This is a genomic window from Geodermatophilus sp. SYSU D00691, assembly GCF_054050275.1.
Genome location: NZ_JBJGYZ010000001.1, coordinates 114,902 through 169,219, shown reverse-complemented (window position 1 = coordinate 169,219; position 54,318 = coordinate 114,902). Strand labels below are relative to the sequence as shown.

Here is a 54,318-nt window from a genome sequence, read left to right as displayed (position 1 = left end):
CGCCGCGCCAGTCCGTGAAGAAGAGGTGGTCACCCCTGCCGAGCGCCTCGACCTCCTCGACCAGCCGGTCGAAGTAGGTCGCCCCGTGGACCAGCGGCTCGGCGAGGTTGCCCGCCGTCCAGGCCGGCAGCGCCGTCGCGGGGTTGCCCCGCTCCCCGGCGCTGAGCAGCCACTGCTCCGGATCGTCCACCCGGCGACGGTAGCCTGTTGACCCGTGGCACTCGTCGTCCAGAAGTACGGCGGCTCGTCCGTCGCCTCCGCAGCGCACATCAAGCGTGTCGCCGAGCGGATCGTGAGCGCCAAGAAGGACGGCCACGACGTCGTCGTCGTGGTCTCCGCCATGGGCGACACCACCGACGAGCTGCTCGACCAGGCCAGCCAGATCACCGACGACCCGCCCGGTCGCGAGCTGGACATGCTGCTCACCGCCGGCGAGCGCATCTCCATGGCGCTGCTGGCGATCGCCATCTCCACGCACGGCTACGAGGCCCGGTCGTTCACCGGCTCGCAGGCCGGCGTGATCACGACGTCCAGCCACGGCAAGGCCCGGATCATCGACGTGACCCCCGGCCGGCTGCGCTCCGCCCTCGACGAGGGCTCGATCGTCATCGTCGCCGGCTTCCAGGGCGTCAGCCAGGACACCAAGGACATCACCACGCTAGGACGCGGCGGCTCGGACACCACCGCCGTCGCCGTGGCGGCCGCGCTGCAGGCCGACGTCTGCGAGATCTACACCGACGTCGACGGCGTCTTCACCGCCGACCCGCGGATCGTCCCCAACGCCAGGCGGCTGCAGACCATCACCTACGAGGAGATGCTCGAGCTCGCCGCCTCCGGGGCCAAGGTGCTCATGCTGCGCTGCGTCGAGTACGCCCGCCGCTACGGCATCCCCGTGCACGTCCGCAGCTCCTACTCACAGCTCCCCGGCACGACCGTGACCGGCTCGATGGAGGACCTCTCGGTGGAACAGGCGATCATCACCGGCGTCGCGCACGACCGCAGCGAGGGCAAGATCACCGTCTACGGCGTGCCCGACCGGCCGGGCGAGGCGGCGCAGATCTTCCGCGTCCTCGCCGACGCCGAGATCAACATCGACATGATCGTGCAGAACGTGTCGGCCGAGGCCAGCAAGCTGGCCGACATCTCCTTCACGCTGCCCAAGAGCGACGGCCCGGCCGCGCTGGCCGCGCTGGAGAAGGTCAAGAACACCGTCGGCTTCACCGACGTCAGCTTCGACCAGCACATCGGCAAGGTGTCGCTGGTCGGCGCGGGCATGCGCTCGCACCCCGGCGTGTCGGCGCGGTTCTTCGGCGCCCTGGCCGACGCGGGCGTCAACCTGGAGCTGATCAGCACCTCGGAGATCCGCATCTCCGTGGTCTGCCGCGACACCGACGTGGACGTCGCGGTGCGCGCGGTGCACGACGCCTTCGAGCTGGGCACCGAGGACGTCGAGGCCGTGGTGTACGGAGGAACCGGGCGATGAGCATCTTCAAGCAGGACGGGCTGCGCGTCGGCGTCGTCGGTGCCACCGGTCAGGTCGGCGCCGTCATGCGCCGGATCCTGGCGGAGCGGGACTTCCCGATCAGCGAGCTGCGCTTCTTCGCCTCCGCCCGGTCGGCCGGCAGCACCCTGCCCTGGAACGGCGGGGAGATCACCGTCGAGGACGCCGCGGTCGCCGACCCCAGCGGCCTCGACGTCGCCCTGTTCTCCGCCGGTGCCAGCACCTCGCGGGTGCAGGCCCCGCGGTTCGCCGAGGCCGGTGTCACCGTGATCGACAACAGCTCCGCCTTCCGGCGCGACCCCGACGTCCCGCTGATCGTGGCCGAGGTGAACCCGCACGCCCTCGCCGAGATGCGCAAGGGCATCATCGCCAACCCGAACTGCACCACCATGGCCGCGATGCCGGTGCTCAAGCCGCTGCACGACGAGGCGCAGCTGGTCCGCATCGTCGCGAGCACCTACCAGGCGGTGTCGGGCAGCGGCCTGGCCGGCGTCGAGGAGCTCGACACCCAGGTGAAGTCGGTCGTCGACAAGGCCGCCGAGCTCACCCACGACGGCTCGGCGGTGACCTTCCCCGAGCCGGTCAAGTACGTGCGGCCGATCGCGTTCAACGTGCTGCCGATGGCCGGCTCCCTGGTGGACGACGGCACGTTCGAGACCGACGAGGAGCAGAAGCTCCGCAACGAGAGCCGGAAGATCCTCGGCATCCCCGAGCTGCTGGTCTCGGGCACCTGCGTGCGGGTGCCGGTCTTCACCGGCCACTCGCTGTCGCTCAACGTCGAGTTCGCCCGGCCGCTGTCGGTCGAGCGCGCCACCGAGCTGCTCACGGGCGCCCCCGGTGTCGAGCTCTCCACGGTGCCCAACCCGCTGCAGGCGGCCGGCCAGGACCCGAGCTACGTGGGCCGCATCCGGCAGGACCCGGGCGTCCCGGACGGCCGCGGCCTCGCGCTGTTCGTCAGCAACGACAACCTGCGCAAGGGCGCCGCGCTCAACACCGTCCAGATCGCGGAGCTGGTGGCACGGTCCCGCTAGGGCTGCACGTGGCGTAGCGCGAAGCCCAGGGCCACCTCGACCTGGCGGATCGTCTCCTCGATCACCAGCGACCCGTGCCCGGCGTCGAACCGGTACACCTCGTGCCGCTTGCCCAGCCGCTCCAGCTCGCCCAGGTAGTTGTCGATCTGCCGGATCGGGCAGCGCGGGTCGTTGGCGCCGGCCACGACGAGCACCGGCGCGGCGACGGCGTCGACGTAGGTGATCGGCGACGAGCGCACGTAGACGTCGCGCACCTCCTCCGGTGACCCGCCGAACAGCGCCCGGTCGTAGGCCCGCAGGCCCTCCATCTCGTCCTCGTACGCGGCCAGGTAGTCCGCGACGGGCACCTCGGCGATGCCCGCGGCCCACCGCTCGGGCTGCGTGCCCAGCCCCAGAAGGGTGAGGAAGCCGCCCCAGGAGCCGCCGGAGAGGATCGCGCGGGCCGGGTCGACGACGCCCTCGGCCACCAGCGCGTCGTAGACCGCGCCGACGTCCTCGAGCTCGGTCAGCCCCGGCCGCCCGGTGAGCGCGTCGCGCCAGACGCTGCCGTAGCCCGTGGAGCCGCGGTAGTTCACGTGCACGACCGCGTAGCCGGCGTCGACGTACGCCGCGCGCCGGGCCCGGTACGAGTCGTCGTCGAGCGACTCGGGACCGCCGTGCACCAGGAAGGCGGTCGCGTACGGCGCCGGCCGGTCCTGCGGGCGGACCACCAGCGCGTGCACCTTCCCGCCAGGGCCGTCGACCCACCGGTCCTCGACGGGGTACGCGGCGGGCGGCGCGACCTCCGCCACCGACAGGACCACGGGGCCGTCGGCCCGGCGGACCACCGGAGGCTCCACCGACGAGGACCAGGCCAGCTCCACCGTGCCGTCGGGGCGGGCCGTGGCCCCCCGCACGACCCCCGTCGGGGTGTCCAGCCGCTCCAGGGACCCCGTGGACAGGTCGTAGCGGTACAGCTCGCTGCGGGCCGCGGAGTCGTGGCCCACCAGCAGGGCAGAGCCGTCGGGGTAGAAGCCGGCGCTCACGTCGCCGGGCAGGTCGAGCATGATCTCGGTCTCCTCGCCGGTCGCGAGGTCCCAGACGAGCAGCTCCTCGCGGCCGCGCCGCTCGTGGCCGACCAGCAGCCGGCGGTCACCGGGCAGCGGGCCGAACTCCAGCGCGTGCAGACCGCGCCCGTCGCCGTCCCACTTGTCCGCCACCACCGCGTCGTCCGCCGTCCGCAGCACCCGCAGCGCCGGGTAGCGCGGGTCGCCGTGCTCGGAGTGGGAGATCACCAGCAGCTCGTCGTCGCGGCTGAGCGCGTCGACCGACGCCGGGTCCTCGTGCCGGTAGACCACCCGCGGCGTGCCGCCGTGCGGCGCCACCCACAGCTCGCTGCCGTCGTCGGTCGACCGCCCGACGGCGACCAGCGTGCGCCCCACCTCCAGGCCCGCCGGGTAGGCCGGCCCGACCTCGGGCAGCGGCTCGGTGTCCGGGCCGCCGGCGAACGGCTGGGTGCGCCAGGTGCCGAACTCGTCGCCGTCGGTGTCGGCGAACCACCAGACCGTGCCGCCGTCGGGGGAGAGGGTGGCGATCAGCGTGCCGTTGGGCCGGTCGGTGACCTGGCGGTGGCGGTCGCTCGCGCGGTCCCAGGCGTACTGCTCCACGACGCCGCTGACGTCGGAGGCGTACAGGCAGCGGTCCGGCGCGTCCTCGGCCCACTCGGGCAGGCTCACCCGCGGTGCGCGGAACCGGGCCTGCCAGCGGGCGGTGACCTCCGGGGAGAGGGCCGGGGCCTCGGGCGCTGCAGAACTCAACGCGACCTCCTCGTAGAACGACTCAGGGGCCGCCTGGTCGGCGGCCCCTGAGCAGGTGGTCGGGGTGACAGGATTTGAACCTGCGACCTCGTCGTCCCGAACGACGCGCGCTACCAAGCTGCGCCACACCCCGAGGTGCGGGATCGAGTCTACCTGCCCTCCCGGACTGCCCCGGCGGCGGGCCTCAGGCCGCCCGCGGGGTGAGGCTGAGCAGCGTGGCCTCGGGCGGGCAGGCGAAGCGCACGGGCGCGTAGGGGCTGGTGCCGAGCCCCGCCGAGACGTGCAGCCACGTCCCGTTCGGGTTCGCCGGCGTCGCCTCGGCCCACCGGTGCAGCCAGCGGACCCGGTCGCGGTCGATGCCGCAGTTGGTCACCAGCGCGCCGTAGAAGGGCACCCGCAGCTGCCCGCCGTGGGTGTGGCCGCACAGCAGCAGGTCGTAGCCGTCGGCGGCGAACCGGTCGAGCACCCGGGGCTCGGGGGAGTGCACCAGCCCGATCCGCAGGTCGGCCGTGGGATCGGCGCGGCCGGCCACCTCGTCGTAGCGGTCCCGCTTCAGGTGCGGGTCGTCCAGGCCGGCGAGGACGATCCGGCGGCCGTCGACCTTGAGCTCGCCGCGGGCGTTGGTGAGGTCCAGCCAGCCCCGCCCGGTCAGCCCGTCGCGCAGGTCCCGCCACGGCAGCGGCTCGCCGTGCACCCGCTTGTGGTCGCGCTTGAAGTACTTCAGCGGGTTCTTCGGCTTCGGCGCGTAGTAGTCGTTGGACGACGTCACGAACGCGCCGGGCCGGTCGAGCAGCGGGTCGAGGGCGCGCAGCGTGGGCGGCACGGCGTCGAAGCCGGCGAGGTTGTCACCGGTGTCGATCACCAGGTCGGGCTCGAGCGCGGCCAGCCCGGCGACCCACTCTTGCTTGCTCCGCTGGCCCGCGGTCATGTGCAGGTCGGACAGCTGCAGGATCGACAGCGGCCGCGAGCCGGGCGCCAGGACCGGGACGTCGAAGCGGCGCAACGTCCAGCGCGTGCGCTCGTAGAGGCTCGCGTAGGCGACGGTGGCCGCGCCGGTGGTGACGGCGGCGGTGGGCAGGGCGGTGTACCAGCGCACGGTGGTCCAGCCTACGTGCCAGGCTGGGGGCGTGTCCGAGCTCAAGGAACTGCTGCGCGCCGACCTGACCACCGCGATGAAGTCCCGCGACGAGCTGCGCACCGCGACGCTGCGCATGGCGCTCACCGCGGTCACCGCCGAGGAGGTCGCCGGCAAGGAGGCCCGCGAGCTCAGCGACGACGACGTGCAGGCGGTGCTGCGCCGCGAGGCGAAGAAGCGCCGGGAGGCCGCCGACGCCTTCGCCGAGGCCGGGCGCCCCGAGCAGGCCGAGCGCGAGCGCGCCGAGGGCGAGGTGCTGGCCGCCTACCTGCCGGCGCAGATGGAGGACGCCGACCTGGCCGCCCTGGTGGCCGACGTCATCACGCGGACCGGTGCGTCCGGCATGAAGGACATGGGCCGGGTCATGGGCGCGGCGAACCAGGTCGTCGCCGGGCGCGCCGAGGGTGCGCGGGTGGCCGCGGAGGTCCGCCGCCAGCTGGGCTAGTCGTCGTCGTCCCCGCCGCCACCGGGGCCGGAGTTGCCCCCGCCACCACCGGGTCCGTTGCCCTGCTCGCCGTCCTGGCCGTTGTCGCCCTCGGCGGGCGGGTCCGGGTTGGCCGGCGGCGCGACGTAGCCGAAGCCGTCGCTCACCTGGATGGTGATCGTCTGGTCCTGGGTGGCGCGGGAACCCGACGGCGGGTTCAGGCCCAGGAACGTGCCCTCCGGCTGGTCGCTCTCGACGACGGCGGTGTCGGACGGGAACCCGGCCGAGGCCAGCGCGTCCTCGCAGTTGTCGACCGACGTGCAGTTCGGCACCACGCGGGTGTTGCCGTCCACGACCGTCTGGTCGGCGGGCGGGAACTCCGCCGTCGGCTGGTTGCTGAGGATCGGCAGCATCGCGTCGTGCCAGATGGTGGCCGGTTTGTTGCCGCCGAAGCCGCCGACGTTCTGGTTCTGCTTCGGGTTGAGCACCATCACGCTGGCCGTGTACTCGGGCGTGTAGCCGACGAAGGCCGCGGAGAAGTTGCTCTGCGACGTACCGGTCTTGCCGGCGATCTGGTGGCCCGGGACGTAGGCCCGCGCGCCGGTCTGCCCCGGGTACCCCGGCTCGACGTCCTTGCGCAGGATCTGGTTCAGCGTGGTGGCGACCCCGCTCGGGATGGCCTCGGCGTGGCAGTTGTCAGCGGTGACGACGGGGGTGCCGTCCTCCTTGAGCAGCGGCTGGCCGTCGCGGCCGAGGACCTGCACCACCGGCGTCGGGTCGCACTGCGTGCCGCTGGCCGCCAGCGTGGAGTACGCGCTGGCCAGGTCCAGCGGGCTGGTGGGCTCCGGGCCGAGCGTGAACGAGCCCCGCTCCTCGGCGATGATCTGGTCGGCGATCGGGTCGAGCGAGTGCAGCCCCATCCGCTGGGCCATGCGCACCGGGCCCTCCACGCTGCCGAGGGCGTCCTCCAGCGCCACGAAGTAGGTGTTGGAGGACATGACGAGCGCCTGCTCCATGTTCAGCGTCCCGGGGTAGCTGCCGGCGTTCGCGACGCTGTAGGGGTTGCGGCCGTTCTTGTAGACCCGCGAGGTGTACCGGTCGCCGGTGGTCAGCGTGTAGTGCTGCGAGTAGCCCTCCTCGAGGGCCGCCGCGGCGGTGAACACCTTGTACGTCGAGCCGGCGCCCTGGCTGGCCGCGGTGTTGAGCACGACGGACTCGCACTCGGGCGCGTCGCAGCCGTACCGCCGGTTGACGCTCATCGCCAGCACGTGCCCCGTGCCGGGCTCCACGGCGGTGAACATGCCGGCCAGCGAGGCGCCCATGGGCAGCGTGTTGAGCACCGCCTGGTCGCCGGCCACCTGCATGTCGGGCCGCAGGGTGGTCTGGATGGTCAGGCCGCCGTCGTTGATCTGCTGGTCGGTCAGCCCGAGCGTGCCGGTGAGGTAGCTGCGCAGGTAGGCGCAGAAGAAGCCACCGACGGCCGCGTCGACGCAGCCGTTGGCCGGCGGCTGGCCAGGGGCGACCGTGACCGGCGTGGCGAGCGCCTCGGCCAGCTGCTGGTCGTCGATGTGCCCGAGCCTGTGCATCCGGTTGAGCACCTGGTCGCGGCGGGTCTTGGCGTTCTCGGGGTTGGTGGTCGGGTCGTCGTTGGTCGGGCTCTGCACCAGCCCGGCCAGCATGGCGGCCTGCACCAGGTTCAAGTCGGCGGCGTTGACCGAGAAGTACCGCTGGGCGGCGGCCTGGATGCCGTAGGCGCCCTGGCCGAAGTACACCGTGTTCAGGTAGCGGGTGAGGATCTCGTCCTTCGAGAACTCCTCCTCCATCGCCAGGGCCAGGCGGGCCTCGCGCAGCTTGCGGCCCGGGGTCTGCTCGGTCGCCGCCTGCCGCTCCTCGGGGGTGTCCGCCGTCTGCAGCAGGGTCTGCTTGACCAGCTGCTGGGTCAGCGTCGAGCCGCCCTCCTGGACCGAGCCGGCGGCGACGTTGGTGACCAGCGCGCGCAGCGTGCCCTGCACGTCGAGGCCGTTGTGCTCGTAGAAGCGCGAGTCCTCGATGTCGACCAGGGCCTGCTTCACCAGGTCGCTGATCTGCTCGCTGGCGACCGGGATCCGGTTGTTCGTGTAGAAGTACGTGATCACCGAGCCGTCGGCGGCGAGGACGACGCTGTTGCCGGCGGGCGACTCGTCGGTCAGCTCACCGGGCAGCGCGTCGAGGAGCGACGCGGAGTTGCGGGCGACCAGGCCCGACCCGCCGATCCACGGGAACAGCACACCGGCGAGCAGGGCCCCGGCGAGGACGATGGTCCCGGCCAGCTTGGCGAGGGTGGCGGACCGGACGCGCGCATTCTCCGACATCGCAGGCCAAGGTACCTGCCGGAGCAGTCCCGGGCCGTCGGGCTCAGGGACGGCGCGCGGGGAGGATCCGCGTGCGCGGCGTGCCGGTCGGGGTGCCGTCGTCCGGACCGATCAGTTCCGCTCCCATGCCGCGCAACCCGTCCAGGTCGTGGACGTCGCCGGCGGCGGCCGGGACGGTGCGGACGGCGACCTGCGGGTGGGCGCTGGTGAACCGGTCGGCCAGCCGCTGCTCGCGCGTGGCCAGGGTCATCCGCTCGGCGTGCACCCGCAGCGCGCCGGCCGCGACCTGCGAGCCCTTGCCGCCGGCCTCGAGCACCTCCTCGGCCGCGCCCTCGGCGCGGGTCGCCGACAGCGCGGTGGTCGCCGGCGGGTGGGTGCGGTTGAGCACCAGGCCGGCCAGCGGCATGCCCTCGGCGGAGAGCCGGTCGACGAAGTAGGACGCCTCCCGCAGCGCGTCGGGCTCGGGGGTGGCGACGACGACGAACGACGTCCCCGGCATCCGCAGCATCTCGTAGGTGGCGGTGGCCCGTTCCCGGAAGCCGCCGAACATGGTGTCCAGCGCCGAGACGAACGCGGAGATGTCGCGCAGCAGCTGGCCGCCGAGGATCTTGGAGATGATCCGGCTGAACACGCTGAAGCCGGCACCGACCACCCGCATGCCCACCCGCCCGCCGGCCCGGGCCGGGGCGGTGAGCAGCCGGATCATCGTGCCGTCGAGGAAGCGGCTCATCCGGTTGGGGGCGTCGAGGAAGTCCAGCGCCGATCGCGACGGCGGGGTGTCGACGACGATGAGGTCCCACTGGTCGGTGGCGCGCAGCTGGCCCAGCTTCTCCATGGCCATGTACTCCTGCGTCCCGGCGAAGGACGAGGACAGCGCCTGGTAGAAGGGGTTCTCGAAGATCTGCTGGGCCCGGTCGGGGCTGGTGTGCGCGGACACGACGTCGTCGAACGTCCGCTTCATGTCCAGCATCATGGCGTGCAGCTCGCCGTCGGCCCCGACGTCCACCTTGCGCGGCTCGTTGTCGAGCTCCACCAGCCCGAGCGACTGCGCCAGCCGCCGGGCGGGGTCGATGGTGAGGACGACGACCCGGCGGCCGGCCTCGGCCGCGGCGAGCGCCAGCGCCGCCGACGTCGTCGTCTTGCCCACGCCGCCGGCGCCGCAGCAGACGACGATGCGGGTCTCCGGCGACCGGATGAGGGCGGCGAGGTCCATCGGCGGGGCGACCCGGACGACCGAGCCCGTCACGCGGCGACCTCGGGGCTCAGGTGCTCCTCCAGCCGGCCGGCCAGCTCGAACAGGCAACCCAGGTCGACGGGCCCGACGAGCAGCGGGAGCTCGACGGTGGGCCGGCCGAGCGCGAGGACGTCGCCGCGCAGGGCGTCCTGGGCGGCCCACCGCTGGGCGTGCTCGACCGCCTCGGCGGCCAGCGGCGCGGCCAGCGAGGCCGGCAGGTGCGCCGACTCGAGGGCGGGCACCAGCTCGGCGCCGGTCAGCCGCCCCTCCGCCGCCCGGGCCAGGCTGGACGGCGGCAGCGCCGGCTCGGTGGCCATGTTGACGACCACCGAGCCCACCGGCAGGCCGACGGCGGTCAGCTCCGCGATGGCGTCGGCGGTCTCCTGCACCGGCATGTCCTCGAGCAGGGTGACCAGGTGCACCGCCGTCTGCGGGGACTTCAGCACCGCCATGACGCCGTCGCTCTGGGTCTTGATCGGGCCGGAGCGGGCCAGCTGGCCCATCTCGCCGGTGACGTTGAGGAAGCGGGTGATGCGGCCGGTCGGCGGCGCGTCGACGACGACGGCGTCGTAGACCCGCTTGCCGTCGTGCCGGCGGGTCACCGCCTCCTTGACCTTGCCGGTGATGAGCACGTCGCGCAGGCCCGGCGCGATGGCGGTGGCGAAGTCGATGGCGCCCATCTTGCGCAGCGCGCGGCCGGCCCGGCGCAGGTTGTAGAAGAGGTCGAGGTACTCGAGCAGCGCCTCCTCGACGTCGATGGCGAGGGCCTTGACCTCCCCGCCGCCGCGCGTGACGGCCACCCGCCGCTCCTCGTAGGGCAGCGGCGGGGTGTCGAACAGCTGGGCGATGCCCTGCCGGCCCTCGGTCTCGACGAGCAGGACGGTGCGGCCGTCGGCGGCCAGCGCCAGGGCCAGGGCGGCGGCGACGGTGGTCTTCCCGGTCCCGCCCTTGCCGGTCACCACGTGGCAGCGCACGGGCAGGGGCTCGGGGCTCACGGTGCTCAGCGTAGGAGGACCGTCTGTGCGGGGCCCGTCCCGGGAGGCGCTAGCGTCCCCTGCATGAGCGAACCGGTTCGCCGCAAGTGGGAGTACGCCACCATCCCGCTGCTGATCCACAACACCAAGGCGATCCTCGACTCCTGGGGCGTCGACGGCTGGGAGCTGGTCACCGTGCTCCCCGGTCCCGGCGGGGCGGAGCAGCTCGTCGCCTACCTCAAGCGCCCCTCCGACTGAGGACTCCCATGACCGCCCCCACGTCCGCGGACGCCGCGCCGAGCTGGCACGCCCGGCTCGCCGAGCTCGGCATCCGCCTGCCCCCGGTGGCCGCCCCGGTCGCCTCCTACGTGCCGGCCGTGCGCAGCGGCTCGCTGGTGTTCACCAGCGGTCAGCTGCCCTTCATCGACGGCGGGCTGCGCCGCTCCGGCAAGGTCGGCGGCTCGGTCGAGGTCGAGGAGGCCGCGGCCGACGCCAAGCTCTGCGCGCTCAACGCGCTGGCCGCGATCGACGAGCTGGTCGGGCTGGACTCGATCGCCCGCGTCGTCCGGGTGGTCGGCTACGTGGCCAGCGCCGAGGGCTTCAGCGGGCAGCCGCGGGTCGTCAACGGCGCCAGCGAGCTGCTCGGCAAGATCTTCGGCCCGGCGGGGCAGCACGCCCGCAGCGCCGTCGGCGTCGCCGAGCTGCCGATGAACGCGCCGGTCGAGGTCGAGCTGACCGTCGAGCTGAGGGGATGACCCCGGCCGAGCCGAGGCAGGCGGCCACCGTCCTGCTGCTGCGCGACGGTGCCGACGGGCTCGAGGTGTACCTGCTCCGCCGCACGCGGGGCATGCCGTTCGCCGGCGGGATGACCGCCTACCCCGGTGGCGGGGTCGACCCCCGGGACGGCGACGTGGACGTCGCCTGGGTCGGGCCCGCCCCGGCCGACTGGGCCGCCGCGTTCGGCTGCGACGAGCGGACGGCGCGCGAGCTGGTCTGCGCCGCGGTCCGGGAGACCTTCGAGGAGGCCGGCGTGCTGCTCGCCGGCCCCGCCGACGGCGGCGACGTCGTCCTGGACGTCTCCGGCGACGACTGGGAGGACCAGCGGCAGGCCCTGCTGTCCCGCGAGCTGTCGCTGGCCGAGCTGCTGGCCGGCCGCGGGCTCGCGCTGCGCTCGGACCTGCTGCGGCCCTTCGCCCACTGGATCACCCCGCCGGTGGAGCCGCGGCGCTACGACACGAAGTTCTTCGCCGCCGCCCTGCCGGTGGGGCAGGAGGCCCGGCACGTCTCCGGGGAGGCGGACGAGGCGAGCTGGCTGACCCCGGCGGCGGCCCTGGCCGAGGCGGAGACCGGCGGGCGGCCGATGCTCCCGCCGACCCAGCACACGCTCGGCCAGCTGCAGCCGTTCGCCGACGTGGCCGCCGCGCTGGCCGGCTCGCCACCGGAGCCGCTGCAGCCGATCAGCCCCACCTTCGAGGAGACGCCCGACGGCCGCTGGGCCGTGCTCCCCGACGGCACCCGGGTGCGCCTGGTGGTCCCGCTCCCGTCGTAGTAGAAGGACCCCGCTGCCCCCCACCACTCGCAAGCTCGCGGCGGGGCCCTGCAGCGGGGCCGCTGTCAGCGGGCGCGGCGGCGGAGGCGCTCCTCGTCGAGGACGACGACCGACTTGCCCTGCAGCTGGATCCAGCCGCGGTGCACGAAGTCGGCCAGCGCCTTGTTGACCGTCTCGCGGGAGGCGCCGACCAGCTGGGCCAGCTCCTCCTGGGTGAGGTCGTGGCGCACCCGGAGGCCGTCGGAGTCGCGGCTGCCGAAGCGGTCGGCCATCTGCAGCAGCGCCTTGGCGACGCGGCCGGGGACGTCGGTGAAGATCAGGTCGGCCACCGAGTCGTTGGTGCGGCGCAGCCGGCGGGCCAGCACGTGCAGCAGCCGCTCGCCGACCTCGGGGTGCGCCTCGATCCACGGGCGCAGCATCGACTGCGGCATCTTGGCCAGCTTCACGTCGGTCACCGCGGTCGCCGTCGCGGTGCGCGGACCCGGGTCGAACACCGACAGCTCGCCGAACTGGTCGGAGGGACCCATCACGGCCAGCACGTTCTCGCGGCCGTCGGGCGAGCGCCGCGACAGCTTGATCTTGCCGGAGAGGACGATGTACAGGCTGTCCCCCGGCTCGCCCTCGTTGAAGACCACCCGGCCGCGGGGGAGGGTCATCGTCTCGAGGCGGCTGACCACCGGCTCCACGGCTTCTTCCGCAAGCCCCTGGAAGAGCCCGGACTGGGCCAGTACGTCGTCCACTGCACGTCCTCTCACTGCACGTCTCGCGCCGGACGCCCGGTAGGCATCCGTGTCCGACCGGTGAGTCTAGGCGGCTGTGCTGATCGTCACCCGTTCGAGACGGCGGTCATGCCCCGGACGGGCGAGTGGGCGTGCTCACACCGTGCGCACGGCGACGGAGGTCAGACCAGCGGTTCCTGGGCGCGCCTGGTCCGCCCGCGGTTGCGGTTGCGCCAGCGGCTGAGCGCCCGGCGGACGCCCGACGTGGTGAGCGTGTCCACCTCACCCGGGGTGGCGCTGGACAGGAACTCGGCCACCTCGCGGCCGGACGCCGGACGGCGCAGCGGCTCCTCGACCCGCTCCATGACCAGCAGGAAGGCGATCAGCAGCGGCGGGAACAGGATGACGATGAGGGCGACCATGCGAACCTCCTCGGCCCTTCTGCACGGGGTCGGGGTACCCACGCGCGGACGGGTGAGTCCTGGGACGGTGCCGGTCCCCGGTCACGTGGCGCCGTCGATGATGGCACGCCCGGTCGATGTCGGCCGCTCCGCATACCCTCGACCGCGTGTCCCCGCCCGCGACCGCTCGGCCCGCCTACGCCCGCCCGCTGACCGGGCGCTCCGCCGCCGGCCGCCGTCCGGCACGCGGGGCGCTGCCGGGCGGGTCGCCGTTCGACGAGCAGGAGACCGCGCTGGCCCGCACCCGGCGGGCCCGCCGGATGGCCCGCGAGCTCGCGGTGATCCACCCCGACGCGCACTGCGAGTTGGACTTCACCAACGCCTTCGAGCTGCTGGTCGCCACGGTGCTCTCGGCGCAGACCACCGACAAGATGGTCAACAAGGTCACCCCGACGCTGTTCGCGAAGTACCCCGACGCGTACGCGCTGGCCGGCGCCGACCGCACGGAGCTCGAGACCATCCTCAAGCCCACCGGCTTCTTCCGCGCCAAGGCCGGCTCGGTGCTGGGCCTGGCCCAGGCGCTGGTCGAGCGGTTCGACGGCGAGGTGCCCGGGCGCATGGCCGACCTGGTCACGCTGCCCGGCGTCGGCCGCAAGACCGCCAACGTGGTGCTCGGCAACGCCTTCGACGTCCCCGGCCTGACCGTCGACACCCACTTCGGGCGGCTGGTCCGCCGCTTCGGCTGGACGGCGGAGGAGGACCCGGTCAAGGTCGAGGCCGAGATCGCCCAGCTGATCCCCAAGCGGGAGTGGACGATGTTCTCCCACCGGGTGATCTTCCACGGCCGCCGGGTCTGCCACGCCAAGAAGGCCGCCTGCGGCGCCTGCGGGCTCGCGCAGTGGTGCCCCTCGTTCGGCATCGGCCCCACCGACCCGGAGGTGGCGCTGAAGCTGGTCAAGACCCCGGCCGCATCGGACACCGAGTGAGAGCTCCGCGCGCCGCGCTCGCGGCACTCGTCCTCACTGGCCTCCTGGCCGGGTGCACCGACAGCGAGCCGGAGTCGCCGCTGGCCACCCGCGGCACCAACCCCTCGGACGTCGCCTACTCGCCGCTGCTGCCGTGCCCGACCCAGCCGGACACCCCCGCCTCGGGCGCCGCGGTGCTGCCCGCGCTGGCGTTCGGCTGCCTCGGCGGCGGCACCTACGACCTGGGGCGGGCGCCGGGCGTGCCCACCGTGGTGAACCTCTGGGCCAGCTGGTGCGGTCCCTGCCGCGAGGAGCTCCCGCTGATGCAGGAGCTCGCCGACGCCGGCGGGACGCAGCTCGCGGTCGTCGGGGTGATCAGCAAGGACGGCACCGAGCAGGCGCAGTCGTTCGCCACCGACGTCGGCGCGAGCTTCCCGGGCGCGTTCGACGGCGAGGGCGAGCTGATGACCGAGCTCGGCCTCAACGCGCTGCCCTACACCTACTTCCTCGACGCCTCCGGCGCGATCGCGCACACGCAGGTCGGCCCGGTCCGCAGCGTCGACGAGCTGCGCGCGCTGGTCGCCGAGCACCTGGGCGTCCAGCTGTGACCCCCGGGGAGCGCGATGCCGGCACCGACGGCGTCCCCGAGTACCTGCAGCGCCTCGTCGACGCCTCGATCGACCTGCCGCTGCGGCACGCCACGCCGCGGGCGAGCGCGACCGCCCGCCGCTCGGCGGTGCTCATCCTCTTCGGCGAGGGGCCGGCCGGGCCCGACGTCCTGCTGATCGAGAAGTCGGCCGCGCTGCGCCGGCACGCCGGGCAGCCGGCGTTCCCCGGCGGCGGGGCCGACCCCGGCGACGACTACCCGGTCGAGACCGCGCTGCGGGAGGCGCAGGAGGAGGCCGGCGTCGACCCGGCCGGTGTCCGCGTGCTCGCCACGCTGCAGGAGCTCTACCTCATGCCGTCGGACAACCTCGTCGTCCCGGTGGTGGGCTGGTGGGAGGAGCCCGGCGACGTGTCGGTCGGCGACCCGCTCGAGGTGGCCCGCGTCGCCCGCGTCCCGCTGGCCGACCTGGTCGACCCGGCCAACCGGTTCCGGGTGTCGCACCCCTCGGGGTTCGTCGGCCCGGCGTTCGGCGTGGCCGACATGGTGGTGTGGGGCTTCACCGCGGCGCTGCTCGACGCGATCCTCGACGCCGCCGGTCTGGCCCGGCCGTGGGACCGGTCCGACGTCCGCCCGCTGCCCGAGCCCGGGGCGAGGCGCGCGGCCGCGCTGCCCGGCTCGCTCGACGACGACGACGCCGCGCCGACGGTGGCCGATCCCCCACCCGACGGCCCTCCGACGCGTACGGTCGGCCCGCGATGAACGCGCGATGTGCCAGGACGGCCCCCCTGCAGGGCCCCGCCGCGAGCGTGCGAGTGGCAGGGGGCAGGGGGGTCCTTCTCGCGGTGCTGGCGGCCGGTGTGCTGGCCGGGTGCGGCGGCGGGGACGGCGGCGGCACGCCTGCCGCGCCGTCGTCCGCGGCCGAGGGGCTCGGGGAGGTGACCACCGACGCCGAGGGCGTGCAGGAGGTCACCATCCAGACGCAGGACGACTACGTGTTCACCCCCGACACCTTCACGGTGCAGCCCGGGCCGGTGCGGCTGACCGTCGTCAACGTCGCCGAGCAGCTGACCCACAACTTCCGCTTCACCCCCGGCGAGACGCCGGAGCCGGTGGACGAGGAGATCCCGCTGCTCGCGCCGGGGCAGAGCGAGACGATCGAGTTCGAGGTCACCGCGCCCGGCGACTACGGCTTCGACTGCAGCTTCCACATCCAGCTCGGCCAGGTCGGCACCATGACGGTCGCGGCGGGGTGAGGCGGTGTCGCTCGTGGACCTGATCCTCATCGCGCTGGCGCTGCTGTTCGCCTTCTCCGGGTTCCGGCAGGGCCTGATCGTGTCGGCGGCGTCGTTCCTGGGCTTCTTCGGCGGCGCGGTGCTGGGGGCGCAGCTCTCCGGGCCGATCGCCGACCGGATGAGCGACTCCAGCGTGACCCGGGTGTTCGTCGCGCTCGTCGTGGTGCTGGCCGGGGCGTTGCTGGGCCAGGTCGTGGCCGGCGCGGTCGGCCGGGCGGTGCGCCGGCGGGTCACCTGGGAGCCGGCCAAGATGGTCGACTCGGTGGCCGGTGCGGTGCTGTCGGCCGCCGCGGTCCTGCTGGTCGCCTGGATGGTCGCGACGCCCCTGGCGAGCTCGCCGTTCCCGCAGGTGGCCAGCCAGGTGCGCCAGTCGGCGCTGGTGCAGGCGGTCGACGAGGCGGTGCCCGACAGCGTCCGCTCCGTCTACGGCAACCTGCGCGAGGCGATCGAGCGCCGGGGGCTGCCCGACGTCCTCGACCCGCTCACGCCCACCGAGGCCCGCGAGGTCCCCGCGCCCGACCCGAACCTGCAGAACAGCCCCGTCGTGGCCGCGGTGCAGGGCTCGGTGGTCAAGATCAGCGGCATCGCGCCCTCGTGCTCCCGGCAGATCGACGGCTCCGGCTTCGTCTACGCCGCGGGCCGGGTGATGACCAACGCCCACGTGCTCGCCGGCGTGACCGACCCGGTGGTCGAGGCCGAGGGCGAGGAGTACGACGCCGTCCCGGTGTACGTCGACGAGGCCACCGACATCGCCGTCCTGGCCGTCCCCGAGCTGCCGCAGGTGCCGCTGAGCTTCGCCCCCGAGGCGCTCGACACCGGTGCCGACGCGATCATCATGGGCTACCCCGGCGGCGGCGACCTGTTCGTCGGCCCCGCGCGCGTGCGCGACCGCGGGGAGATCAGCGGGCCCGACTTCCGCAACACGACCACGGTCGTCCGCGACGTGTACGCGCTCCATGGGCAGGTGCGGGCCGGCAACTCCGGCGGGCCGCTGTTCGACACCGAGGGCCGCGTGCTGGGCGTCGTGTTCGCCTCGGCGATCACCGACCCGGACACCGGGTACGCGCTGACGATCGACCAGATCTCCGAGGCGGCCACCGAGGGCGCCACCTCCCAGGTCCGCGCCGACACCGGCCCCTGCGAATAGCGCTAGCTCGCCCATCGGGCGACGGCCGCGGTGATCTCGTCCGGGGCCTCCTCGGGGAGGAAGTGGCCGAGGCCGGGCAGCACCCGCCACTCGTAGGCGCCGGCCACGTAGCGCCCGGACCCCTCGGCGGTGGTCGGGAGGATGTACGGGTCCAGCGCCCCGTGCAGCTGCAGCGTCGGCGCCGAGATCGGCGCGGCCATCCGGCGGGCGTAGCGCAGGCCGTCGGGCCGCAGCTGCGAGCGCCCGGCCCAGCGGTAGTACTCCATCGCGCCGTACGCGGCCTGGGGGATGCGCGCCGCCGACCGGTACCGCTCGACGGCCTCGGCGAAGTCGGTGGTCGACGTCCAGCCCGGCCCCGCCCAGCGGCGCAGGAGCTCGGCCACCGGGTCGTCGTCGGCACGGGTCAGCCGCCGCTCGGGCAGCCGGGGGAGCTGGAAGCGCAGCGCGTGCCGCAGCGCCCGCCGCTGCGGCCCGTCGGTCACCCCCGCCCGCAGCCGGCGCGGGTGCGCCATCGACAGCACGACCAGCCGGCGCACGCTGCGGGGGTGCAGCGCCGCCGTCGTCCAGCCGAGCAGGCCGCCCCAGTCGTGGCCGACGACGACGGCGTCCTGCTCGCCGAGCGCGCGGACCAGCGCGGCGACGTCGGCGGCGAGGGTCGGCAGGTCGTAGCCGCGCGGCGGCTTGTCGCTGGCGCCGTAGCCGCGCAGGTCGGGCGCGACGACGCGGAACCCCGCCCCGGCCAGGCCGGTCAGCTGGGCCCGCCACGTCCACCAGAACTGCGGGAACCCGTGCAGCAGCAGGACCAGCGGGCCCTCGCCGGCCTCGGCGGCGTGCAGCCGCACGCCGTTGGCCGAGATGTCGCGGTGGGTCCAGGGGCCGGGGAGCAGGACGCTGACGGCGTCCGGCCGGGCCGCCTCGTCGGCGGGTCTGTCCGGGGCGGTCACCGAGCGGCGGTCAGACCAGGTACGAGTCCGGGTCGCGGCGGGTGACCTGCCCGTGCGCGACGACCGGGAGGTCGCGGCGCCGGCGGCCCGGCTCCTCGCGGTGCATGACCTCCGGGAGCTCGCGCAGGGACTCGATGGTCCGCTCCGGCTTCTCGATCTTCTTGATCGTCTGCCGGCCGAACAGGGCGGCGAGTGCGCCGATGAGGACGAGCAGGAACCAGACGATCAGGTAGGAGATCCAGCGGGTCAGGCCCAGCCAGGTGAGGAACTCGGCGAACGCGATCCCGAAGAAGAACGTCGAGAAGGCCACCACCACGCCGGCCGCGCCGAAGGCGCCGGCGCCGATGCCGGCCTTCTTCGCCGACCGGCTCATCTCGGCCTTGGCCAGCTCGATCTCGCTGCGCACGAGCGTGGACATGTCGGTCATCGCGCTCTGCACGAGCTCGCCGACGGAGGGCTCGTGGGACCCGGTGGCCCGGCTGGTCTGTGCGCTGTGGGCCACGGGGCCACCTCCTGAGGTCGTGCGTGCGGTCGTCATGATCGTGCCGGATACCCGGCGGCGGCGCTCGCGAGGCCTCCGGCCGGGTGACCGGAGTGGATCCGTGCGGGTGACCCGCACGGATCCACTCCGGTCATTCCGTCGATGTGGGCAGCTTCTCCTTGATCAGCTCCATGACCGAGGAGTCGGTGAGCGTGGTGACGTCACCGAGCTGCCGGTTCTCCGCCACGTCGCGCAGCAGGCGGCGCATGATCTTGCCCGAGCGGGTCTTCGGCAGCTCCTGCACGACCATGATCTGCCGCGGCTTGGCGATCGGGCCGATGTCGCGGGCGACGTGGCTGCGCAGCGTCTGCACCAGGTCCTCGCCCGAGTCCTCGGCCTTGCCGCGCAGGATCACGAACGCGACGATGCCCTGCCCGGTGGTCGGGTCGCTCGCGCCCACGACCGCGGCCTCGGCCACCGCCGGGTGCGCCACGAGCGACGACTCGACCTCCGTGGTGGAGATGCGGTGCCCCGACACGTTCATGACGTCGTCGACCCTGCCGAGCAGCCAGATGTCGCCGTCGGCGTCCTTCTTGGCCCCGTCGCCGGCGAAGTACATCCCCGGGAACCGCGACCAGTACGTGTCCTTGTACCGCTCGTCGTCGCCCCAGATCGTGCGCAGCATCGACGGCCAGGGCTCGGTGAGCACGAGCAGGCCGGTGGTGTCGTCGGGCAGCTCGTTGCCCTCGTCGTCGACGACCTTGGCCGAGATGCCGGGGAACGGCGTCTGCGCCGAGCCGGGCTTGAGGTTGGTCACCCCGGGCAGCGGCGTGATCATGTGCGCGCCGGTCTCGGTCTGCCACCAGGTGTCGACGATCGGGCAGCGGCCGTGCCCGATGTGCTCGTGGTACCAGAGCCACGCCTCGGGGTTGATCGGCTCGCCGACCGAGCCGAGGACGCGCAGCGTCGACAGGTCGAAGCCGCCGGGCACGTCCTCGCCCCACTTCATGAACGTGCGGATGACCGTCGGGGCGGTGTAGAGGATCGAGACCTTGTACTTGTCGACGATCTCCCACCAGCGGCCGCGGTGCGGGGTCTCCGGCGTCCCCTCGTACATGACCGACGTCGTCCGGTTGGCCAGCGGCCCGTAGACGATGTAGCTGTGGCCGGTGACCCAGCCGACGTCGGCCGCGGTCCAGTAGACGTCGGTGTCGGGCTTGAGGTCGAACGTCGCCCAGTGCGTGTAGGCGACCTGGGTCAGGTAGCCGCCGGAGGTGTGCAGGATGCCCTTCGGCTTCGCCGTCGTCCCCGACGTGTACATGATGTAGAGCGGGTGCTCGGCGTCGAACGCCTCGGGCGTGTGCTCGCTCGACTGCCGGCCCACGACGTCGTCCCACCAGAGGTCGCGGCCCTCGTCCCACGCCACGTCCTGCCCGGTGCGCTTGACCACCAGGACGTTGCGCACGCCCTCGGTCCGGCCCACCGCGTCGTCGACGGCGGGCTTGAGCGCGCTGGGCGCACCGCGCCGGTAGCCGCCGTCGGCGGTGATGACCAGGACGGCGCCGGCGTCGGTGATCCGGCTGGCCAGGGCGTCGGCGGAGAACCCGCCGAAGACGACCATGTGGACGGCGCCGATGCGGGCGCAGGCGAGCATCGCGATGACCGTCTCGGGGATCATCGGCATGTAGATGGCGACCCGGTCGCCGGCCTGCACGCCCAGCTCGGTGAGCGCGTTCGCGGCCTTGCACACCTCGGCGGTGAGCTCGGCGTAGGTGAGGGTGCGGGTGTCGCCCGGCTCGCCCTCCCAGTGGTAGGCGACCTGGTCGCCGTGGCCGGCCTCGACGTGCCGGTCGAGGCAGTTGTAGGCGACGTTGAGCTTCCCGCCGACGAACCACTTCGCGAACGGCGGGTCGCTCCAGTCGAGGACCTGGTCCCACTCCTGGGCCCAGGTGAGCCGGCGGGCCTGCTGCTCCCAGAACGCCGGCCGGTCGCGGGACGCCTCGTCGTAGACCTCCGGGCCCACGTTGGCCTGCGCGGCCAGCTCGTCCGACGGCGGGAACCGCCGGGTCGCCACCTCGCTCGTCTCGCTCATGCTTCCTCCCTCGACATGACCTGGAACACACCGTATTGCCCCGAGCCCGGGTCCGTCCTCCCGGTGCCCGGGGCAGCGGTGAGACTGGACGCCGTGACCCCTCCGCAGGCCGACGTCGCGGCCCGGCTGCCCGGTGCGGCCGCGCTCGGCCTGGTCGCACCGCCCGGGGCGGCGGCGGTGCCGGCCACGCGGCTGGCCGACGACGCGTGGACGGCGGAGGTGCTGGCCCGGCGCGCCCGCACCCAGGGGACGGCGGACCCGCGGGTGCTGGCCACCGTGTGGTGGTACTCGGCCTCGGCGGTGCTGCTGACACCGTCGCTGGCCGGGCTGCTCACCGGCCGGCCGCTGTCGGGGCGGCTCGAGGAGACGACGCTGCACCTGCTCGCCGGCGGGCTCCCGGTGGCCGCGGTGTCGGCGGCGCCGGCGACCGACGTCGCGGAGGAGCTGCGGGCGGCGCTGGCCCAGGCGGTCGCGGCGGTGGCGAGCGCGGGCGGTCTCCGGGAGCGGCCGCTGTGGGCCATCGCGACCGACTCGATCGCCAACCGGCTGCTGGCCCTGGGCCGCGCCGTCGGCGACGTGGGCGCCGCGACGTCGCTGGCCGTCCACCTGGGCCGCGCGATCGGCCCCCCGCTGCCGGTGCCCCGGTACGTCGACGTCGGCGGCGCCCGGTTCGTCCGCCGGGTGTCGTGCTGCCTGCTCTACCGCGTGCCGCACGAGCCGATGTGCGCTTCGTGCCCGCACCGGCCGCCGGCCGAGCGGCAGGTCCTGCTCGAGGACGCCGCCGAGCGGATGTGACCGGTCAGCGCGCGTCGGCCTCCGCGGCGGCGATCCGCCGGCTGGGCGCCGGTTCGCCGGACAGGATCCGCTTGAGGAACGGCGGGTCCGGCTCGTCGCCGAACGCGGCCCGCGCCACCTCCGCCGGCGGGTGCCCGGCCGCGGCCAGGACCCGGCGCCCGGCGTCGTCCATGGCCTGCCGCTCCCAGCGCAGCGCCCACGCGCCGATCGGGTAGGCCAGGACCACGGTGATCCAGATCCACGGCACGCTGGCGGCCAGGAGCACCAGCAGGACGACGTAGAGCACCAGCGACGCGCCCACGACGACCCCGCCGATCCGCTGCCGCTGCTTCGGCACCGGGGATGTCCAGCGCCCGAGGCAGGCGGCCAGGTGCCACAGCTGGCGGGCCGGCTCGGCGGTGACCAGGGACGGCGGCACGACGACCCGCCGCTCGCCGTCCTTCTCGCGGACCACCGGCGGCCGCTCCTGCTGCCGCGGCACGTCGACCACCAGCCGCGGCACCGGCAGGTCGACGGCCTCGGCGAGCTGCCGCAGCCGCTCCTGGACCATGCCCTCGTTCGCGCTCATCCCCGTCAGCATGGCGGATGCCGGGGTCAGGGCAGGAACAGCATCGAGTCGCCGAACTCGTGCCACAGGTAGTGCCCGGCCACGGCGGCCCGGTAGGCGGCCACGACCAGCTGCGGCCCGGCGACCGCCTCGAGCAGCTGCAGGTGGCTGGCCTCGGGGGCGTGCAGCCCGGTGACCAGGCCGGTCACCGCGCGGGCCGGCCGCTCGGGGCCGAGCACCAGGTCGGTCCAGCCGGCGGCCGGCCGGGTGACGCCGTCGTCGTCGGTGGCGGTCTCCAGCGCGCGGGTCACCGTCGTGCCGACGGCGACCACCCGGTGCCCGGCGCGGCGGGTGCTCGTCACCAGTCGCGCGGTGACCTCGGGGACGGCGAACCGCTCGGCCACCGGCGGCTCGTGCAGCTCGGGGCTGGAGACGCCGGCGTGCAGGAGGAGCGGGACGACCGGGACGCCGCGCGCCATCAGCCGCACCAGCACCGCCTCGCTGAACGGGCGCCCGGCGCTGGCCATCTCGGCGCTGCCGGGCTCGGTGGCGTAGACGGTCTGGTAGGCCTCGAGCGGGTAGGTGCCGGCGAGGTAGCCGTAGCGGATCGGGACGCCGTACCGCTCGAGCAGCGGCCGCGCCGCGACGGCCGGCTCCGGACGCGCCCGCCACAGCCGCGAGGGTCGCGCGGGGTCGGGGTGGCCGGCCAGCAGGTGCAGGCGGACGTCGCCGGGCAGCCCCAGCACGGTGCCCGGCTCGACGCGCAGGTCCGGCCCGCCGTTGTCCGGACGCCGCACCTCGACCACCCAGTCGCCGTCGTCGAGCGTGCCGGCGACGTGCAGCGGGACGACGACGCCGTCCGCCCGCGCGGCGGCCAGGCGGGCGGGGAGCGTGGCCGAGGTGTTCACCACGACCAGGTCGCCCGGCTCCAGCAGGTCGGGCAGGTCGCGGAAGACCCCGGAGGTGATCCCGCCGGGGCGGACGGCCATGAGGCGCACCCCGTCGCGCGGGGTGCCGGACCACTCCGGCGGGGCGGTCGCCTCGGCGTCGCGGGGCAGCGTGAACGTCGCGGTCACCGGGCCACCGCCGGCAGCAGCTCGGCGGCGCGGTAGCGGCCGCTGGGCAGGTCGTCCTCGGCCAGCCGCAGCAGCGCCGGGACGACCGACGCCGGGTCCGGCCGGTCGCCGATGTCCTCGCCGGGGAAGGCGGCCTGGTGCATGTCGGTGCGCATGTCGCCCGGGTCGACGGCGAAGACGCGCAGCGCGGGGTGCTCGACGGCCAGGACGGCGGAGAGCTGGTCGAGGGCGGCCTTGCTGGCGCCGTAGCCGCCCCAGCCCGGATAGGCCTCGACGGCGGCGTCGGAGCTGACGTTCAGCACCCGGCCGCCGGCGCGCTCGAGGGCGGGCAGCGCCAGCTGGACCAGCGCGAGCGGGGCGAGGGTGTTGACGGCGAGGACCGCCTGCAGGTCCTCGGTGCGCAGGCGGGCCAGCGGCGGCAGCGGGCTCGGGCCGAGGTCGCTGGCGTTGTTGACGAGCAGGTCGATGCGGTCGCCGGCGGCGCGCACCAGCGCGGCCCGGTGGGCCGGGTCGGCGACGTCGCCGGGGACGGCGGTGACGCGGTCGGGCCGGGCGAGGTCGGCGACGGCGGCGGCGAGCCGGTCGGCGTCGCGGCCGTCGACGACCACCCGCCAGCCGCGGTCGGTGAGCGCGGTCATCAGGGCGCGGCCGAGACCGCGCGAGGCTCCGGTGAGCACTGCTGTGGAGGTCATGGGAGTACCGTCTGATCTCAAGTCCACTTGAGGTCAAGGGGGCGCCGTGGAGCAGCTCACGATCGGCCAGGTGTCGGCGCGGTCGGGGGTGGCGGCCTCGGCGCTGCGCTACTACGAGGACCAGGGGCTGATCACCTCGACCCGCACCGCCGGCGGCGCGCGCCGCTACGCCCGCACGGTGCTGCGGCGCCTGGCGTTCGTGCGGGCGGCGCAGAACGTCGGGCTGTCGCTGTCGGAGATCCGCGACGCGCTGGCCACGCTGCCGGGGGACCGGCCGCCGACGGCGAAGGACTGGGCCCGGCTGTCCCGCGGCTGGCGGGACCGGCTGGACGAGCAGATCGCGGCGCTGGTGCAGCTGCGCGACGGGCTGGACACCTGCATCGGCTGCGGCTGCCTGTCGCTGGGCCGCTGCGCCCTGTCGAACCCGGGCGACGTCGCGGCGTCGGCGGGTCCGGGCGCCCGGTGGCTGTCGCCGCTGCTGCGCCGGGTGCCGCCCGTGAGCAATGCGGGGTGAATCGGACCGTTCCGTTCCACGGTCTCGCATTCCGGCCGCCGGGGGGTGATGATCCGTCGGGACGGGAGCAGACGGGGAACCTGGGGGAGGGGCGACGATGACCGTCATGCCTGCCGCGTTCTTCGGCCACGGCAACCCGATGAACGCGCTGGAGAAGAACCGCTACACCGAGGCCTGGCGGGCCTTCGGGGAGAGCGTGCCGCGCCCACGGGCGATCCTGGTGATCTCGGCGCACTGGTACGTGCACGCCACCGCGGTGACGGCGATGCCGCGGCCGCGGACCATCCACGACTTCTTCGGCTTCCCGAAGGAGCTCTTCGACGTCCGCTACGAGCCGCCCGGCCTGCCCTCGCTCCACGAGGAGGTCGCCGACATCGTCCACCCGACCTGGGTGGGCGCCGACCTGGACAGCTGGGGGATCGACCACGGCACCTGGTCGGTGCTGGTGCACGCGTTCCCCGACGCCGACATCCCCGTCGTCCAGCTGTCGATCAACGCGCTGAAGTCGACGGACTACCACCTCCAGCTCGGGGCGGCGCTGGCGCCGCTGCGCGAGGACGGCGTCCTCGTGGTCGGCAGCGGCAACGTGGTGCACAACCTCGGCGGGGTGAGCCGCGCGATGCCCGACGCGGGCTTCGACTGGGCGCAGCGGTTCGACCGCTCGGCCAAGGAGTTCATGCTCAGCGACCCGACGGAGGTGGGCCGGCTCGACGGGCACCGCGACTACGACCTGGCGGTGCCCACGCCTGACCACTTCATCCCCCTGCTCTACATCGCGGGGGTGGCCGGGGCGACGCACACGCCGGCCGAGGTGCTGGTCGACGGCTACTCGTACGGGTCGCTGTCGATGACCGCGTACACGGTCGGCATGGAGGCGCCGGCGCCGGACGGCAGCGGGTTCGCCGCGCCGCTCCCGGACGGCCCGCCGCCCGACGGCGCCAACATCTGAGAGCCGGACCGGTCCGTAACCCCTCGGCGGCGCCCTCGTTGGAGCCGGGAGAACGAGCAGCTGCTCGCCGCGCCACCAGGGGGTTCCCGTTGTCCGTGCGCTCGTCCCGCAAGCCGCTCCGGGTGCTCGTGCCCGCCGTCCTCGCCGCCGCCGTCGTCCTGGTCCCCGGTGCGGCCGCCGCGGACGAGGGGAACGGCGACCCGCTCGGCGGCATCACCGGCCCGCTCCGGGACGCCCTCGGCGGCGGGGGGACCGGCGGCACCGGCTCCGCGCCGGGCGGTCAGCTCCCCGGCCCCGAGGACGTGCCGCAGCTGCCGCTGCCCGGCACCGGGTCGGAGGACGAGGCGCCGGCGCTGCCGGAGCCGCCGGCGGAGCTCGGGCCGGAGCAGCTGGCCGAGCTGCTGGCACCGCTGGGCATCTCCGAGGAGTGCGTGACCGGCGTGTACGAGGACTTCGAGGCCATCGGCGAGGCGCTCGCCGGCGGCGGGGAGGACCTGCTGAACCTGCTGACCCAGCTCGTCGGTGCCCTCCAGAACGGCGGCGCGGGGCTCGGCCCGGAGGCGCTCACCGAGAACGACCTGGCCACCGCGCTGCAGGACCTCGTGACGACGCTGCAGGAGCAGTGCGCGCCGGCGCACGGCGGCGGGACCCCGCCGCCTGCGGACGGCGGCCACTCGGCGCCGCCGGCCGCGAAGCCGCACGAGCAGGCGCCGGCCGCCCCGGTCGCGGCACCGGTCGCCGCGGCGCCGGTCAGCTACCTCGGCTACGCGCCGACCGGCGGGACCGGGGACGAGGCGGAGCGCGGCGGGCCGCTGGCCGCGCTGGCCGGGATCGTGCTGCTGAGCGGGCTCGGCGCGGCCGGCTACCGGGTGGGGACCCGTGGCTCGGGCGCGCGCGGCTGACCTGGTCCGGCCGCTCGCGGCCTTCCTCGTCGTCCTGGGTGTCGGGACTGCGCTCGTCCTGATCGTCTCGTCGCGGCCCCCGGCCGATGCGGCGCCGGCCGCGGCGGGAGCGGCGCCCGAGCTGGCGCCGCTGCCGGCGGACGCGCCGCTCGCCGCCGGGCCGATCGTGCCGGCGCGGCTGCAGATCCCGGCCATCGGCGTGGACACCACCGTGGAGTCCCGGGGCACCGTCGAGTACGAGAACCCGTTCACGGGGCAGACGGTGGAGGGCTACGACGTCCCCGACTCGATGTGGACGACGTCGTGGTGGTCGGACGGTCCGGCGCCGGGGTCGGGGCAGATGGCGGTGGTCCTCGGACACGCGCAGGCCGGCGGGGGCGCCGTCTTCGACCGGCTCGCCGACCTGCGGCCGGGGGACGAGGTCGTGCTCGTCGACGGGGACGGCGCCGTGCTGCGGCTGGCCGTGCTCGGGGAGCCGCTGACCGGGCTGGACAAGTCGACGTCCGCGCTGGCCGACGCGCTGAACGGGCACCCCGCCGACGCCGACGTCGCCCTGGTCACCTGCGGTGGGGAGTTCGACGAGGACGCCGGGGCGAGCGAGGAGAACGAGGTCGTCTTCGCGACCGTGATCTGACGGTCAGGCCGTCTCGCTGCCCGCCGCGTCGGTGATCCGCGGGAACGGCGTCGTCGAGAAGACGACCTCGACCGGCAGGCCGAAGAACTCGGCGATGCGCAGCGCCAGGTGCAGGCTCGGGTTGTACTCGCCGCGCTCGAGGTAGCCGACGGTCTGGTAGTGGACGCCGAGGGCGTCCGCCAGCTCCCGCCGGGTCACCCCGCGCTCGGCGCGCAGCAGCGCGATGCGGTTGTAGACGGCGTCGCCGCTGCGGTCGCCGCTGTTCACCGGACCCACTGCAGCGCGGCGTCGCGGGCCGCCTCGACCGACGAGCCGGACTGCCGGCGCGCCATGCGCCGGAGCACCGCCGGGGTGACGAGCAGGCCCACGACGGCCCACGCGACGAGGACGAGCACCGCGGTGCCCGTGCGCCACTCCCCACCGAGCTCGGCGGCGGCCGCCTCGGGCGGGAGGAACGCCGAGCGCATGAGCAGGCCGATCCAGTAGACGGGGAAGAACTGCGCCACCGCCTGGACCCAGCCCCACATGATCTGGATGGGGACGAAGATCCCGGAGATCGCGGTGATCACGATGACCGGGAGCATCCCCCACGTGCCGACCTTCTGCACGCTCGGCACGACCGAGCCGAGGATCATCCCGAGCGGCAGCGTGGCCAGGAGTCCGAGCACGATGACGAGCACGACGGTGAGCCAGCCGGTGGCGCCGTTCTGCATGACGTCGTCGAAGAGGAAGACGCTCGGCACGAGGATGACGAGCATCTGCGGCACGACGCCCAGTGAGTGGTAGACGAGCTGCCCGGAGACGTAGCCCTGCATGCCGTGGGGGATGGCCTTGTGCCGCAGCAGCGTGCCGTCCTCGCGCTCCATGGCGAGCGCGTAGGCCGGGCCGATGATGACCCCGAACGCGATGAGCGCACCGAGGATGCTCGGCAACGCGACCGTGGGGGTGAGCAGGTCGGTGCCGGCGACCTCGTCGTCGCGGTTGATCCAGAGGTAGAGCAGCGTGGCCAGCGCGGTGAACAGGTAGAAGCCCTGGTCCTGCGGGCTGCGGATGCTGAGGACGAACTCCGTCCAGCCGCGGCGGATGCCGCGGCCGATCGCGTGCCGGGTGGCGTTCATCGCACGACCTCCGCCAGCTCGACCGCGCTGCGGTCGCCGGACTCGTGGCGCTGCACCAGCGCCAGGTAGGTGTCCTCCAGGCTGGCGCGGCGGACCTCCAGGTCGGCCACCGCGTCGCCGTGCTGCTCGAACAGCCTGCGGACGAACGGCGTGGGGTCCTCGGTGGCGTGCACGAACCGCTCGCCGTCGCAAGCCCAGCGGACCTCGGCGCGGCCGGCCACCTGGCGGGTGAGCGCGTCGGCGCTGCCGTCGGCGACGATGCGCCCGCCGGCCAGGATGAGGATCCGGTCGGCCAGCCGCTCGGCCTCGGCCAGGTCGTGCGTGGTCAGCAGGATGCTCGTGCCCTCCAGGTCGGAGAGCCGGTGCACGAGGTCGTGGAAGTCGCGCCGCGCCTGCGGGTCGAAGCCCGCCGTCGGCTCGTCGAGGAAGAGCAGGTCGGGCCGGCCGATGATGCCGACCGCGACGTCGAGCCGTCGCCGCTGACCGCCGGAGAGGGTGACGATCTTGCGGTCGGCGTGCGTCGTGAGCCCGACCGTCTCGAGCAGCCAGTCCACGTCGTACGGCCCCGGGTGGTCGGGGCGGGCGTAGGGCTCGAAGTAGCCGGCGAGGTAGGTGAGCAGGCGCCGCGGTGACCAGCGGGCGTGGTCGCGCCACGACTGGAGCACGATCCCCACCCGCGACCGCCAGGCGTCGCCACCACGCGCCGGGTCCTGCCCCAGCACGCTGACCTCGCCGGCCGACCGCAGCCGGAAGCCCTCGAGGATCTCGATGGTGGTCGTCTTGCCCGCGCCGTTGGGCCCGAGGAGGCAGACCACCTCACCCGGACGGACGTCGAAGTCCACCCCGGCCAGCACGTCGTGGTCGCCGTAGCGCATGCGCAGGCCGCGCACCGAGACGGCGGCCTCGGGGTCGGGCTCGACGGGCGCGGCTGGGCCGGGGGACTCGGTGCGCACGGGCTCCATCGGGCACTCCTCTGGGCGCCGGGATGCGAGAGATAGTAGGAGTGCTACATCCGTAGTACAAGTACTGCTGGGTTCTTCACCCGGCGCGGGCGAGGTGGGGGTCGTCGGCGGGTGGCCGGATCACCAGGATCTCGGTGCCGTCGGGCCGGTAGGTGTGCCACCGGCCGGCGGTGTCCCGCTCGATGCGGAAGCCGTGGTGGACCTGGGTGTGGTGCCGTTCGCAGAGCAGCCCGGAGTTATCCAGGCTGGTCTCGCCGCCCAGTGCCCAGTGGACGACGTGGTGCACCTCCGACCACCAGTGCGGGGCGTCGCAGCCGGCGAAGACGCAGGTCGTGTCGCGGGCGATCACCGCCTGGCGCAGCGCCGGGGTGACCAGGCGCCGGGTGCGGCCCAGGTCGAGTGGTTCCCCGTGGGGTCCGAGCACGATCCGGGTGAGGTCGGCGTCGCAGGCCGCCCACCGGGCCCGCGCCGCGGAGAGGACCGCGCCGAACCCGGTGCGGGCGGCGCCCCGGCCGGTCGCCGGGTCGAGCAGGTCGGCGAGGTGGACGGTGACCGCGACCTGCGGCTTGACCGTGCGCAGCAGCGGCAGCGTGCCGCAGCCCAGGTGGAGGTCGGCCAGCTGCACCGCGGCGTCGGCCTGCCGCCGCGCCAGGCTCCGCTCATCGCCGGCCGGCCGGTGGGCCTGCTCGAGCGCGATGATCGCGGCCTGGAACCTCTCCCCGCCGACCGCGTCCAGCTCGCCGCGGAAGAACAGCCGCCCGTCCGCCCGCCGGGTGAAGGTCAGCGACCGCTGCTCGGTCGGATCGGGTTCGGGCCCGTCGGCGTCGAGCCGCTCGAGGAAGGCGTGCACCAGGTCGTCGAGCTCGGCGTGCGCGTGGCCGAGCGCGAAGGTCACCAGCTGCTGGGCGATGCCGGCCAGGTCGCCGTCGGCCTCGGCGATCAGCCGCAGGTGACGGGGCTGGGTGAGCTGCCCGAGCACCGCCACCTGGTCGCCGGTCAGCGCCCCGGCCGCGTGCGCCGCCGCCACCGCGGGCAGCAGCTCCAAGGCGCGGCCGTTGCGCACCACCTGCGAGGCGGCGGCCCTGGCCAGCCGGCCGTGCCCGCGCAGCCAGGCCTGGGCGGTGGCCATGCCGTCGCCGGCGAAGGCCTGTTTGCCGTCGGCGATCCGCACGGTGCGGGCCAGTTCGGCGTCGATCCGGTTGCGCAGCGTGACCAGGTCGGCGGTGCGCTCCAGCAGGTCCTCGGCGGGCAGCGCGTGCAGATCCTCGCCGGCGAGCGCGTCCAGCGCCGAGGCCACCTCGTCCACCGGAACACCTCCCCACCCGCTCGATCAGGTGTTCGAAGTCTACCGCCGGACCGGCCGGGTCGCCTCCTGAATCCCCAGCTCAGCCGCCTGTCCACAGATGCGGGCAGATTGTTGACACGGCTCGGGGTCCGGCGCGACGCGCTGCAGGCCGTCGAGCTGACCAGTCCGCCCTCCTCGACGGCTCACCAGGCGAACCGCAGCGTGAAGCGGGTGAGGTCAGTCCTCGTCCTCGGCGTCGTCCGCCGGGGCGAGCGAGCGCCCGGGAAGCGCGACGACGTCGCCGACCACCCACACGGCCGGTGGCCGGACGCCCTCCTCGGCCATGGTCTTCGCCAGCCCGTCGAGGGTGGTGCGGACGACGCGCTGGGTGGGCGTCGAGCCGTCGGTGACGACGGCGACGGGCGTCTCCGGCGCCCGGCCGTGCGCCACCAGGGCCGCGGCGATCACCGGTGCGGTGTCGACGCCCATGAGCACCACGAGCGTGCCGCGCAGCCGGCCGAGCGCGGCCCAGTCGACCAGCGACTGCGGGTGACCCGGCGGTACGTGCCCCGAGACGACGACGAACTCGTGGGTCAGCCCGCGGTGGGTGACCGGGATGCCGGCCAGCCCGGGCACGCCGATCGCGCTGGTCACGCCCGGGACGACCTCGACCGGGATGCCTGCGGCCACGCAGGCCTCCAGCTCCTCCATGCCGCGCCCGAAGACGAACGGGTCGCCGCCCTTGAGGCGGACGACGCGCTTGCCGGCCCGCGCGTGGGCGACGAGCAGCTCGTTGATCTGCTCCTGCGCCATCGAGCGCCCGCGCGGCAGCTTCGAGGCGTCGATGACCTCGACCTCCGGGGGCAGCGAGGCCAGCAGCGACTGGGGCGCGAGGTGGTCGGCCAGGACGACGTCGGCCTGCGACACCGCCTGCTGCCCGCGCACCGTGATTAGCCCCGGGTCGCCCGGGCCGCCGCCGACCAGCACCACCGCACCGGGCCGGTCCGGACCGGAGCGGCCGGCGCGGTCGGCGATGGACCCGTCGGTGAGCCCGGCGACGACGGCGTCGCGCACGCCCACCGCCCGCTGCGGGTCGCCGCCGCCGTGCACGCCGACGACCAGGTCGCCCTGCCGCCCCACGGCGGGCGTCCATACCGAGGACGCCGACCGGTCGTCGGCGCGGGCGCAGAAGATCCGCGCCGCCTCGGCCTCCGCCGCCACCGCCGCGTTGACCGCCGGGTCGTCGGTCGCCGCCACCGCGTACCAGGCGCCGTCGAGGTCGCCCGGCTCGTAGCGGCGCCGCACCCAGGTCAGCGCGCCCGGCTCGACCAGCGCCTCCAGCGCGGGGGTCACCTCGGGGGAGACGACGGTGACCAGCGCCCGCGCCTCCAGCAGCCCGGCCACCCGCCGGTGCGCCACCTGGCCGCCGCCGACGACGACCACGCGGCGGTCGAGCAGCCGCAGGCCGACGGGGTAGACGACCCCCGACCCGGGGTCCACGGGCGTCGCCGACATCAGGCCTTCTCGGTCACGCCGGCCGAGTCGAAGGTGGCCACGTCGCGCAGCGCGCGGGCGGCCGACTGCGCCAGCGGCAGCGCGAGCAGCGCGCCGGTGCCCTCGCCCAGTCGCAGGTCCAGCCCCAGCAGCGGGCGCAGGCCCAGCGCGCGCAGCGCGAGCCCGTGGCCCGGCTCGGCCGAGGTGTGCCCGGCGAGCGCGTGCTCCAGGGCCGCCGGGCACAGCGCGGCCGCGACCAGCGCCGCCGACCCGGCGATCACGCCGTCGAGGAGCACCGGCGTCCGCGCGGCGGCCGCGCCCAGCACGAAACCGGCCAGCGCCGCGTGCTCGAGCCCGCCGACCTCGGCCAGCGCGGCCAGCGCGTCCTCCGGCGACGCCGGGCGGGCCGGCACCCGGGCCACGGCCTGCGAGACCACGGCCACCTTGCGGGCCAGGGTCGGGTCGTCGACGCCGGTCCCGCGGCCGGTCGCCTCGGCGGGGGTAGCGCCGGTGAACGCGCAGACCAGCGCGGCCGACGCCGTCGTGTTGGTGATGCCCATGTCGCCGGTGACCAGCACACCGTGGTCGGCGGCCAAATCCGTCGCCACCTCGATGCCCACCTCGACCGCCCGGCGCGCCTCGGCGAGCGTCATCGCCGGGCCCAGCGCCAGGTCGGCGGTGCCGGGCCGGACCTTGCGGTCGAGCAGCCCGTCCGCCGGCTCCAGCGGCGCCGCCACCCCGACGTCCACGACCACCACGTCCGCGCCCAGCTGCGCGGCGAACGCGTTCACGACCGCCCCGCCGGCGACGAAGTTGGTGACCATCTGCGCGGTCACCTCCTGCGGCCAGTGGGTGACGCCCTGGGCGTGCACGCCGTGGTCGCCGGCGAACACGGCCACGGCGGCCGGCGCGGGGACCGGGGCCGGGCAGGTGCCGGCGATGCCGGCCAGCTGCGCGGCGACGTCCTCCAGCACGCCGAGCGAGCCCGGCGGCTTGGTCATCAGGTCCAGCCGCTCGCGGGCAGCCCGCTCGGCCGCGGCGTCGCGGGGGCGGACGGCGGCGATCGTGGTGTCCAGCAGGGTGCTCAGCGGTGCTCCTCGGGAGTGCGGGTCCGGTCAAGGATCCCAGCGAGCGCCTCGGCGAACGCACGGGAGGTCTCCGGATCGCGGACGGCGACCCGCAGGTGGTCGGCCGACAGGCCCGGGAAGGTGTCGCCGCGGCGCACCGCGAAGCCGGCCGACCGCAGCTCCGCGCGCACCCGCCCGCCGTCGGGCACGCGCAGCAGCACGAACGACGAGCGCGGCTCGCCGACCACCTCGACGACGTCGGGGAGGACGGCGAGCAGCGCCTTGCGGGCGCGGTCGAGCTCGTCCGCGGCCGCCTCGGCCTCGGCGCGCGCGGCCGGGGTGCTGCAGGCGACCAGCGCGGCCAGCGCCGGCGTCGACACCGGCCAGTGCGGCTGCTGCTCGGCCAGCGCCGCGACCAGGTCGGCCGGGCCCAGCGCGTAGCCCACCCGCAGCCCGGCCAGCCCCCACGTCTTGGTCAGGCTGCGCACCACCAGCAGCCCGGGCAGGTCGCGCCGCCCGGCCAGCGACCCCGGCTCCCCGGGCACGGTGTCGGCGAAGGCCTCGTCCACCAGCAGCACCCGCCCCGGCCGGGCCAGCGCCGCGACGTCGGACGCCGGGTGCAGCACCGACGTCGGGTTGGTCGGGTTGCCGACGACCACGAGGTCGGCGTCCTGGGGGACGGCGCGCAACCGGTACCCGGGCGGCTCCAGCAGCAGCCGCTCGACCGGGTGCCCGGCGGCCCGCAGCGCCGCCTCGGGCTCGGTGAACGACGGGTGGACCACCACCGCGCGCCGCGGCGCGACCGCCCGGGCCAGCAGCACGAACGCCTCGGCGGCGCCCGCGGTGAGCAGCACCTCGTCCACCGGCCGCCCGTGCGCCGCCGCCACGGCCTCGCGCGCCGGCCGGGCGTCGGGGTAGGCGGCGACGTCGTCCAGGGCGTCCCGCAGCGCGGTGCGCAGCCACTCCGGCGGTGCCCCGCTGCGGACGTTCACCGCCAGGTCGACCAGGCCCGGCGCCAGCTCGTCGTCGCCATGGAAGTCGAGGGGGTTCACGACGCGACCGCCACGGTCACCCGGCCCACCACCGTCTTGCCGACGAGGAGCCGCCCGCCGCCGAGCAGCGCGGCCGCCTCGGCCACCGACGGGGTGCCCACCGCCGTCGCCACGACCGGGGACGGCGCCGGCACGGGCACCGCGGCCAGCTCGGCGGCCGGGTACGCCACGACCGGCCACCCCCGCAGCGCCGCGGCCGCCGCGACGACCGCCGTCCGCGCGTCGAGCGTCGCCAGCCGGACGCCGCGGGCCCCGGCGGGCAGCACCGCCTCGACCGCGGCCAGCACCTCGTCGGCGGTCACGCCCGACGAGGCGCCCACCCCGACGGTCGTCACGTCGGCACCCCGGGCCGCTCGGGCAGCGCGGCCAGCAGCGCGGCGGCGTCCCGGGGGAGGGCGCCGTCGGGCAGCAGGCCGAGCTCGCGCAGCCGCGCGCCGACCGACAGCGCCCACGGGCGGTCCAGCCGGGCGCGGACGAGCAGGCCGTCGTCCCCGAGCAGCTCCGCCGGGTCGCCCTGCACGACCCGGCGGTCGACGACGACGGCGACCTCGTCGGCCCAGCGCAGCGCCAGGTCGACGTCGTGCGTGCTCATCACCACCGTGGACCCGGCGGCCTGCAGCCGGGTGAGCGCGGCCAGCGCCTCGGCGACGGCGGAGGGGTCCAGCCCCGCGGTGGGCTCGTCGAGCAGCAGCACGCAGGGGCGCATGGCGACGGCGCCGGCGATCGCCACCCGCTTGCGCTCGCCGTAGGAGAGCTGGTGGGTGGGCCGGCCGGCGAGCGCGTCGACGGCGAGCAGCGCGAGCGCCTCGGCCACCCGCTCGCGGACCTCGTCCTCGGGCAGCCCCAGGTTCACCGGCCCGAACGAGACGTCCTGCGCCACCGACGCGGAGAACAGCTGGTCGTCGGGGTCCTGCAGGACCAGCTGCACCTCCTGCCGGTGCGCCCGCAGCCCGCGGCGCGTGTGCTCGAGCGGGACGCCGTCGACCGTCACCGCGCCCGAGACCGGCTTCAACGCCCCCGAGAGGCAGCGCAGCAGCGTCGTCTTGCCCGAGCCGTTGGCGCCGAGGACGGCCAGCCGGCGCCCGGCGGGGACGGTCAGCGAGGCGCCGTCGAGCACCCGGCGGCCGCGCTCGTACCCGGCGACCAGGTCGTGCGCGACGAGCGTCCGGTGGCTCACGCGACCACCACCGACACCGACACCAGGGCCGCCAGCCCGACCGCGGTCGCGGCCAGGAACAGCCGGGACGAGGGCAGGGCCTCGGGCAGCACCCGCAGGCCGGTCTCCAGCCCGCGCCCGGCCAGCCCCTCCTGCAGCCGGCGGGCCGAGTCCCAGGAGTGGGTGAGCACCGCGGCGGCGAGCGCCCCCGACGACCGGTACGAGCGGCGCAGCGAGGAGTAGCCCATGCGCGCGGTCTGCGCCTCGCGGATCGTGCGCAGGCTGGTCAGCAGCACGAACAGCAGCCGGTAGGTGACCCCGGCGACCTCCACGACCGCCGCCGGCACCCGCAGCCGGCGCAGCGCGGGCAGCAGGTCGGACATCGGCGTGGTGGTGGCCAGCAGCAGGACGGCGGCCCCGCCGGCCAGGGAGTGCCCGACCAGCGAGCCGGCCCGGACCGCGGCGTCGGGCGCCCAGCCGACGCCGTCGCCGTCCACCTGCACCACCGCGGTCAGCGCGCCGATCGCGACGAACGCCAGCGGCCAGCGCACCGCCCGGCCGAACGTGCGCGCCGGGACGCGCGCCGGGCCGAGGGCCAGGACGACGGCGGTCAGCCCCACCAGCACGCTGCCCGGCCAGACCGGGAGGACGAGCGCGCAGACGACCAGCCCGACGCAGAGCAGCAGCTTGTCGGTGGGGGAGCGGCGGCGCCAGGCGCTCGCCCAGGCCGCGTCGTCGACGGCGAGACCGGTCACGGTCCCGCCTGCTCGTCGGCGTCGGCGGCGGGCTTCGCGGGCTGCCTGCGGCCGCGCAGCCGGCCCAGCACGTAGCCGAGCACGAGACCGCCGACCGCCGCCTGGACGGCGAACAGCCCCGACTCCACCGACGGCGACGACGGCGTGAACAGCGACTCGAACCACGGCTCGTAGCCGGTCTCCGCGACGGCCTCGGTGGCCTGGCTGTCGCTGCCGGCGTACTCGGACCGGCCCCGGTTGAGCGCCAGCGGGACGGCGAACAGCACCACCACGCCGAGGACGAGCAGCACCGTGACCAGGCGGCGGCGGGTCACCGGACCTCCTCCTGCTCGGGGCGGACGACCCCGAGCCGCTCCAGGTCGGGCCGGGCGTTGGCGAGCAGCACCCGGAACAGCAGGACGCCCAGCAGGCCCTCGCCGACCGCCAGCGGCAGCTGGGTGAAGGCGAAGACGCCGAGGAACTTGACGACCGCGCCGGCGAAGCCGCTCTCGGCGTCGGGGAAGGCCAGCGCCAGCTGCAGCGACGTTGTCACGTACGTGGCGAGGTCGGCGAGCGCGAGGGCGACGAAGACGCCCGGCAGCAGGCCGCCGCCGAGCGCCCGGACCAGCCGGTAGGCGCCGTAGCCCACCCACGGCCCGACCACCGCCATGGAGAAGGCGTTGGCCCCCAGCGTGGTCAGCCCGCCGTGGGCGAGCAGCAGCGCCTGGAACAGCAGGACCACCGTGCCGAGCAACGCCATCACCGGTGGCCGGAACAGCACCGCGCCGGCGCCGGTCCCGGTCGGGTGGCTGGAGCTGCCGGTCACCGAGGGCAGCTTGATCGCGCTCAGCACGAAGGTGAACGCCCCGGCCGCGCCGAGCAGCAGGGTCGACTCGGGGTGCTCGCGCACCTCCTTGACTACGGCGCGGGCGCCGTGCACGACGAACGGCGCGGCCGCGATCGTCCAGCCCAGCGCGTGCCCCTCGGGGAGGAACCCCTCAGCGATGTGCACCGGCGTGCTCCTCTCCGGTCCGGTCGGCGGCCGCGCACGCAGCGACGAAGCGCTCGACGAGCTGCGGGCTGCCCGCCCAGTGCAGGTGCAGGTAGGAGGCGTGCACGCTCGTCGTCACGAAGCCCTCGCGGGCGGTCGCCGACCACTGCCACGCGGGGTGCGTCCCGGCCGGCGGCGTGCACGCGGTGCGGTGGAACTCGTGCCCCCGCACGCGGGTGCCGGCCGCCGCCAGCACGGAGCCCACCGGGGCGACGGCCGCGCGGTAGCCCAGGGTGAGCTTCGGCGTCATGACCGCGTCGGTGGTGAGCACCCCGCACATCGGGACGCCGTCCAGGCTGCGGGCGAGGTAGAGCAGGCCGGCGCACTCCGCGGCGATCGGCCCGCCGCGCGCGGCCAGCTCGCCGATCCCGGCGCGCAGCCCGGTGTTGGCCGACAGCTGCGCGGCGTAGACCTCGGGGAAGCCGCCGCCGACCACCAGGCCGGCGGTGCCCTCGGGCAGCGCCTCGTCGGCCAGCGGGTCGACGGTGACCACCTCGGCGCCGGCCGCGGCCAGGAGCTCGGCGTGCTCGGCGTAGCCGAAGGTGAAGGCGGCGCCGCCGGCGACGGCGATCCGCGGCCGCCCCTCGACCGGCGTCACCTCGGCGGCCGGGTCCCACGGGGCGGCGTCGAGCGCCGGGGCCGACCCGGCGAGCCGCAGGACGGCGTCGAGGTCCACCGACCTAGCGACCACCTGGCCGAGCGACCGGACCGTGGCCACCGCCTCGGCGCTGCGCTCGGCCGCCGGCACGAGGCCCAGGTGCCGCGACGGCGTGGCGAGCTCGGGCAGCCGGCGGACCGCGCCGAGCACCGGCACGCCCGCGGCGTCGAGCGCGTCGCGCAGGATCGCCTCGTGCCGGTCGCTGCCGACCCGGTTGAGGACGACGCCACCGATCCGCACGCCCGGGTCGAAGGTGGCGAAGCCGTGCACCAGCGCCGCGACGCTGCGGGCCTGGGAGGAGGCGTCGACCACCAGCACGACCGGCGCCCGCAGCAGCGCGGCCACGTGCGCCGTCGAGGCGAACCCCGGCTCGACCGACGGGTGGGAGGCGCCGTCGAAGAGCCCCATCACGCCCTCGACGACGGCGACGTCCGCCCCGCGGGCGCCGTGCAGGAACAGCGGCGCGACCCGCTCCTTGCCGACCAGCCACGGGTCGAGGTTGCGGCCCGGGCGGCCGGCGGCGAGACCCGCGTAGCCAGGATCGATGTAGTCGGGGCCCACCTTGTGCGGGCTCACCGCGAGCCCGCGCGCGGCGAGGGCGGCGACCAGCCCGGTCGCGATCGACGTCTTCCCCGCGCCGGACGACGGCGCGGCGAGCACGACGCGGGGGAGGGTCACCACTCGATCCCCCGCTGGCCCTTCTGGCCGGCGTCCATGGGGTGCTTGACCTTGGTCATCTCGACCACCAGGTCGGCGGCCTCGACCAGCTTCGGGTGCGCGTCCCGGCCGGTGACGACGACGTGCTGGTTGCCGGGGCGCCCGAGCAGCGTCGTCACCACGTCGTCGACGTCGACCCAGCCCCACTTCAGCGGGTAGGTGAACTCGTCGAGGACGTAGAAGCGGTGCGCCTCGGCGGCGAGGTCGCGCTTGATCTGCGCCCAGCCCTCCGCGGCGTCGGCGGCGTGGTCGACCTCGGTGCCCTGGCGGCGCGACCACGACCAGCCCGAGCCCATCTTGTGCCAGACCACCGGGCCGCCCTCGCCGGTCTGCTCGTGCAGCCGGCCCAGCGCGGTCAGCGCGTTCTCCTCGCCGACCTTCCACTTCGCGCTCTTGACGAACTGGTAGACCGCGATCGGCCAGCCCTGGTTCCAGGCCCGCATGGCCATGCCGAACGCGGCGGTGGACTTGCCCTTCATCTCGCCGGTGTGCACGGCGAGGAGCGGCCGGTTGCGCCGCTGCCGCGTGGTCAGCCCGTCCTCCGGGACGACGGTGGGGACCCCCTGCGGCACGTCAGGCCGCCTTCCGCGCGCTGCGCACCGTGGCCGCCAGCGCGTCGGCGGCCAGCTCCTCGAGGCGCAGCGTCTGCGCGCCGAGCGCGGTGCCGAGCGTGCCGGCCAGCCCCAGCCGGACCGGCCCGGACTCGCAGTCGACGACGACGGCGGCGGTCCCCTCGGCGGCCAGCACCCCGGCCGCGGCGTGCGCCCGGCCGAGATGGTCGCCGCCGCGCGCACCGGTGGCCCGCCCGTCGGTGACGACGACGAGCAGCGGCCGCCGCTGCGGGTCGCGCACGCGCTCGACGCGCAGGGTGTCGTGCGCGCGCAGCAGCCCGGCGGCCAGCGGCGTCCGGCCGCCGGTCGGCAGCTCGGTCAGCCGCGCGGCCGCCGCCTCCACCGACCAGGTGGGCGGCAGCGCCAGCTCGGCGGTCGTCCCGCGGAAGGTGACCAGCCCGACCTTGTCGCGGCGCTGGTAGGCGTCGAGCAGCAGCGACAGGACCGCACCCTTCACCGCGCTCATCCGCGCGCGCGAGCCCATCGAGCCGCTGGCGTCGACGACGAAGAGCACGAGGTTGCCCTCGCGGCCCTCCAGCGACGCCTGCCGCAGGTCCTCGCGGGCGATCCGCAGCCCCGGGCCGGTGCGGCCGCGGGCCACCTGGTGCGGTGCCGCCGCGCGCACGGTGTCGGCCAGGTGCAGCCTCGTCAGGGTGCCGGCCGGGCGGGTCGAGCCGACGACCCGCCCCCGCTCGGACCGGGCGCGGGACCGCCGGCCGGCCGCGCCCGCGCCGATGCCGGGCACCTCGAGCCGGCGGGCGCGGAACGGCTCGCCCGGGTCGACCGCGGCCCGCTCCGGCGCCGGTCCGGACGATCCCTCATCCGCTTCCGGCGCCGAAGGCGGGTCCGCTTCCGGCGCCGAAGGCGGGTCCTGGGGCGGGGACCCCCCGCCGTCGGGGTCGTCGTCGTCCGGCGGCTCGGGGTCGTCGGGGCGGGAGTTCTCCAGCGCCTGGTCGAGGGTGTCCTCGTCGAGGCCGGGGGCGTCGAAGGGGTTGCGCCGGCGGCGGTGCGGCAGCGCCAGGCGCGCGGCGACCCGCACGTCCTCCTCGGTCACCGCGTCGCGCCCGCACCAGGCGGCGTGCGCGATCGCGGCGCGGGCGGTCACCAGGTCGGCCCGCAGCCCGTCGACGTCGAAGGCCGCGCAGACCGCGGTCACCTGGCGCAGCGCCTCGTCGGAGAGGACGACGTGCGGCAGGCGGGCGCGGGCGTCGGCGATCCGGGCGGCCAGCGCGGTCTCCTCGGCGGCCCACGCGGCGGCGAAGCCGGCCGGGTCGGCGTCGTACGCGAACCGGCGCCGGACCACCTCCGCGCGCTCGGCGGGGTCCCGCGGCGCGGCCACCTCCACGGTGAGCCCGAAGCGGTCGAGCAGCTGCGGCCGGAGCTCGCCCTCCTCCGGGTTCATCGTCCCGACCAGCAGGAACCGGGCCGCGTGCCGCACCGAGACGCCCTCGCGCTCGACGTAGGCGGTGCCCATCGCGGCGGCGTCGAGCAGCAGGTCGACCAGGTGGTCGTGCAGCAGGTTGACCTCGTCGACGTAGAGCACGCCGCGGTGCGCCGCCGCCAGCAGGCCCGGCTCGAACGCCTTCACGCCCTCGGTCAGCGCGCGCTCGAGGTCCAGCGAGCCGACGACGCGGTCCTCCGAGGCGCCGACCGGCAGCTCGACCAGCCGTGCCGGCCGGGTGAGCCCGGGGGCGCCGGTGTCGTGCGGGCCGTCGGGGCAGGCCGGGTCGGGCGCGGCGGGGTCGCAGGCGAAGCGGCACCCGGCGACCACGTCGACCGGCGGCAGGACGGCGGCCAGCGCGCGCACCGTCGTCGACTTCGCCGTCCCCTTCTCGCCGCGCACGAGCACCCCGCCGACGGCGGGGGAGACGGCGTTGAGCAGCAGGGCCAGCCGCATGTCGTCCATGCCGACGACGGCGCCGAAGGGGTAGGTCAAGAGACCACGCGTCCTCTCCCCGGGTGTCCACGCCCGGAGGTGGCAGGAAGCGACGGCGGGAGTTCCTGACTGACCGGCGGGGACCGGCTCACAGTGGCGGGACCGCGCCGGAGTCGCACCGGCTTCCTCCACTGCCGTCGCAGTTCGGGGGTCATCAGACCACGGCCGTCCCGCGCGCCGACAGCCCACCCATGGCTCGACGATCCGGAAGTTGCGTCTCGACGAGTTGGAAAGTGATGCTGCGCGCTTCTCGACATGGAAGACGACGCCCTCGACCGCGACGCCGCGGCGGCCCAGCTGGCCGTCGCCGTGCTGGGCCGACGCTGGGGCCGGGCCTACGTCGCCGAGCTGCGCCGCATCGTCGGCGGGTGACGGGGTCGCAGGAGCACAGTGAGGGCGTGGGACGACGGGGACGGCGGCTGCTGGACCGGGCAGTCGTCGTCGTCGTGGGAGCCCTCGCGGGCCTGCTGCTCGACCTGGCGGGCGTCCCCTCCGCGCCGATCTTCGGCGGGCTCGTCGCCGGCCTCGCCCGCGCGCTCCTCGGCCGCGACACCGACCGGGTCCCGCAGCCGGTCGGCACCGCGTCGCAGGCGCTGATCGGGGTCTCGGTCGGTTTCCTCGTCGAGTCGGAGACGCTCGGCGCGCTGGCCGAGCACTGGCTGCCGATCGTGCTGGTCACCCTCGGGACGCTGGTGGTCAGCCTGGTGGCCGGGCAGCTGATGCGCCTGCAGCGCGGCATCAGCCCGGTCACCGGCGCCTTCTCGATGATCGCCGGCGGCGCCTCGGGCATCACCGCGGTGGCCCGCGACCTCGGCGCCGACGAGCAGGTGGTCGCCGTCCTGCAGTACATCCGCGTCCTGATCGTCCTGATCGCGATGCCGATCGTGGCGACGACGGTCTACGGCGCCTCCGGCGGCGTGGGCGCCGCGCCGGCGGAGGACGGGGCGGGCTGGCCCAGCGGCCTGCTGTTCACCGCCCTCAGCATCGCCGCCGGCCTGCTGCTGGGCCGCCTGGCGCACCTGCCGGTGGGCTCGCTGCTCGGGCCGATGGCGGTCGCCGCGACCCTCGACCTGACCGGCGTCTCGCAGGGGGCGACCGTGCCCCTGCCGCTGGAGTGGGCCGCCTTCCTGGCGATCGGGCTGCAGGTGGGCCTGGGCTTCACCCGCGCCGGCCTGCGGCTGGTGGGGCGCGCGCTGCCGCTCGCGGTGGCGCTCATCGTCGGCAGCGTGGTCGCCTGCGCCGGGCTCGGCCTGCTGCTCTCGCGCGCGACCGGCGTCGGCCTGCTCGACGGCTACCTGGCCACCACGCCCGGCGGCCTCTACGCCGTCCTGGCGACGGCGACCGGCAGCGGGGCCGACGCCACGTTCGTGCTCGCCGTCCAGGTGCTGCGGCTGTTCGTGATGCTGTTCTCCGCGCCGCTGCTCGCCCGCCTGCTGCGCCCGCGCGGGGAGCGGTAGCGGCGCGGCGTGGCGGAGCGGACAGCCGCGCCGGCGTGACCTGGGAGGATCGCGCGCCTACTGTCGTGGGTCCGGATCGCAGCAGGGGAGGGGTCGAGCTGTCCGAGCGCGCGTGGGTGTCCGACGAGGTCGGTGACGAGGACGCCGTCCTGCTCTTCGTCGGCGGCCCCCTCGACGGGCGGGTGCAGATCCGCGAGGCCCGCCACGGTCAGCCGCTGCCCACCATCACGCACGTGCACCTGCACGGCGGTCCCAAGGTGGTCCACCGCTACGACCTCGAGTCCCTGACCGCGCAGACCGGCGTCTACCACCTGCGCCAGCGCGCGAACTGAGTTCCCGCCGCCGCAGCACGTACCCCGTGTAGCCGTAGTCGCCGGGGTGCTCGCGGCGCAGGTCTATCTCCGCGCGGGCGGCCGTCAGCGCCGCCGCCGTCCCCTCGTCGGGGTCCGGCCAGGCGGCGATCCGCTCGGCCAGGGGCCCGTAGTACTCGTCCCACCAGTCGGACTCGGGCAGCAGTCGGGTGGCGAGGACGTCGTAGCCGGCCGCCTCGGCCGCCGCGACGGTGGCCGCCGCGTCCCGCATCGCGGGGTACGCCGACCAGAACTCCCGCGCGGCTTCCGACGGCGACGGTGTCGTCCACCCGACCTCCGTGAAGACCAGCGCGCCTCCGGGGACGAGCAGCCGGCGCCAGGTGCGCAGCGCCTCGTCCACGCCCATGAGGTAGGCCGCGCCCTCGCACCACAGCAGGTCGAAGGCGCCGTCGGCGTACGGCAGGGTCGTCATCGAGGCGTGCTCCGCGGTGACGGCGAGCCCGCGGTCGGCGGCCGCGCTCCGGAGCCGGTCGAGGAACGGCTCGTGGGTGTCGACGGCGGTGACCTGCAGCCCCTCCCCGGCCAGGACGAGGGCGGAGCGCCCCGGTCCGCACCCGATGTCCAGCGCCCGGTCGCCGGGCAGCGGCCGGACCAGGGCGAGCAGCTCCCGCGTCGTCGCGTCGGAGCCGACGCCCTCGCGCGGCAGGTCGGAGTGCAGGGCCCAGAACACCGCGGCGTCGTCCACGGCGGGCCACTGTGCCGCACCCCGGCCGCGACGGGGAAGCGATTTCCTATCGGCCGGTTGACTTCCTAACACCATTAGGAGAAGGCTTCTTGCCGTGAGCGCGACCGCCCCTCTCGACCGCCGGCACCGCCGGCGGCAGGAGACGATCGAGCAGGTGCTCGACGTCGCGGTCGAGGTCATGGGCGAGCAGGGCGTCGCCGGGCTCACGCTCGGTGAGGTGGCCCGCCGCATGGGCATCCGCCCGCCGTCCCTGTACGTCTACTTCGACGGCAAGCACGCGCTGTACGACGCGCTGTTCGAGCGCGGCTGGCGGCTGCTGCTGGCCGAGATGCGCGGCCTGCTCGCCGGGTTCGGTGACGGCGACCCCGTGCGTCACGTGCACGTGTACGCCGAGGTGTTCGTGCGCTGGGCGGTCGAGCACGCCGCCTACGCGCCGCTGATGTTCTGGCGGCCGGTGCCCGGCTTCGTGCCCAGCGAGCAGGCGTACGCGCCGGCGGTCGAGCTGGCGGCCCTGGGCCGGCAGCGGATCGCCGGCCTCCGCGCCGCAGGCGTCCTCGACCCCGGCGCCGACGTCGACCTGCTGTTCCGCACCTGGACGTCGGTCACGGCCGGCGTGATCAGCCAGCAGCTCGCCAACGGGCCCGGCGAGCCGTTCGAGACCGGCGCGTTCACCAGCGCCCTCCCCGACGTGGTCGCCATGTGGCTGGCCCACCACGGCGGCCCCCGCCTCCGCTCCTGATCCCTCCCCGGGAGGACCTCGATGTCCGCGAGCACCACCGTCCGACCCGCTCCCCGCCCGCCGCTGCTCGGCCGCGACGAGGCCCTGCGGCTGGCCGCCTCCGAGTACGGCCGGTTCGCCGCCCAGCTGCGCCGGCTCGATCCCGGCGACTGGGAGCGGCCCACCGAGTGCACCGCGTGGGACGTCCGGCAGATGGCCGCGCACGTCCTCGGGATGGCCGAGATGGTGGCCTTCCTGCGGCAAACCGTGCGGCAGAACGTCCTCAGCGCCCGCGCCGGCGGGGGCATCGACGCCCTCACCGGGCTGCAGGTGCGCGAGCGCGACCACCTCTCGCCGGAGGAGATCCAGGCGCGCTTCGAGGCGGCGCTCCCGCGGGCCGTCCGCGGGCGGCGCCGGCTGTCGCGGGTGATCGGGCGGCTGACGCTGCCCGAGGAGCAGGTCGTCGGCGTGCACACCGAGCGCTGGCGCTTCGGCTTCCTGTTCGACGTCGTGCTGACCCGCGACACGTGGATGCACCGCGTCGACATCGCCCGGGCGACCGGGCGCGAGCCCGAGCTCACCCCGGCCCACGACGGCGTCCTCGTCGCCGACGTGGTGCGCGAGTGGGCCGAGCGGCACGGCCGGCCCTACCGGCTGCGGCTGACCGGGCCGGCCGGCGGCACCTGGTCCGCCGGGCAGGACGGCGAGGACGTCGAGATGGACGCCGTCGAGTTCTGCCGCGTGCTCTCCGGGCGCGGCAGCGGTGCCGGCCTGCTCACCCAGCAGGTCCCCTTCTAGAAGGACCCTCCTGCCCCCCACCGCTCGCACGCTCGCGGCGGGCCCCTGCAGGAGGGCCGTTCCAGGACGTCACCAGCTCGGCGCGGGCCCCTGAAGGGTGGCCGTTCCAGCGCGTCACCAGCCCTGGGTGCGGCGGGCCTCCTCGACCACCCGCTCGAACCGCGCGCGGTCGAGCGCCGCGCCCTCCCGGCGGACGCCGGGGACCGCGAGCACCAGCAGGCGGTCCAGCCGCACCTCGCTCGGGCGGCCCCGGGGATCCCAGGGGCCGGTGCCCAGGTCGGTCCAGTAGCGGCCGTACCGGGCCTCGTCGGCGGCGTCGCGGTCGTGGTCGACGCTGCTCAGCTGCAGCGCCAGCAGGTCCTCGCCGCGCCGGCCGATGACCAGCACCGGCCGGTCCTTGCCCCGGCCGTCGCCCTCGTCGAAGGGCACCCACGCCCAGACGACCTCGCCGGGGTCGGGTGCGCCGTCCGGCCGGGGGCGCCAGCCGATCTCGTCGCCGGGGGCGGGCCCGCGCTCGACCGCGCGCGGCGGCTGCGGAGCGGTCGGCCGCGGCGCATCCGGCCGGCGGGCCGGCGCCCGGCGGCGGCCGAGCACCGTGCGGACGAGCCGGGTCAGGCGGGGAGCGGCCACGGGGAGCACCGTACGGACGGCGGGCGCTCCGTCGAGAAGGCGTTGCGTGCACGCCCGGACCGCGTGGCGTGCCGGATGTCGTGCACGGATCGCCTTCTCGGCAGCGGGTCGGCGCCGGGCGGCCCGATCCGTCGTCACATGAGACTCACGTGACACTCCGACACCAATTGGTTTCGAGATGGGTTCGATCTGCCGATACGGGGGCACGATGACTGGCACGGGGTGCTGTTGACCTGCCCCCCGGGAGAGGGGGGCTCCATGAACTCGGCCGAACCCGTGCGCCCGGCCGCCCCGCGTACCCGTGAGCCGAAGGCGAGCGTCCTGGCCGCCTTCCAGCTCGTGGAGGACGCCCGCTACCTCGGTAGCGAACGCCGGACCCGGCAGGAACGAGCCCGGCTGCTGGCCGAGCGGACCGTCGCCTACCGCAAGCTGGCCCGCGACCTCAAGGCCAGCTGACGACCTAGGCGACGCCCATGGCGTGACTCCGCGCGCCGTGGAAGGACCACGCTGCCCCCCACCGCTCGCACGCTCGCGGCGGGACCCTGCAGCGCGGCCACCATGGCTCGTTCCTCGCTGCGATGCTCCCGGCGCTGTCGTCACGCGACGCAGAACTCGTTGCCCTCCGGGTCGGCGAGAGTCGCCCACCAGTGCGGCCCCTGCGTCCCGCGGTGCAGCTCGGTGGCGCCCGCCGCCACCAACCGGGCGATCTCGGCCTCGCGCCGCTCCTCGCCCACCCGCAGGTCCAGGTGCAGCCGGTTCTTGACCGTCTTGCCCTCGGGCACCAGCTGGAACAGCACCCGCGGCCGCCCGGGGTCGGGCGAGGTGATCGCCTGCCCCTCCCGCCAGACCAGCGCCCCGCGGTGGGTCGCGGTGTCGGCCTCCGTGGCGTGACCGGCGTCCACCATCCGGCGGATGAACGCCGCGTCCTGCGGCTCCACCTCCCAGCCGAGGGCCTCGGCCCACCAGTCCGCCAGCGCGTGCGGCGCGGCGGAGTCGATCACCACCTGGAAGTCGGTCGCCATGCCGCCGGACCCTAGGGGTCCCCGGCGACAGTTCTCACAGCTCCAGGCTCAGCGCCGCCCGCATCCGCTCGGTGTCGAGCAGCGGCATCGACTCGTCGGCGCAGTGGTCGCGCAGCACCTGGCTGAACGTCGGGAAGGCCGACCGCTCCACCCGCCGCTCCGGGTCCCACAGCCCCGACCGCATCACGGCCTTGCCGCACTGGAAGTAGGCCGAGCGGACCTCGACCAGCAGCGCCGAGCGCGGCGCCCGCCCGAACTCGGTGAGGTCGAGGTCCAGCTCCCCGGCCGCCACCAGCGACCCCGTGCCGTAGACCCGCAGCGTCTCGTCGATGCCCGGCACCAGGAACATCAGCGCCACCCGCGGGTTGCCGGCGACGTTGCGCAGGCTCTCGACCCGGTTGTTGCCGGGCCGGTCGGGCAGCACCAGCCGGTGCGCGTCGAGCACGTGCACGAAGCCCGGGTCGCCGCCGCGCGGGGAGACCTCGGGCCAGCCGTCGGCGTCGGCCGTGGCGAGCGTCGCGAACGGCGACAGCGCGATGAAGGCCCGGCAGTGCTCGTCGAGCGCACCGATCTCCTTGTCCCTCGCCTTGGGGTGCGGGGTCTGGTAGCTGGCGAGGACGTCGGGGCCGGTCTGCACGGGCGAGACGCTAGCGTCCGGCCATGCCAGCCTCGTGGAGCTCCCCGGTCCGCTACGTCGAGTGCGACCAGCAGGGCATCGTCTTCAACGCGCACTACCTGGTCTGGGCCGACGAGGCCTCCAACGGCTGGCTGGAGTCGAGCGGGGTGTCCTGGGCGGAGCTCCGGGACCGCCGGATCGAGCCGGTCGTCAAGGCCAGCACCCTCGAGTGGAGCTCGCCGGCCCGCTGGGGCGACACGGTCACCGTCGAGTCGGCGACCGAGAAGGTCGGCCGCTCCAGCGTGGTCGCGCGGTTCACCGTCCGGGTCGGCGAGCGGGTCTGCTGCGTCGTCCGCACGACCTACGTCGCGGTCGACGAGGACGGCGCGGTGCCGTGGCCGGACGACGTCCGCACCCGGCTCACCGCCGGCGTCACTCCCTAGCGGCCGGCCCCGGGCGGCAGCAGCGGCAGGTCGGCCGGGGCGCCGTCCTCGACCAGCCGCCACAGCGCGTCGGTGTCGGCGTGCTCGGCCACCAGGTCCCCGAGCGCGTCGAGCCGGGCCTCCCGGACGGCGGCGAAGTCGGTGTCCGGCGCGGGCACGAACCGCCGGCCGGTCAGCCGCGCCACCTCGGCGAGGAATGCCCGGCGGAAGCCGTCGTTCTCCAGCGCCCCGTGCCACGTCGTGCCGAACACCGCGCCGGCCCGGGCGCCGTCGAGGAAGGGCTGGGCGGGTGGGTCGTCGGAGTGCCGGTCCACCGTGACCAGCCCGTGGTGGATCTCGTAGCCGTGCACCGGCTCGCCGAAGGCGGAGCCGACCGGGCGGCCGAGCGTCTTCTCGGGCGCGAACCGCACGTCGGCCGGCAGCAGCCCCAGGCCGGGGACGACGCCGGCGCGCGACTCCACCTCGTCGGTGATGGTGCGGGCGAGCATCTGGTGGCCGCCGCAGATGCCGAGCACGGGCGCGCCGGCGGCGGCACGGCGCAGCACGGCGTCGGCGAGGCCGGACGAGCGCAGCCACGCGAGGTCGGCGACGGTCGAGCGCGTGCCGGGCAGCACGACCAGGTCGGCGTCGGCCAGCTCCTCCGGGCGCGTGGCGTAGCGGACCAGCACGCCCGGCTCGGCGGCCAGCGCGTCGAGGTCGGTGAAGTTCGACAGCCGCGGCAGCCGGGCCACCGAGACGCGCAGCACCTCCTCGCCGTGCGGCGGGCCGGCCGGCTGCGCGGCCGCCCCGACGCCGAGGGAGTCCTCGACGTCGAGGTCGAGGCCGCCGACCCAGGGCAGCACGCCCAGCGTGGGCCGGCCGGTCAGCCCGCGCAGCGCGGCCAGCCCCGGCTCGAGCAGGCGGACGTCGCCGCGGAACTTGTTCACCAGGAACCCGGCGACCAGCCGCTGGTCGGCCGGCGGCATGAGCGCGACCGTGCCGTAGAGCGCGGGGAACAGCCCGCCGCGGTCGATGTCGCCGACCACGACCACGGGCAGCTGCGCCGCGGTGGCCAGGCCCATGTTGGCGATGTCGTCGTCCCGCAGGTTGATCTCGGTGGGGGAGCCCGCGCCCTCGCACACGACCACGTCGAAGCGGGACCGCAGGTCGGCCAGGCAGCCGAGCACCGTGTCGAGCAGCCTGGCCTTCATCGGCCGGTAGGACAGCGCGGTGACGTCGGCGACCGGCCGGCCCAGGACGACGACCTGGCTGGAGTTCTCGCCGCCCGGCTTGAGCAGCACCGGGTTCATCGCCGCCTCGGGGGCCACCCGGGCGGCCGCCGCCTGCATGACCTGGGCGCGGCCGATCTCTGCGCCGTCCGGCGTGACCATCGAGTTGTTGCTCATGTTCTGCGCCTTGAACGGCGCCACGGAGACGCCCTGGCGCACCAGCCAGCGGCAGATGCCGGCCGTGACGACGGACTTCCCGGCGTCCGACGTGGTCCCGGCGACGAGCAGCGCCCCGCCCGTCACGCCGCTGGTTCCGACGGGCTGCCCCACCCGGCCTTCTCCTGCCCCGACAGCTCGGCGATCGCGTGCATGATCCGGTCGGTCACCACCCGGCGGGCGCGCCCGTTGCCGGCCATGCCCTTCTGCTCGGGGAAGGTCAGCGGCTCGCCGAAGGTCACCGTGATGCGGGCCGGTCGCGGCCAGCGGGCCCCCACCGGCTGCACCTTCTCGGTGCCCGCCACCGCCACCGGCACGACCGGGCAGTCGGCGGTCAGCGCCAGCCACGCGACGCCGGTCTTGCCGCGGGCCAGCCGGCCGTCGCGCGACCGGGTGCCCTCGGGGTAGATGCCGAAGCCCTCGCCGTCCTCGAGCACCCCGAGCGCGGTGTCCAGCGCGGCCTGCGCGGCACGGTGCGTCTCCCGCTCGACCGGCAGCGCCCCCAGGGCGCTGAACAGCGTGCGGGAGAACCACCCGGTGACCCCCGTGCCGGTGAAGTACTCGGCCTTGGCCAGGTAGTGCACCTTGCGCGGGGCGACCGTCGGGATCGCGATGCTGTCGATGAACGACAGGTGGTTGCTGGCCAGGATGACCGGTCCGGTGAGCGGCACGTGCTCCCGGCCGGTGACGTGCGGCCGGAACAGCAGCCAGAACAGCGGCCGGATGACGAACCGGGCCAGGATGTAGAACACGCGGCGCTCTCTCCTCCTCGAAGGGGGCGTGCGCATTCTCCCGGACGGGCCGCGACCCTCCCGACGGCGGCCCTGGGCTAGCTCATCCGGCGCGACGGCGGGCAGGCGTCACGCAGGATCGCCCGGATGTCGTCGGGCAGCGGCGTCTTCCCGGACGCGGACTCGGTGAGCGCGCCGGCCACCTCGCGCACCTTGCGGTGCGTGTGGCTGGACATGTGCGCGAGCAGGTCGAAGGCCACCTGCTCGCTGCAGCACGTCAGCAGCATGAGGATGCCCTTGGCCTGCTCGATGGTGGCGCGGCTGGCCATGGCCTGGCGCAGCTGGTCCACCTCGAGCCGCAGCGCGGAGACGAGGTCCTCGTCGGCGGGGAGCCGCCCGGCCGGTGCCTCGGTGCGCGCGACCGGTGGACGGCCGTCGAGGGGGGCTGCGGAGGCGTGCCGCGGAGCGGTGCGGGGGCGGGCAGCGGTCGGAGAGACCATCGCGGGTACTCCTGTTCAGAGGCGCACCGGCGGTGCCGACGGGACCGCGTGGCCGTGTGCTCGACGCACGTGCTCCTCCGGCCCGCGAGGGGCCGGCCGCTCCGATGCAGAGGACGCTACGTCGGGTCGCCGGGGACCGCCAGCCGTGCGGGCGCGTCGCGCCGCGGGAGCCACCGGAGGCCGGCCGCGGCCGCCGCGGCGGCGACCCAGACCGCCCGCGACAGGCGGACGGCGCGACCGATGTCGGCGGCCGCGGGGAGCCGCCCGGAGCCCAGGACCGGCCGCTCCTCGACCCGGCTGCCGTAGACGTTGCGGCCGCCGAGCCGGACCCCGAGGGCACCCGCCGTCGCGGCCTCGCACCGGCCGGCGTTGGGGCTGGGGTGCGCGGCGCCGTCCCGGAGCCAGGTGCGCAGGGCGCCGGACGGCGACCCCCCGGCCACCGGGGCGCAGCCCACGGTCAGGGCGGCGGTGAGCCGGGCGGGCAGCCAGCCGAGCACGTCGTCGGTGCGCGCCGCCGCCCAGCCGAAGCGCGCGTACCGGGGGGAGCGGTGGCCGACCATCGCGTCGAGGGTGTTGGCCGCCCGGTAGGCCAGCAGGCCGGGCAGCCCGGCGACCGCGCCCCAGAGGAGCGGGCCGACGGCGGCGTCGGCGGTGTTCTCGGCGACCGACTCGATCGTGGCGCGGGCCAGCTCGGGCTCGTCGAGGCCGCTGGGGTCGCGGCCGGCGAGCGAGGGCAGCGCGGCCCGGGCGGCGGGCAGGTCGCCGGCGGCCAGGTGCTCCTGCAGGGTCCCGGCGGCCCGGCCCAGCGAGGTGCCGCCGAGGACGGTCCAGGTGACCGCCGCGGTGACCAGGGCGCGGGTGACCGGCCGCCGGCGGGTGGCCCGGTCCAGCGCGACGCCGAGGCCGGTGGCGGCGGCGACCAGCCCGCCGGCGTACGCGCTGCCGGCCCCGCGGCCGTTGCGCCACGCCCGCCGCTCGAGGGCGAGCGCGAGCCGCCCGAACCCGGCCACCGGGTGCCACCGCCGGGGGTCGGCCAGCAGCAGGTCGGCGGCGGCGCCCAGCGCCAGCCCGGCGGCGATCGGATCTCCCACGCCGCACATCGTGCCGACCACGCCCGCGAGGGCCGTCCCTAGGATCGGCGGACATGCGCCTGCCCGGCCGTTACGACGGCACCGCCCGGCCGATCGTGACGTACGGCAGCGACCCGGTCCTGCACCGGTCCTGCGCCCCGGTGACCGTCTTCGACGAGGCGCTCCGGCGGCTAGTCCTCGACATGTTCGCGAGCATGCACGCCGCCGACGGCGTGGGGCTGGCGGCCAACCAGATCGGCGTCGACGCCCGGGTCTTCGTCATCGACTGCCCCGACGCCGACGGCGAGGACGTCGTCGGCTACGTCGTGAACCCGGTGCTCACGCTGCCCGGGCCGGTGGGCGGCGAGCCGGCCGAGGAGGTCACCGAGGAGGGTTGCCTGTCGGTGCCCGGCCCGTACGCCGACCTGCCGCGCGCCTTCCGGGCCCGGGTGGACGGCGTGGACGTGAAGGGGCAGCCGGTGACGATCGAGGCGACGGGCATGGCGGCGCGCTGCCTCCAGCACGAGGTCGACCACCTCGACGGCACCGTCTACGTCGACCGCCTGCCCGAGGAGACGCGGGAGCGGCTGCTGGCCGAGGCCGCCGGACCGAGAGGGGACCTGCCGGCATGAGCGAGCTCGCCACCGACGCGCCCGTCGTCGTCGTCGGCATCGGGGCCGACGGCTGGGAGGGGCTGGCACCGACCTCGCGCGTCGAGGTGGAGCGGGCCGAGGTGCTGATGGGCAGCGGCCGCCAGCTCGACCTCGTCCCGCCGTCGGTCACCGCCGAGCGGGTGCAGTGGCCCTCGCCGATGACCGAGGCCCTGCCCGGGCTGTTCGAGACGCACGCCGGCCGCGCCGTCGTCGTCCTGGCCAGCGGCGACCCCATGCTGTCGGGCATCGGCACCACGCTGACCCGGCTGCTCGGCCCGGAGCGGGTGCGGGTGCTGCCCGCGCCGTCCTCGGTGTCGCTGGCCTGCGCCCGGCTCGGCTGGGCGGTGGAGGACACCGAGGTGGTCAGCCTGGTCGGCCGGCCGATCGAGCTGCTGCACCCGCACGTGCAGCCGGGCCGCCGGCTGCTGGTCCTCGGGTCCGACGGCGGCACGCCGGCCGAGGTGGCCGCGCTGCTGTCGGCCCGCGGCTACGGGCAGAGCCTGCTCACGGTGCTCGGCGGGCTGGGCGGGCCGGACGAGGAGGTCCGCACGGGCACCGCGGCGACCTGGTCGCAGCCGGCGTCGGCGCTGGTGGTCACGGCCGTCGAGTGCCGGGCCGAGCGCGGCACGATGCCGCTGCCCACCACGCCCGGCCTGCCCGACGGCGCCTACGAGTCCGACGGCCAGCTGACCCGGTCGGAGGTCCGGGCGATCACCCTGTCCCGGCTCGCCGCCGTCCCCGGGCAGCTGCTGTGGGACATCGGCGCCGGCTCGGGGTCGATCGGCATCGAGTGGATGCGCGCGCACAAGACCTGCCGGGCGGTCGCGGTCGAGGCGGCGCAGGAGCGGGCCGAGCGGATCGTCCGCAACGCCACCCGGCTCGGCGTCCCGTACCTGCGGGTGGTGCACGGCCACGCGCCGGACGTGCTCTCGCGGCTGCCCGAGCCCGACGCGGTGTTCATCGGCGGCGGGCTGACCACGCCGCTGCTGCTCGACGCCTGCTGGGACGCGCTGCCGGTCGGCGGCCGGCTGGTGGCCAACGCGGTCACCGTCGAGAGCGAGGCGGTGCTCGGCACCTGGCACGCGCGGGTGGGCGGGGAGCTGGTGCGCGTGGAGGTGCAGCGCGCCGAGCCGGTCGGCTCCTTCACCGGCTGGAAGCCCGCCATGCCGGTGACGATCTGGAGCGTCACGCGCTGGTGACCGTCCACTTCATCGGCGCGGGCCCCGGGGCCGCGGACCTGGTCACCGTGCGGGCGGCGCGGCTGATCGCCTCCTGCCCGGTCGTCCTCTACGCCGGCGCCCTGGTGCCGCGCGAGCTGCTCGACACCGCCCGCCCGGACGCGCGGCTGGTCGACACCGCGGACCTCGACCTCGACCGGATCACCGCCGAGCTGGTCGCCGCGCACGAGGCCGGTCTCGACGTCGCCCGCCTGCACTCCGGCGACCCGTCGGTCTACAGCGCGATGGCCGAGCAGATGCGCCGGCTCGACGCCGCGGGGGTGCCCTACGACGTCGTCCCGGGGGTGCCGGCGTTCGCCGCGGCCGCGGCCTCGCTGAAGCGGGAGCTGACCGTGCCGGGGGTGGGGCAGACCGTCGTCCTGACCCGGACGTCGGCGCGCTCGACGCCGATGCCGGCGGGGGAGCAGCTGGCCGCGTACGCCGCGACCGGCGCGACGCTGGTGCTGCACCTGGCGGTGCAGCGCCTGCGCGAGCTCGTGCCCGAGCTGGTGCCGCACTACGGCGCGGACGGTCCGGTCGCGGTCGTGGCGCGGGCCAGCCGGGACGACGAGCTGGTGCTGCGGGGCACGCTGGCCGACATCGCCGGGCAGGTCGAGGAGGCCGGGGTGAAGCGGACGGCGGTGGTCGTCGTCGGCCCCGTGCTCACCGCCGCGCAGTTCCCCGACAGCCACCTCTACTCGACGACGAGAGAGCGGTGATGGAGTCCCAGGGCGGCGTTTTCCGCGCCGTGGGACTCCGCTCAGGCGCGGCCGACGATCGTGCCGGCGCGGTCGATCACCACGACGTCCACCTCCACCGGGGCGCCGCGCAGCACGCCGAGCGCGGTGTCGCAGGCCCCGGCGGCCACCAGGTCGCCCAGCGGCAGCCCGGCGGCGGTGCACCGCTGCAGCGCGTCGAGCGCGGTGTTCGCGCCCCGCACCCCCTCGACCAGCTCCGGCGGGCCCCCGGCGTCGCGCACCAGCCGCGCCAGCGAGTCGAACGACACCTGCGAGCGGCCGGAGTGCAGGTCGAGGTGGCCGTCGGCGAGCTTGGCCAGCTTGCCGATGCCACCGGCGACGGTCAGCCGCGGCACGGGGTGGCGGCGCAGGTACTTGAGCACCGCGCCGGCGAAGTCGCCCATGTCCAGCAGCGCGTCCTCGGGCAGCCCGTACAGCTCGGTGACGACCCGCTCCGAGGTCGACCCGGTGCACCCGGCCACGTGCCGGTGGCCGGCGGCCCGGGCGACGTCGATGCCGCGGCGGATCGAGTCGATCCACGACGAGCAGGAGTACGGGACGACGACGCCGGTCGTGCCGAGGATCGACAGCCCGCCGAGGATGCCCAGCCGCGGGTTCCACGTCTTCCGGGCCAGCTCCTCGCCGTTCTCCAC

The 54,318-nt window shown here is 75.5% G+C and carries 63 protein-coding genes, 1 tRNA gene and 1 riboswitch (2 of these 65 only partly in view); of the genes, 25 read left to right on the top strand and 39 right to left on the bottom strand.

Features of this window, described 5'->3' with window-relative positions:
• A protein-coding gene (locus tag ACI797_RS00870; protein WP_456856265.1) for a phospholipase D family protein crosses the window boundary here: on the bottom strand, window positions 1-190 show its start. Its footprint begins 1,403 nt before the window's first position; the window shows 190 of its 1,593 coding nt (coding positions 1-190); it begins with the start codon at window positions 188-190; its stop codon lies beyond the left edge, outside the window.
• A gap of 24 nt (window positions 191-214) precedes the next feature.
• Here ACI797_RS00870 and ACI797_RS00865 point away from each other — a divergent pair, with 24 nt between their 5' ends.
• A complete protein-coding gene (locus ACI797_RS00865) occupies window positions 215-1,483 on the top strand; it encodes an aspartate kinase (protein ID WP_456856260.1) in 1,269 nt (422 codons plus the stop codon).
• A complete protein-coding gene (locus ACI797_RS00860; protein WP_456856257.1) occupies window positions 1,480-2,532 on the top strand; it encodes an aspartate-semialdehyde dehydrogenase in 1,053 nt (350 codons plus the stop codon). The genes ACI797_RS00865 and ACI797_RS00860 overlap by 4 nt, the downstream gene beginning before the upstream one ends.
• Here ACI797_RS00860 and ACI797_RS00855 read toward each other — a convergent pair.
• The 3 genes from ACI797_RS00855 to ACI797_RS00845 form a co-directional block, all read right to left on the bottom strand.
• Window positions 2,529-4,328 carry a S9 family peptidase gene (locus ACI797_RS00855; RefSeq protein WP_456856253.1) on the bottom strand — a complete coding sequence of 600 codons (1,800 nt, stop codon included), beginning with the start codon at window positions 4,326-4,328 and terminating at the stop codon, window positions 2,529-2,531. The genes ACI797_RS00860 and ACI797_RS00855 overlap by 4 nt on opposite strands.
• A gap of 56 nt (window positions 4,329-4,384) precedes the next feature.
• A tRNA-Pro gene (locus ACI797_RS00850) sits at window positions 4,385-4,461 on the bottom strand.
• Between the two features lie 51 nt (window positions 4,462-4,512).
• Window positions 4,513-5,424, bottom strand: a complete 912-nt coding sequence (locus tag ACI797_RS00845; protein WP_456856251.1) for a metallophosphoesterase — start codon at window positions 5,422-5,424, stop codon at window positions 4,513-4,515.
• 31 nt (window positions 5,425-5,455) lie between these two features.
• Between ACI797_RS00845 and ACI797_RS00840 the strand changes: the two genes are divergently transcribed.
• Window positions 5,456-5,908, top strand: a complete 453-nt coding sequence (locus tag ACI797_RS00840; RefSeq protein ID WP_456856249.1) for a GatB/YqeY domain-containing protein — start codon at window positions 5,456-5,458, stop codon at window positions 5,906-5,908.
• Here ACI797_RS00840 and ACI797_RS00835 read toward each other — a convergent pair.
• Genes ACI797_RS00835 through ACI797_RS00825 form a run of 3 tightly spaced genes read right to left on the bottom strand, consistent with a single transcriptional unit; the run spans window position 5,905 to window position 10,467 of the window.
• Window positions 5,905-8,238 (bottom strand): transglycosylase domain-containing protein, encoded by a 2,334-nt coding sequence (locus tag ACI797_RS00835; RefSeq protein WP_456856247.1) that lies wholly within the window; start codon window positions 8,236-8,238, stop codon window positions 5,905-5,907. The two genes, ACI797_RS00840 and ACI797_RS00835, sit on opposite strands and share 4 nt — an antisense overlap.
• 43 nt (window positions 8,239-8,281) lie before the next feature.
• Window positions 8,282-9,484: an ArsA family ATPase gene (locus tag ACI797_RS00830; RefSeq protein WP_456856245.1), complete on the bottom strand. Its 1,203-nt coding sequence runs from the start codon at window positions 9,482-9,484 to the stop codon at window positions 8,282-8,284.
• Window positions 9,481-10,467 (bottom strand): ArsA-related P-loop ATPase, encoded by a 987-nt coding sequence (locus tag ACI797_RS00825; RefSeq protein ID WP_456856243.1) that lies wholly within the window; start codon window positions 10,465-10,467, stop codon window positions 9,481-9,483. Before ACI797_RS00825 ends, ACI797_RS00830 begins: the two co-directional genes overlap by 4 nt.
• Window positions 10,468-10,530: 63 nt before the next feature.
• Here ACI797_RS00825 and ACI797_RS00820 point away from each other — a divergent pair, with 63 nt between their 5' ends.
• Genes ACI797_RS00820 through ACI797_RS00810 form a run of 3 tightly spaced genes read left to right on the top strand, consistent with a single transcriptional unit; the run spans window position 10,531 to window position 11,995 of the window.
• The gene (locus ACI797_RS00820; protein ID WP_456537875.1) at window positions 10,531-10,704 is read left to right on the top strand and encodes a hypothetical protein; all 174 of its coding nucleotides are present in this window, start codon (window positions 10,531-10,533) and stop codon (window positions 10,702-10,704) included.
• Between the two features lie 8 nt (window positions 10,705-10,712).
• Window positions 10,713-11,201: a RidA family protein gene (locus ACI797_RS00815; protein WP_456856241.1), complete on the top strand. Its 489-nt coding sequence runs from the start codon at window positions 10,713-10,715 to the stop codon at window positions 11,199-11,201.
• A complete protein-coding gene (locus ACI797_RS00810; protein WP_456856239.1) occupies window positions 11,198-11,995 on the top strand; it encodes an NUDIX hydrolase in 798 nt (265 codons plus the stop codon). The genes ACI797_RS00815 and ACI797_RS00810 overlap by 4 nt, the downstream gene beginning before the upstream one ends.
• 65 nt (window positions 11,996-12,060) lie before the next feature.
• Here ACI797_RS00810 and ACI797_RS00805 read toward each other — a convergent pair whose 3' ends face one another.
• Together ACI797_RS00805 and ACI797_RS00800 are read right to left on the bottom strand one after the other, a co-directional pair.
• Window positions 12,061-12,735 carry a Crp/Fnr family transcriptional regulator gene (locus tag ACI797_RS00805; RefSeq protein ID WP_456856237.1) on the bottom strand — a complete coding sequence of 225 codons (675 nt, stop codon included), beginning with the start codon at window positions 12,733-12,735 and terminating at the stop codon, window positions 12,061-12,063.
• A gap of 161 nt (window positions 12,736-12,896) precedes the next feature.
• Window positions 12,897-13,136, bottom strand: coding sequence for a hypothetical protein (locus ACI797_RS00800; protein WP_456856235.1), 240 nt, complete (start codon window positions 13,134-13,136; stop codon window positions 12,897-12,899).
• 146 nt (window positions 13,137-13,282) lie between these two features.
• Between ACI797_RS00800 and nth the strand changes: the two genes are divergently transcribed.
• From nth to ACI797_RS00775, 5 genes are all read left to right on the top strand, one after another.
• Window positions 13,283-14,101, top strand: coding sequence for an endonuclease III (nth, locus tag ACI797_RS00795; RefSeq protein WP_456856232.1), 819 nt, complete (start codon window positions 13,283-13,285; stop codon window positions 14,099-14,101).
• Window positions 14,098-14,688, top strand: a complete 591-nt coding sequence (locus ACI797_RS00790; protein WP_456856231.1) for a TlpA family protein disulfide reductase — start codon at window positions 14,098-14,100, stop codon at window positions 14,686-14,688. The genes nth and ACI797_RS00790 overlap by 4 nt, the downstream gene beginning before the upstream one ends.
• Window positions 14,685-15,446, top strand: coding sequence for an NUDIX hydrolase (locus ACI797_RS00785; RefSeq protein WP_456856229.1), 762 nt, complete (start codon window positions 14,685-14,687; stop codon window positions 15,444-15,446). Before ACI797_RS00790 ends, ACI797_RS00785 begins: the two co-directional genes overlap by 4 nt.
• An 83-nt stretch (window positions 15,447-15,529) precedes the next feature.
• Window positions 15,530-15,940: a plastocyanin/azurin family copper-binding protein gene (locus ACI797_RS00780; protein WP_456856227.1), complete on the top strand. Its 411-nt coding sequence runs from the start codon at window positions 15,530-15,532 to the stop codon at window positions 15,938-15,940.
• A gap of 4 nt (window positions 15,941-15,944) precedes the next feature.
• On the top strand, window positions 15,945-17,126 hold the full coding sequence (locus ACI797_RS00775) for a MarP family serine protease (RefSeq protein WP_456856225.1): 1,182 nt from the start codon (window positions 15,945-15,947) through the stop codon (window positions 17,124-17,126).
• Between the two features lie 2 nt (window positions 17,127-17,128).
• On the opposite strand, the gene ACI797_RS00770 is transcribed toward ACI797_RS00775, so the two are convergent.
• The 3 genes from ACI797_RS00770 to acs form a co-directional block, all read right to left on the bottom strand.
• Complete coding sequence (locus tag ACI797_RS00770) at window positions 17,129-18,070, bottom strand: alpha/beta fold hydrolase (protein ID WP_456856223.1); 942 nt, start codon at window positions 18,068-18,070, stop codon at window positions 17,129-17,131.
• 10 nt (window positions 18,071-18,080) lie between these two features.
• On the bottom strand, window positions 18,081-18,572 hold the full coding sequence (locus tag ACI797_RS00765; RefSeq protein WP_456856221.1) for a phage holin family protein: 492 nt from the start codon (window positions 18,570-18,572) through the stop codon (window positions 18,081-18,083).
• A 130-nt stretch (window positions 18,573-18,702) separates the two neighbouring features.
• A complete protein-coding gene (gene acs, locus ACI797_RS00760) occupies window positions 18,703-20,643 on the bottom strand; it encodes an acetate--CoA ligase (RefSeq protein ID WP_456856219.1) in 1,941 nt (646 codons plus the stop codon).
• A gap of 93 nt (window positions 20,644-20,736) precedes the next feature.
• On the opposite strand from acs, the gene ACI797_RS00755 reads away from it, so the two are divergent.
• Window positions 20,737-21,438: a (2Fe-2S)-binding protein gene (locus ACI797_RS00755; RefSeq protein ID WP_456856217.1), complete on the top strand. Its 702-nt coding sequence runs from the start codon at window positions 20,737-20,739 to the stop codon at window positions 21,436-21,438.
• Window positions 21,439-21,442: 4 nt separating this feature from the next.
• Here ACI797_RS00755 and ACI797_RS00750 read toward each other — a convergent pair whose 3' ends face one another.
• The 3 genes from ACI797_RS00750 to ACI797_RS00740 are packed head-to-tail and all read right to left on the bottom strand — an operon-like array spanning window position 21,443 to window position 23,753.
• Entirely contained in the window at window positions 21,443-22,006 is a 564-nt protein-coding gene (locus ACI797_RS00750) for a hypothetical protein (protein WP_456537889.1), read from the bottom strand.
• A 26-nt stretch (window positions 22,007-22,032) separates the two neighbouring features.
• Window positions 22,033-23,061 carry an S-adenosylmethionine:tRNA ribosyltransferase-isomerase gene (locus ACI797_RS00745; RefSeq protein ID WP_456856215.1) on the bottom strand — a complete coding sequence of 343 codons (1,029 nt, stop codon included), beginning with the start codon at window positions 23,059-23,061 and terminating at the stop codon, window positions 22,033-22,035.
• Window positions 23,058-23,753 (bottom strand): SDR family NAD(P)-dependent oxidoreductase, encoded by a 696-nt coding sequence (locus ACI797_RS00740; RefSeq protein WP_456856213.1) that lies wholly within the window; start codon window positions 23,751-23,753, stop codon window positions 23,058-23,060. The genes ACI797_RS00745 and ACI797_RS00740 overlap by 4 nt, the downstream gene beginning before the upstream one ends.
• A gap of 46 nt (window positions 23,754-23,799) precedes the next feature.
• On the opposite strand from ACI797_RS00740, the gene soxR reads away from it, so the two are divergent.
• The 4 genes from soxR (at window position 23,800) to ACI797_RS00720 (ending at window position 26,752) form a co-directional block, all read left to right on the top strand.
• Window positions 23,800-24,267 (top strand): redox-sensitive transcriptional activator SoxR, encoded by a 468-nt coding sequence (gene soxR / locus ACI797_RS00735; RefSeq protein ID WP_456856211.1) that lies wholly within the window; start codon window positions 23,800-23,802, stop codon window positions 24,265-24,267.
• A 97-nt stretch (window positions 24,268-24,364) separates the two neighbouring features.
• Window positions 24,365-25,216 carry a 4,5-DOPA-extradiol-dioxygenase gene (ygiD, locus tag ACI797_RS00730; RefSeq protein WP_456856209.1) on the top strand — a complete coding sequence of 284 codons (852 nt, stop codon included), beginning with the start codon at window positions 24,365-24,367 and terminating at the stop codon, window positions 25,214-25,216.
• 95 nt (window positions 25,217-25,311) lie between these two features.
• Window positions 25,312-26,118: a hypothetical protein gene (locus ACI797_RS00725; protein WP_456856207.1), complete on the top strand. Its 807-nt coding sequence runs from the start codon at window positions 25,312-25,314 to the stop codon at window positions 26,116-26,118.
• On the top strand, window positions 26,096-26,752 hold the full coding sequence (locus tag ACI797_RS00720) for a class F sortase (RefSeq protein ID WP_456856205.1): 657 nt from the start codon (window positions 26,096-26,098) through the stop codon (window positions 26,750-26,752). Before ACI797_RS00725 ends, ACI797_RS00720 begins: the two co-directional genes overlap by 23 nt.
• 3 nt (window positions 26,753-26,755) lie before the next feature.
• Here ACI797_RS00720 and ACI797_RS00715 read toward each other — a convergent pair whose 3' ends face one another.
• From ACI797_RS00715 to ACI797_RS00645, 15 genes are all read right to left on the bottom strand, one after another.
• Entirely contained in the window at window positions 26,756-27,019 is a 264-nt protein-coding gene (locus ACI797_RS00715; protein WP_456856203.1) for a helix-turn-helix transcriptional regulator, read from the bottom strand.
• Window positions 27,016-27,870: an ABC transporter permease gene (locus ACI797_RS00710; protein ID WP_456856201.1), complete on the bottom strand. Its 855-nt coding sequence runs from the start codon at window positions 27,868-27,870 to the stop codon at window positions 27,016-27,018. Before ACI797_RS00710 ends, ACI797_RS00715 begins: the two co-directional genes overlap by 4 nt.
• On the bottom strand, window positions 27,867-28,832 hold the full coding sequence (locus ACI797_RS00705) for an ABC transporter ATP-binding protein (protein ID WP_456856199.1): 966 nt from the start codon (window positions 28,830-28,832) through the stop codon (window positions 27,867-27,869). Before ACI797_RS00705 ends, ACI797_RS00710 begins: the two co-directional genes overlap by 4 nt.
• A gap of 76 nt (window positions 28,833-28,908) precedes the next feature.
• Entirely contained in the window at window positions 28,909-30,138 is a 1,230-nt protein-coding gene (locus ACI797_RS00700) for a DUF222 domain-containing protein (RefSeq protein WP_456856197.1), read from the bottom strand.
• A gap of 216 nt (window positions 30,139-30,354) precedes the next feature.
• Window positions 30,355-31,632 carry a uroporphyrinogen-III C-methyltransferase gene (gene cobA, locus ACI797_RS00695; protein WP_456856195.1) on the bottom strand — a complete coding sequence of 426 codons (1,278 nt, stop codon included), beginning with the start codon at window positions 31,630-31,632 and terminating at the stop codon, window positions 30,355-30,357.
• The gene (gene cobT / locus ACI797_RS00690; RefSeq protein WP_456856529.1) at window positions 31,632-32,675 is read right to left on the bottom strand and encodes a nicotinate-nucleotide--dimethylbenzimidazole phosphoribosyltransferase; all 1,044 of its coding nucleotides are present in this window, start codon (window positions 32,673-32,675) and stop codon (window positions 31,632-31,634) included. Before cobT ends, cobA begins: the two co-directional genes overlap by 1 nt.
• A gap of 20 nt (window positions 32,676-32,695) precedes the next feature.
• Window positions 32,696-33,730: an Rv2231c family pyridoxal phosphate-dependent protein CobC gene (cobC, locus tag ACI797_RS00685; protein ID WP_456856193.1), complete on the bottom strand. Its 1,035-nt coding sequence runs from the start codon at window positions 33,728-33,730 to the stop codon at window positions 32,696-32,698.
• Window positions 33,727-34,065, bottom strand: coding sequence for a cobalamin biosynthesis protein (locus tag ACI797_RS00680; RefSeq protein WP_456856191.1), 339 nt, complete (start codon window positions 34,063-34,065; stop codon window positions 33,727-33,729). Before ACI797_RS00680 ends, cobC begins: the two co-directional genes overlap by 4 nt.
• The gene (locus ACI797_RS00675; protein ID WP_456856189.1) at window positions 34,062-34,907 is read right to left on the bottom strand and encodes an energy-coupling factor ABC transporter ATP-binding protein; all 846 of its coding nucleotides are present in this window, start codon (window positions 34,905-34,907) and stop codon (window positions 34,062-34,064) included. The genes ACI797_RS00680 and ACI797_RS00675 overlap by 4 nt, the downstream gene beginning before the upstream one ends.
• Window positions 34,904-35,641, bottom strand: a complete 738-nt coding sequence (cbiQ, locus tag ACI797_RS00670; protein WP_456856187.1) for a cobalt ECF transporter T component CbiQ — start codon at window positions 35,639-35,641, stop codon at window positions 34,904-34,906. Before cbiQ ends, ACI797_RS00675 begins: the two co-directional genes overlap by 4 nt.
• The gene (locus ACI797_RS00665) at window positions 35,638-35,955 is read right to left on the bottom strand and encodes an energy-coupling factor ABC transporter substrate-binding protein (protein ID WP_456856185.1); all 318 of its coding nucleotides are present in this window, start codon (window positions 35,953-35,955) and stop codon (window positions 35,638-35,640) included. Before ACI797_RS00665 ends, cbiQ begins: the two co-directional genes overlap by 4 nt.
• On the bottom strand, window positions 35,952-36,632 hold the full coding sequence (locus ACI797_RS00660) for an energy-coupling factor ABC transporter permease (protein ID WP_456856183.1): 681 nt from the start codon (window positions 36,630-36,632) through the stop codon (window positions 35,952-35,954). Before ACI797_RS00660 ends, ACI797_RS00665 begins: the two co-directional genes overlap by 4 nt.
• Window positions 36,619-38,007 (bottom strand): cobyrinate a,c-diamide synthase, encoded by a 1,389-nt coding sequence (locus ACI797_RS00655; protein WP_456856180.1) that lies wholly within the window; start codon window positions 38,005-38,007, stop codon window positions 36,619-36,621. The genes ACI797_RS00660 and ACI797_RS00655 overlap by 14 nt, the downstream gene beginning before the upstream one ends.
• Entirely contained in the window at window positions 38,004-38,618 is a 615-nt protein-coding gene (gene cobO / locus ACI797_RS00650; RefSeq protein ID WP_456856176.1) for a cob(I)yrinic acid a,c-diamide adenosyltransferase, read from the bottom strand. The genes ACI797_RS00655 and cobO overlap by 4 nt, the downstream gene beginning before the upstream one ends.
• A 1-nt stretch (window position 38,619) precedes the next feature.
• Window positions 38,620-40,593 (bottom strand): putative cobaltochelatase, encoded by a 1,974-nt coding sequence (locus ACI797_RS00645; protein WP_456856173.1) that lies wholly within the window; start codon window positions 40,591-40,593, stop codon window positions 38,620-38,622.
• A 37-nt stretch (window positions 40,594-40,630) separates the two neighbouring features.
• A riboswitch (cobalamin riboswitch) is annotated at window positions 40,631-40,747 on the bottom strand.
• 244 nt (window positions 40,748-40,991) lie between these two features.
• Between ACI797_RS00645 and ACI797_RS00640 the strand changes: the two genes are divergently transcribed.
• Both ACI797_RS00640 and ACI797_RS00635 read left to right on the top strand, forming a co-directional pair.
• On the top strand, window positions 40,992-42,050 hold the full coding sequence (locus ACI797_RS00640) for an AbrB family transcriptional regulator (RefSeq protein ID WP_456856170.1): 1,059 nt from the start codon (window positions 40,992-40,994) through the stop codon (window positions 42,048-42,050).
• A gap of 65 nt (window positions 42,051-42,115) precedes the next feature.
• The gene (locus tag ACI797_RS00635; RefSeq protein ID WP_456856167.1) at window positions 42,116-42,382 is read left to right on the top strand and encodes a hypothetical protein; all 267 of its coding nucleotides are present in this window, start codon (window positions 42,116-42,118) and stop codon (window positions 42,380-42,382) included.
• Here ACI797_RS00635 and ACI797_RS00630 read toward each other — a convergent pair.
• Window positions 42,276-43,106: a class I SAM-dependent methyltransferase gene (locus ACI797_RS00630; RefSeq protein WP_456856165.1), complete on the bottom strand. Its 831-nt coding sequence runs from the start codon at window positions 43,104-43,106 to the stop codon at window positions 42,276-42,278. The genes ACI797_RS00635 and ACI797_RS00630 overlap by 107 nt on opposite strands.
• A 94-nt stretch (window positions 43,107-43,200) precedes the next feature.
• Between ACI797_RS00630 and ACI797_RS00625 the strand changes: the two genes are divergently transcribed.
• Both ACI797_RS00625 and ACI797_RS00620 read left to right on the top strand, forming a co-directional pair.
• On the top strand, window positions 43,201-43,845 hold the full coding sequence (locus ACI797_RS00625; protein WP_456856163.1) for a TetR/AcrR family transcriptional regulator: 645 nt from the start codon (window positions 43,201-43,203) through the stop codon (window positions 43,843-43,845).
• Between the two features lie 21 nt (window positions 43,846-43,866).
• Window positions 43,867-44,622, top strand: a complete 756-nt coding sequence (locus ACI797_RS00620) for a maleylpyruvate isomerase family mycothiol-dependent enzyme (RefSeq protein ID WP_456856161.1) — start codon at window positions 43,867-43,869, stop codon at window positions 44,620-44,622.
• Window positions 44,623-44,736: 114 nt separating this feature from the next.
• Here ACI797_RS00620 and ACI797_RS00615 read toward each other — a convergent pair whose 3' ends face one another.
• Window positions 44,737-45,252 (bottom strand): type II toxin-antitoxin system PemK/MazF family toxin, encoded by a 516-nt coding sequence (locus ACI797_RS00615; protein ID WP_456856159.1) that lies wholly within the window; start codon window positions 45,250-45,252, stop codon window positions 44,737-44,739.
• A 258-nt stretch (window positions 45,253-45,510) separates the two neighbouring features.
• Between ACI797_RS00615 and ACI797_RS00610 the strand changes: the two genes are divergently transcribed.
• Window positions 45,511-45,708 carry a hypothetical protein gene (locus ACI797_RS00610; RefSeq protein ID WP_456856157.1) on the top strand — a complete coding sequence of 66 codons (198 nt, stop codon included), beginning with the start codon at window positions 45,511-45,513 and terminating at the stop codon, window positions 45,706-45,708.
• Between the two features lie 140 nt (window positions 45,709-45,848).
• On the opposite strand, the gene ACI797_RS00605 is transcribed toward ACI797_RS00610, so the two are convergent.
• Both ACI797_RS00605 and ACI797_RS00600 read right to left on the bottom strand, forming a co-directional pair.
• Window positions 45,849-46,274, bottom strand: a complete 426-nt coding sequence (locus tag ACI797_RS00605; RefSeq protein WP_456856154.1) for a VOC family protein — start codon at window positions 46,272-46,274, stop codon at window positions 45,849-45,851.
• A gap of 34 nt (window positions 46,275-46,308) precedes the next feature.
• Complete coding sequence (locus tag ACI797_RS00600) at window positions 46,309-46,911, bottom strand: MSMEG_1061 family FMN-dependent PPOX-type flavoprotein (RefSeq protein ID WP_456856152.1); 603 nt, start codon at window positions 46,909-46,911, stop codon at window positions 46,309-46,311.
• Between the two features lie 23 nt (window positions 46,912-46,934).
• Between ACI797_RS00600 and ACI797_RS00595 the strand changes: the two genes are divergently transcribed.
• On the top strand, window positions 46,935-47,333 hold the full coding sequence (locus ACI797_RS00595) for an acyl-CoA thioesterase (protein WP_456856150.1): 399 nt from the start codon (window positions 46,935-46,937) through the stop codon (window positions 47,331-47,333).
• Here the strand turns inward: ACI797_RS00595 and ACI797_RS00590 are convergent.
• From ACI797_RS00590 to ACI797_RS00575, 4 genes are all read right to left on the bottom strand, one after another.
• Window positions 47,330-48,871, bottom strand: a complete 1,542-nt coding sequence (locus tag ACI797_RS00590) for a cobyric acid synthase (RefSeq protein WP_456856148.1) — start codon at window positions 48,869-48,871, stop codon at window positions 47,330-47,332. The two genes, ACI797_RS00595 and ACI797_RS00590, sit on opposite strands and share 4 nt — an antisense overlap.
• Window positions 48,841-49,509 (bottom strand): lysophospholipid acyltransferase family protein, encoded by a 669-nt coding sequence (locus ACI797_RS00585; protein WP_456856145.1) that lies wholly within the window; start codon window positions 49,507-49,509, stop codon window positions 48,841-48,843. Before ACI797_RS00585 ends, ACI797_RS00590 begins: the two co-directional genes overlap by 31 nt.
• 77 nt (window positions 49,510-49,586) lie before the next feature.
• The gene (locus ACI797_RS00580) at window positions 49,587-49,988 is read right to left on the bottom strand and encodes an ANTAR domain-containing protein (RefSeq protein ID WP_456856142.1); all 402 of its coding nucleotides are present in this window, start codon (window positions 49,986-49,988) and stop codon (window positions 49,587-49,589) included.
• Between the two features lie 116 nt (window positions 49,989-50,104).
• Window positions 50,105-51,079, bottom strand: a complete 975-nt coding sequence (locus tag ACI797_RS00575; RefSeq protein WP_456856140.1) for a cobalamin biosynthesis protein — start codon at window positions 51,077-51,079, stop codon at window positions 50,105-50,107.
• A 53-nt stretch (window positions 51,080-51,132) separates the two neighbouring features.
• Between ACI797_RS00575 and def the strand changes: the two genes are divergently transcribed.
• From def to cobM, 3 genes are read left to right on the top strand one after another with little or no spacing between them, the layout of a single operon-like run.
• A complete protein-coding gene (gene def, locus ACI797_RS00570) occupies window positions 51,133-51,690 on the top strand; it encodes a peptide deformylase (protein WP_456537924.1) in 558 nt (185 codons plus the stop codon).
• Window positions 51,687-52,910: a precorrin-6y C5,15-methyltransferase (decarboxylating) subunit CbiE gene (cbiE, locus tag ACI797_RS00565; protein WP_456856139.1), complete on the top strand. Its 1,224-nt coding sequence runs from the start codon at window positions 51,687-51,689 to the stop codon at window positions 52,908-52,910. The genes def and cbiE overlap by 4 nt, the downstream gene beginning before the upstream one ends.
• Window positions 52,907-53,647 (top strand): precorrin-4 C(11)-methyltransferase, encoded by a 741-nt coding sequence (gene cobM / locus ACI797_RS00560; RefSeq protein WP_456856137.1) that lies wholly within the window; start codon window positions 52,907-52,909, stop codon window positions 53,645-53,647. Before cbiE ends, cobM begins: the two co-directional genes overlap by 4 nt.
• Window positions 53,648-53,688: 41 nt before the next feature.
• On the opposite strand, the gene ACI797_RS00555 is transcribed toward cobM, so the two are convergent.
• Window positions 53,689-54,318, bottom strand: partial view of a cobalt-precorrin-5B (C(1))-methyltransferase gene (locus ACI797_RS00555; RefSeq protein ID WP_456856135.1) — the 3' portion only. The gene runs 453 nt beyond the window's last position; the window shows 630 of its 1,083 coding nt (coding positions 454-1,083); the start codon falls outside the window, past its right edge; its stop codon occupies window positions 53,689-53,691.

What these genes read in the sequence shown, in the direction of transcription:
- ACI797_RS00860 (WP_456856257.1), top strand. Translation starts at nt 1,480, where the DNA reads ATGAGCATCTTCAAGCAGGACGGGCTGCGCGTCGGCGTCGTCGGTGCC.
- ACI797_RS00835 (WP_456856247.1), bottom strand. Translation starts at nt 8,238, where the DNA reads ATGTCGGAGAATGCGCGCGTCCGGTCCGCCACCCTCGCCAAGCTGGCC.
- ACI797_RS00820 (WP_456537875.1), top strand. Translation starts at nt 10,531, where the DNA reads ATGAGCGAACCGGTTCGCCGCAAGTGGGAGTACGCCACCATCCCGCTG.
- ACI797_RS00815 (WP_456856241.1), top strand. Translation starts at nt 10,713, where the DNA reads ATGACCGCCCCCACGTCCGCGGACGCCGCGCCGAGCTGGCACGCCCGG.
- ACI797_RS00810 (WP_456856239.1), top strand. Translation starts at nt 11,198, where the DNA reads ATGACCCCGGCCGAGCCGAGGCAGGCGGCCACCGTCCTGCTGCTGCGC.
- ACI797_RS00800 (WP_456856235.1), bottom strand. Translation starts at nt 13,136, where the DNA reads ATGGTCGCCCTCATCGTCATCCTGTTCCCGCCGCTGCTGATCGCCTTC.
- acs (WP_456856219.1), bottom strand. Translation starts at nt 20,643, where the DNA reads ATGAGCGAGACGAGCGAGGTGGCGACCCGGCGGTTCCCGCCGTCGGAC.
- ACI797_RS00750 (WP_456537889.1), bottom strand. Translation starts at nt 22,006, where the DNA reads ATGAGCGCGAACGAGGGCATGGTCCAGGAGCGGCTGCGGCAGCTCGCC.
- ACI797_RS00740 (WP_456856213.1), bottom strand. Translation starts at nt 23,753, where the DNA reads ATGACCTCCACAGCAGTGCTCACCGGAGCCTCGCGCGGTCTCGGCCGC.
- ygiD (WP_456856209.1), top strand. Translation starts at nt 24,365, where the DNA reads ATGACCGTCATGCCTGCCGCGTTCTTCGGCCACGGCAACCCGATGAAC.
- ACI797_RS00710 (WP_456856201.1), bottom strand. Translation starts at nt 27,870, where the DNA reads ATGAACGCCACCCGGCACGCGATCGGCCGCGGCATCCGCCGCGGCTGG.
- ACI797_RS00705 (WP_456856199.1), bottom strand. Translation starts at nt 28,832, where the DNA reads ATGGAGCCCGTGCGCACCGAGTCCCCCGGCCCAGCCGCGCCCGTCGAG.
- cobA (WP_456856195.1), bottom strand. Translation starts at nt 31,632, where the DNA reads ATGTCGGCGACGCCCGTGGACCCCGGGTCGGGGGTCGTCTACCCCGTC.
- ACI797_RS00620 (WP_456856161.1), top strand. Translation starts at nt 43,867, where the DNA reads ATGTCCGCGAGCACCACCGTCCGACCCGCTCCCCGCCCGCCGCTGCTC.
- ACI797_RS00610 (WP_456856157.1), top strand. Translation starts at nt 45,511, where the DNA reads ATGAACTCGGCCGAACCCGTGCGCCCGGCCGCCCCGCGTACCCGTGAG.
- ACI797_RS00605 (WP_456856154.1), bottom strand. Translation starts at nt 46,274, where the DNA reads ATGGCGACCGACTTCCAGGTGGTGATCGACTCCGCCGCGCCGCACGCG.
- ACI797_RS00595 (WP_456856150.1), top strand. Translation starts at nt 46,935, where the DNA reads ATGCCAGCCTCGTGGAGCTCCCCGGTCCGCTACGTCGAGTGCGACCAG.
- ACI797_RS00580 (WP_456856142.1), bottom strand. Translation starts at nt 49,988, where the DNA reads ATGGTCTCTCCGACCGCTGCCCGCCCCCGCACCGCTCCGCGGCACGCC.
- def (WP_456537924.1), top strand. Translation starts at nt 51,133, where the DNA reads ATGCGCCTGCCCGGCCGTTACGACGGCACCGCCCGGCCGATCGTGACG.
- cbiE (WP_456856139.1), top strand. Translation starts at nt 51,687, where the DNA reads ATGAGCGAGCTCGCCACCGACGCGCCCGTCGTCGTCGTCGGCATCGGG.